48 protein-coding genes are annotated in these 48,716 nt (G+C 47.3%); 27 read left to right on the top strand and 21 right to left on the bottom strand.

All coding sequences use genetic code 11. The features are described from left to right. Positions 1 to 14: 14 nt before the first annotated feature. On the bottom strand, positions 15 to 836 hold the full coding sequence (gene rsmA / locus IQ270_RS05925) for a 16S rRNA (adenine(1518)-N(6)/adenine(1519)-N(6))-dimethyltransferase RsmA (protein WP_193972319.1): 822 nt from the start codon (positions 834 to 836) through the stop codon (positions 15 to 17). Positions 837 to 1,052: 216 nt separating this feature from the next. Between rsmA and galK the strand changes: the two genes are divergently transcribed. Beyond that, entirely contained in the window at positions 1,053 to 2,129 is a 1,077-nt protein-coding gene (galK, locus tag IQ270_RS05920; RefSeq protein WP_193972318.1) for a galactokinase, read from the top strand. 112 nt (positions 2,130 to 2,241) lie between these two features. Here the strand turns inward: galK and IQ270_RS05915 are convergent, their stop codons facing one another. Then, positions 2,242 to 2,934: an SRPBCC family protein gene (locus tag IQ270_RS05915; RefSeq protein WP_193972317.1), complete on the bottom strand. Its 693-nt coding sequence runs from the start codon at positions 2,932 to 2,934 to the stop codon at positions 2,242 to 2,244. Between the two features lie 171 nt (positions 2,935 to 3,105). Then, positions 3,106 to 3,384: a photosystem I reaction center subunit PsaK gene (locus tag IQ270_RS05910; RefSeq protein ID WP_193972316.1), complete on the bottom strand. Its 279-nt coding sequence runs from the start codon at positions 3,382 to 3,384 to the stop codon at positions 3,106 to 3,108. 41 nt (positions 3,385 to 3,425) lie between these two features. Between IQ270_RS05910 and IQ270_RS05905 the strand changes: the two genes are divergently transcribed. Further along, positions 3,426 to 3,575 carry a hypothetical protein gene (locus IQ270_RS05905; RefSeq protein WP_193972315.1) on the top strand — a complete coding sequence of 50 codons (150 nt, stop codon included), beginning with the start codon at positions 3,426 to 3,428 and terminating at the stop codon, positions 3,573 to 3,575. A 108-nt stretch (positions 3,576 to 3,683) separates the two neighbouring features. On the opposite strand, the gene IQ270_RS05900 is transcribed toward IQ270_RS05905, so the two are convergent. Together IQ270_RS05900 and IQ270_RS30730 are read right to left on the bottom strand one after the other, a co-directional pair. Further along, complete coding sequence (locus tag IQ270_RS05900) at positions 3,684 to 3,896, bottom strand: chlorophyll a/b-binding protein (RefSeq protein WP_193972314.1); 213 nt, start codon at positions 3,894 to 3,896, stop codon at positions 3,684 to 3,686. Positions 3,897 to 4,355: 459 nt separating this feature from the next. Next, entirely contained in the window at positions 4,356 to 4,493 is a 138-nt protein-coding gene (locus tag IQ270_RS30730) for a hypothetical protein (RefSeq protein WP_228056110.1), read from the bottom strand. On the opposite strand from IQ270_RS30730, the gene hflX reads away from it, so the two are divergent. The 8 genes from hflX to IQ270_RS05860 all read left to right on the top strand — a co-directional run bounded on the left by hflX (position 4,431) and on the right by IQ270_RS05860 (position 15,924). Next, positions 4,431 to 6,080 carry a GTPase HflX gene (gene hflX, locus IQ270_RS05895; protein WP_339384343.1) on the top strand — a complete coding sequence of 550 codons (1,650 nt, stop codon included), beginning with the start codon at positions 4,431 to 4,433 and terminating at the stop codon, positions 6,078 to 6,080. The two genes, IQ270_RS30730 and hflX, sit on opposite strands and share 63 nt — an antisense overlap. A 510-nt stretch (positions 6,081 to 6,590) precedes the next feature. Further along, the gene (locus IQ270_RS05890) at positions 6,591 to 7,154 is read left to right on the top strand and encodes a PEP-CTERM sorting domain-containing protein (RefSeq protein ID WP_228056108.1); all 564 of its coding nucleotides are present in this window, start codon (positions 6,591 to 6,593) and stop codon (positions 7,152 to 7,154) included. A gap of 193 nt (positions 7,155 to 7,347) precedes the next feature. After that, positions 7,348 to 7,608, top strand: coding sequence for a glutaredoxin 3 (gene grxC / locus IQ270_RS05885; RefSeq protein WP_193972313.1), 261 nt, complete (start codon positions 7,348 to 7,350; stop codon positions 7,606 to 7,608). Positions 7,609 to 7,668: 60 nt separating this feature from the next. Then, positions 7,669 to 8,628: a glutathione synthase gene (gene gshB, locus IQ270_RS05880; RefSeq protein WP_193972312.1), complete on the top strand. Its 960-nt coding sequence runs from the start codon at positions 7,669 to 7,671 to the stop codon at positions 8,626 to 8,628. Positions 8,629 to 8,875: 247 nt separating this feature from the next. Further along, positions 8,876 to 10,015 (top strand): Gfo/Idh/MocA family protein, encoded by a 1,140-nt coding sequence (locus IQ270_RS05875; RefSeq protein ID WP_193972311.1) that lies wholly within the window; start codon positions 8,876 to 8,878, stop codon positions 10,013 to 10,015. 102 nt (positions 10,016 to 10,117) lie between these two features. Further along, positions 10,118 to 11,956 carry a CHAT domain-containing protein gene (locus IQ270_RS05870; RefSeq protein WP_193972310.1) on the top strand — a complete coding sequence of 613 codons (1,839 nt, stop codon included), beginning with the start codon at positions 10,118 to 10,120 and terminating at the stop codon, positions 11,954 to 11,956. A gap of 170 nt (positions 11,957 to 12,126) precedes the next feature. Continuing rightward, positions 12,127 to 12,705: a hypothetical protein gene (locus IQ270_RS05865; protein ID WP_193972309.1), complete on the top strand. Its 579-nt coding sequence runs from the start codon at positions 12,127 to 12,129 to the stop codon at positions 12,703 to 12,705. A 717-nt stretch (positions 12,706 to 13,422) separates the two neighbouring features. Then, positions 13,423 to 15,924 carry a glycosyltransferase family 2 protein gene (locus tag IQ270_RS05860; protein ID WP_193972308.1) on the top strand — a complete coding sequence of 834 codons (2,502 nt, stop codon included), beginning with the start codon at positions 13,423 to 13,425 and terminating at the stop codon, positions 15,922 to 15,924. 78 nt (positions 15,925 to 16,002) lie between these two features. On the opposite strand, the gene IQ270_RS05855 is transcribed toward IQ270_RS05860, so the two are convergent. The 3 genes from IQ270_RS05855 to IQ270_RS05845 form a co-directional block, all read right to left on the bottom strand. Next, complete coding sequence (locus tag IQ270_RS05855) at positions 16,003 to 16,368, bottom strand: XisI protein (protein ID WP_193972307.1); 366 nt, start codon at positions 16,366 to 16,368, stop codon at positions 16,003 to 16,005. Beyond that, a complete protein-coding gene (locus IQ270_RS05850) occupies positions 16,359 to 16,769 on the bottom strand; it encodes a XisH family protein (protein ID WP_193972306.1) in 411 nt (136 codons plus the stop codon). Before IQ270_RS05850 ends, IQ270_RS05855 begins: the two co-directional genes overlap by 10 nt. A 109-nt stretch (positions 16,770 to 16,878) precedes the next feature. Continuing rightward, entirely contained in the window at positions 16,879 to 18,312 is a 1,434-nt protein-coding gene (locus tag IQ270_RS05845; RefSeq protein WP_193972305.1) for an ABC transporter substrate-binding protein, read from the bottom strand. Positions 18,313 to 18,768: 456 nt separating this feature from the next. Between IQ270_RS05845 and IQ270_RS05840 the strand changes: the two genes are divergently transcribed. From IQ270_RS05840 to IQ270_RS05785, 12 genes are all read left to right on the top strand, one after another. Further along, entirely contained in the window at positions 18,769 to 19,686 is a 918-nt protein-coding gene (locus tag IQ270_RS05840) for a heme A synthase (protein ID WP_193972304.1), read from the top strand. A gap of 89 nt (positions 19,687 to 19,775) precedes the next feature. Next, positions 19,776 to 20,753 carry a heme o synthase gene (locus IQ270_RS05835; protein ID WP_193972303.1) on the top strand — a complete coding sequence of 326 codons (978 nt, stop codon included), beginning with the start codon at positions 19,776 to 19,778 and terminating at the stop codon, positions 20,751 to 20,753. 180 nt (positions 20,754 to 20,933) lie between these two features. After that, positions 20,934 to 21,503 (top strand): Uma2 family endonuclease, encoded by a 570-nt coding sequence (locus IQ270_RS05830; RefSeq protein ID WP_193972302.1) that lies wholly within the window; start codon positions 20,934 to 20,936, stop codon positions 21,501 to 21,503. A gap of 62 nt (positions 21,504 to 21,565) precedes the next feature. Then, entirely contained in the window at positions 21,566 to 21,811 is a 246-nt protein-coding gene (locus IQ270_RS05825) for a DUF433 domain-containing protein (RefSeq protein WP_193972301.1), read from the top strand. 2 nt (positions 21,812 to 21,813) lie between these two features. Next, positions 21,814 to 22,014 carry a DUF2283 domain-containing protein gene (locus IQ270_RS05820; RefSeq protein WP_193972300.1) on the top strand — a complete coding sequence of 67 codons (201 nt, stop codon included), beginning with the start codon at positions 21,814 to 21,816 and terminating at the stop codon, positions 22,012 to 22,014. 104 nt (positions 22,015 to 22,118) lie between these two features. Further along, entirely contained in the window at positions 22,119 to 22,355 is a 237-nt protein-coding gene (locus tag IQ270_RS05815) for a DUF433 domain-containing protein (RefSeq protein ID WP_193972299.1), read from the top strand. A 157-nt stretch (positions 22,356 to 22,512) separates the two neighbouring features. Continuing rightward, the gene (locus tag IQ270_RS05810; protein WP_193972298.1) at positions 22,513 to 23,115 is read left to right on the top strand and encodes an HAD family hydrolase; all 603 of its coding nucleotides are present in this window, start codon (positions 22,513 to 22,515) and stop codon (positions 23,113 to 23,115) included. 50 nt (positions 23,116 to 23,165) lie between these two features. Then, positions 23,166 to 23,624, top strand: coding sequence for a GNAT family N-acetyltransferase (locus tag IQ270_RS05805; RefSeq protein WP_193972297.1), 459 nt, complete (start codon positions 23,166 to 23,168; stop codon positions 23,622 to 23,624). Between the two features lie 78 nt (positions 23,625 to 23,702). Then, positions 23,703 to 23,993, top strand: a complete 291-nt coding sequence (locus IQ270_RS05800; RefSeq protein WP_228056107.1) for a hypothetical protein — start codon at positions 23,703 to 23,705, stop codon at positions 23,991 to 23,993. 87 nt (positions 23,994 to 24,080) lie between these two features. Next, positions 24,081 to 24,488 (top strand): hypothetical protein, encoded by a 408-nt coding sequence (locus IQ270_RS05795; RefSeq protein WP_228056106.1) that lies wholly within the window; start codon positions 24,081 to 24,083, stop codon positions 24,486 to 24,488. 37 nt (positions 24,489 to 24,525) lie between these two features. Beyond that, positions 24,526 to 24,741 (top strand): type II toxin-antitoxin system HicA family toxin, encoded by a 216-nt coding sequence (locus IQ270_RS05790; protein WP_193972296.1) that lies wholly within the window; start codon positions 24,526 to 24,528, stop codon positions 24,739 to 24,741. Beyond that, positions 24,738 to 25,004 carry a type II toxin-antitoxin system HicB family antitoxin gene (locus IQ270_RS05785; protein WP_193972295.1) on the top strand — a complete coding sequence of 89 codons (267 nt, stop codon included), beginning with the start codon at positions 24,738 to 24,740 and terminating at the stop codon, positions 25,002 to 25,004. Before IQ270_RS05790 ends, IQ270_RS05785 begins: the two co-directional genes overlap by 4 nt. A 38-nt stretch (positions 25,005 to 25,042) precedes the next feature. Here IQ270_RS05785 and IQ270_RS05780 read toward each other — a convergent pair whose 3' ends face one another. The 5 genes from IQ270_RS05780 to IQ270_RS05760 all read right to left on the bottom strand — a co-directional run bounded on the left by IQ270_RS05780 (position 25,043) and on the right by IQ270_RS05760 (position 32,960). Continuing rightward, positions 25,043 to 25,378, bottom strand: coding sequence for a XisI protein (locus tag IQ270_RS05780; RefSeq protein WP_193972294.1), 336 nt, complete (start codon positions 25,376 to 25,378; stop codon positions 25,043 to 25,045). Positions 25,379 to 25,452: 74 nt separating this feature from the next. Continuing rightward, a complete protein-coding gene (locus IQ270_RS05775; RefSeq protein ID WP_339384342.1) occupies positions 25,453 to 25,782 on the bottom strand; it encodes a XisH family protein in 330 nt (109 codons plus the stop codon). 48 nt (positions 25,783 to 25,830) lie between these two features. Continuing rightward, entirely contained in the window at positions 25,831 to 26,178 is a 348-nt protein-coding gene (locus IQ270_RS05770; RefSeq protein ID WP_193972293.1) for a XisI protein, read from the bottom strand. A 118-nt stretch (positions 26,179 to 26,296) separates the two neighbouring features. Beyond that, a complete protein-coding gene (locus IQ270_RS05765; RefSeq protein ID WP_228056105.1) occupies positions 26,297 to 29,035 on the bottom strand; it encodes a zinc-dependent metalloprotease in 2,739 nt (912 codons plus the stop codon). Between the two features lie 403 nt (positions 29,036 to 29,438). After that, positions 29,439 to 32,960, bottom strand: coding sequence for a hypothetical protein (locus IQ270_RS05760; protein WP_193972291.1), 3,522 nt, complete (start codon positions 32,958 to 32,960; stop codon positions 29,439 to 29,441). Positions 32,961 to 33,341: 381 nt separating this feature from the next. On the opposite strand from IQ270_RS05760, the gene IQ270_RS05755 reads away from it, so the two are divergent. The 5 genes from IQ270_RS05755 (at position 33,342) to IQ270_RS05735 (ending at position 39,878) form a co-directional block, all read left to right on the top strand. After that, positions 33,342 to 33,581: a hypothetical protein gene (locus IQ270_RS05755; protein WP_228056104.1), complete on the top strand. Its 240-nt coding sequence runs from the start codon at positions 33,342 to 33,344 to the stop codon at positions 33,579 to 33,581. Between the two features lie 422 nt (positions 33,582 to 34,003). Continuing rightward, entirely contained in the window at positions 34,004 to 37,123 is a 3,120-nt protein-coding gene (ppc, locus tag IQ270_RS05750) for a phosphoenolpyruvate carboxylase (RefSeq protein WP_193972290.1), read from the top strand. A gap of 139 nt (positions 37,124 to 37,262) precedes the next feature. After that, complete coding sequence (locus IQ270_RS05745; protein WP_193972289.1) at positions 37,263 to 38,417, top strand: phosphodiester glycosidase family protein; 1,155 nt, start codon at positions 37,263 to 37,265, stop codon at positions 38,415 to 38,417. Positions 38,418 to 38,463: 46 nt separating this feature from the next. Further along, positions 38,464 to 39,024 (top strand): Uma2 family endonuclease, encoded by a 561-nt coding sequence (locus IQ270_RS05740; RefSeq protein WP_193972288.1) that lies wholly within the window; start codon positions 38,464 to 38,466, stop codon positions 39,022 to 39,024. A 44-nt stretch (positions 39,025 to 39,068) separates the two neighbouring features. Further along, positions 39,069 to 39,878, top strand: coding sequence for a class I SAM-dependent methyltransferase (locus tag IQ270_RS05735; protein ID WP_193972287.1), 810 nt, complete (start codon positions 39,069 to 39,071; stop codon positions 39,876 to 39,878). A gap of 76 nt (positions 39,879 to 39,954) precedes the next feature. On the opposite strand, the gene IQ270_RS05730 is transcribed toward IQ270_RS05735, so the two are convergent. The 8 genes from IQ270_RS05730 to IQ270_RS05700 all read right to left on the bottom strand — a co-directional run. Then, on the bottom strand, positions 39,955 to 40,521 hold the full coding sequence (locus IQ270_RS05730) for a diheme cytochrome C (protein ID WP_193972286.1): 567 nt from the start codon (positions 40,519 to 40,521) through the stop codon (positions 39,955 to 39,957). A gap of 80 nt (positions 40,522 to 40,601) precedes the next feature. Continuing rightward, complete coding sequence (locus IQ270_RS05725) at positions 40,602 to 41,513, bottom strand: MBL fold metallo-hydrolase (RefSeq protein WP_193972285.1); 912 nt, start codon at positions 41,511 to 41,513, stop codon at positions 40,602 to 40,604. 502 nt (positions 41,514 to 42,015) lie between these two features. Further along, on the bottom strand, positions 42,016 to 42,528 hold the full coding sequence (locus tag IQ270_RS05720) for an inorganic diphosphatase (RefSeq protein WP_193972284.1): 513 nt from the start codon (positions 42,526 to 42,528) through the stop codon (positions 42,016 to 42,018). Positions 42,529 to 42,746: 218 nt separating this feature from the next. Further along, complete coding sequence (locus IQ270_RS05715; protein ID WP_339384341.1) at positions 42,747 to 43,844, bottom strand: protein kinase; 1,098 nt, start codon at positions 43,842 to 43,844, stop codon at positions 42,747 to 42,749. Then, positions 43,796 to 44,137 carry a hypothetical protein gene (locus IQ270_RS32235; RefSeq protein ID WP_339384340.1) on the bottom strand — a complete coding sequence of 114 codons (342 nt, stop codon included), beginning with the start codon at positions 44,135 to 44,137 and terminating at the stop codon, positions 43,796 to 43,798. Before IQ270_RS32235 ends, IQ270_RS05715 begins: the two co-directional genes overlap by 49 nt. A gap of 101 nt (positions 44,138 to 44,238) precedes the next feature. After that, positions 44,239 to 45,570 (bottom strand): serine/threonine-protein kinase, encoded by a 1,332-nt coding sequence (locus IQ270_RS05710; protein ID WP_193972283.1) that lies wholly within the window; start codon positions 45,568 to 45,570, stop codon positions 44,239 to 44,241. Positions 45,571 to 45,802: 232 nt separating this feature from the next. Beyond that, positions 45,803 to 46,351: an inorganic pyrophosphatase gene (locus tag IQ270_RS05705; RefSeq protein WP_193972282.1), complete on the bottom strand. Its 549-nt coding sequence runs from the start codon at positions 46,349 to 46,351 to the stop codon at positions 45,803 to 45,805. Positions 46,352 to 46,773: 422 nt separating this feature from the next. Further along, positions 46,774 to 48,716 (bottom strand): adenylate/guanylate cyclase domain-containing protein (locus IQ270_RS05700; RefSeq protein WP_193972281.1); only part of this gene is annotated, 1,943 nt, incomplete at its 5' end.

The following is a 48,716-nucleotide window of genomic DNA, read 5'->3' as shown; positions in this document are numbered from 1 at the left end:
GTATTTATTGGTCATCACTCATCCGAAAACAAATTATTGCTCAAATTTACCCATTGCGCCACGCTCAAATCTTCAGCGCGAGATTGAGGATTTATCTGTAACTCTTCTAACAATTGAACGAGTTTATCTAAATCCACAGATACTTTCAAATTATTTCGCAGCATCTTGCGCTTGCTGCCAAATCCCAACTTGACTAAATTCTCCAAATAGCGCGGATTAACCGCTGGTGTTTCTATCTGTCTGGGAAGCAGCCGCACCACGGCGGAATCGACTTTTGGCGGCGGATAAAAGTCTTTAGACAACACGTCGCAAATTAACTCGCATTCTGCTAAATATTGTACTCGCACCGACAAAGCGCCAAAAGCTGTCGAACCCGGTTTGGCGTAAAGCCTTTGGGCAACTTCTTTCTGGACTAGCAGCACGATCGAATCGAAGGGTTTAGCAGCAGGAACAGATATGGTTCCCAGCAGTTTTTGCAGGATCGGGCCGGTAATATTATAGGGAATGTTGGCAACAACTTTATTGGGATTTTGGAATTTGGGAAAGGCTGTTAGTTCAGCATCTAAGTTTATTTCCAGAAAATCGCCTTGTAGCAGTAAAAAGTTGTCGGTTTTGCCGAGTTGCTTGGCTAGTTTTAGACATAAATCTCGATCGACCTCCACAGCAACAACAGACTCAGCCGCAGGCAGCAAGCGCCGAGTCAGAATCCCCGTACCAGGCCCGATTTCCAGGACGCGATCGCCCTCCAAACTCGCTGCTTTGACAATCTTGTCTAAGGCTTTCTCGCTTTTGAGCCAATGTTGAGCAAACTGTTTCCGGGGTGTGGTCGATCGCATTTTTTGAATTCTTGGAGAAATCTTAGCCTGTCATTCTATCACAACCGATATTTTTTCCCAACATACAGTCATGTTGATTTTTGTTAACAGGGGTTGAATTTAGCAAAAAGATTGGGCACGATAGTAAGTATAAACATCACAAAAAAATTATTCCTGATTATTTATTCCCAATTAGCAATTAGCAATTACCAATTACCAATTACCAGTTACCCAAAAATGAAATTCCAACGAGTATTTGGTACATTACCCAAAACCCAAGCCAGCGCGCCCGGAAGAGTAAACTTGCTGGGCGAACACACAGACTACAACCACGGATTTGTACTTCCAACGGCAATTCCCCAGCGCACAACAGTACAAATCGGCTTAAGCAGCGACGATCGGCACCATTTTTATTCAGCAGAATATGACGAACTCATAAATTTTTCAGACGACGATACCATACCGCAAACATTCGTCACTTATATCTGCGGCTGCATCAGACTTGTAGAAAAAGAAGGATACAAAATACCGCCAATAAATTTGTACATTACCTCCAACGTGCCGATCGGAGTCGGTTTATCCAGCAGCGCGGCTTTAGAAATAGCAACTCTCAGAGGATTGCGCGCACTTTTGGACTTTCCTCTAGACGACGTGCGACTTGCTCAAATCGGACAGCTAGCCGAAATCCGTTATGCTGGCTTAAACTGCGGCATCATGGATCAAATGGCGTCGAGTTTAGCAGACACCAACACCATGCTATTTCTCGACACCCGCACCCTCAAATACCGCCCGCTACCTTTTCCCGCAGGGACAGAAATTTTAGTAATTGACAGCGGCGAAACCCACCAACTAGCAGCCGGAAGTGGCTACAACAAACGCCGCGCTGAGTGCGAGGAATCCGCCCGGATATTGGGAGTTAAAGCTCTCAGAGATATCGCCGATCCCAAAGCAGTCGAAGTGTTGCCAGAACCTCTCAAAAGGCGATCGCGCCACGTCGTTACCGAAAACAACCGCGTGCTGCAAGCGGTAAAATCTTTGTCAGCAGAGCATTTCGGCCAGTTAATCAATGCTTCCCACGCGAGTTTGCGCGACGACTACGAAGTTTCAGTGCCGGCAGTAGACGCGCTGGCGGCCATCTTGCAGTCAATCCCCGGAGTTTTCGGCGCAAAGCTGACGGGGGGAGGTTTTGGCGGTGCTTGCGTGGCGCTGGTGGAGAGCGGCAAAGCGGATGTTATCGCATCAGAGGCGATCGATCGCTACCAGCGCGCGGGTTATACCGGCCGCGTTTTGGTACCCGAAGTTAAACTTAATTAAATTTCTTGCCTCAGTCCTTAGTCAACAGCCAGTAGGGGCGGTGCCAAGAGTGCCCGCCCTCTTAGTCGTCAACCGTCAACCCTGACGGTGTTACCCGAATCGATCGAAATTATTACTTGCGGCCCGAAGATTGACCTGCCGTCGTTGCTATTTCCCCAGTTTCCATAAACTGCTTAAACCGGCGCAAATCGTCAGCAATTTGCTGTTCTGGTGCTTCGCCAAATAGTTTAGCCGCTGCACCAGCAATCGCACCGCCCGGAGGGTTGTATTCGATCGCAACTTTCACCTCAGTACCGCGTCCTGCAGGTGCCGGTTGAAAGCGCACAAAACCAGAATTCTCAATATCAGCTCCTTCCACAGACACCCACGCAATTAACCGATTTTCTTCTTCGCGGACAATCTCTGCATCCCATTCTACACTGTTGCCGACCGGGGCGCTGGCAATCCAGTGAGAACGCTTGTCATCTATTACCGCAACGTGTTTGAGATGCTTCATAAACCGAGGCAAATTCTCAAAATCGCGCCAGAAACTGTACAATTCATCAGCCGGTTTGTCGATCGTCACCGTCTTTTCAACTTTAAGGCTTTGATTCGCATCTACAGCCGACTGCAAACCCTCGGCAACCCCCCACCCGCGCGCAGCCAAACCGCCACCTGCAGCAGCCAGCAAAGCACCTCTCAAAGAACGCTGCGACAAACCAAACAACACCAGCGCCCCGCCACCTATTAACGAAGCCCAGCGTTCGGCATCGCCAGTGTTAGTTTGGTTTTCTTTGTCAGAATTTGCGATCGAATTAGAATCCATTGTTTTAAACCTCGTCAATTAATCGTGAAAAATAGCAGCTAAAGGCGCTGCCAAAACTTCTCTCCTAATTAAAAACTAGGGGTGAGTGCATTTCACTGACCCCTAATTTTTTTGGGCATTTTACTCAACCCGTTGCAGGAAAAATTTCCCACTACCGCCGCGCAATTGCTCCTAAATATACTTGTCGATGCCCAGCGTCAAAATCATTAATGCTCCCAGAATGTGACCGGCGCTCATTGATGCCAAAAATGCGGGAACGCTAACATTGTTAAACAGAGATGGGAAGGGTAAAGGCATTTTCGGCCCGACGTGGGGATGCCAAATTACGCGGCTCAGAACTAGCAATGCTAAGAGATTGCAAACAAACATCACTACAGGCTTTTGCCAGTTTCCTGATGCTGTGTCAGCCATAGCTGATTCTACTACTGCTAGTAAATTTGAGTTGATCATAGTTGATGCTCCTATTTTTTATAAACCATCAGAGGTTATCGATGAGATTTCTTGCCAAAAATGCAGTAGGGGCGATCGCATCTCAACAATCAATATCTGTTTTGCTCTCAATATTCACTGCCCAGCGAGCTCGCCCGCACCCGCAATCGTCGCATCTCAGCCAGAAGTCTTTTAATGCTATTCAAAAGTAACGAAAGATACAAACTAACAAGGCTGTACTCGCTGCCATTTGTAACTTTTAGCCTGTCTGGCAGTTGCAGTATTTACTCATACTGCCAGACTCGAAATAGAGCTCGTCATTACCGAGCAATATAGGTAGGCAGAAAGTGAAGTATGTCGCGCAAAACACTATATCCAGCCATGTCCCACAGCAAATAAGCTAAGAAACCGATCATCGCTAAGCGGCCGTTCCAAAGTTCTGCTTGCGGGTTGAAGCCAAACAGAAAAGCATTCCGATCTTTGCCGTTGTAAGCATTAGTGGTTGGCGGTATATTAGTAGGACGAGTTTCCATGTTTTTACATTCCTTAACAATCTTTACCCTGTCATAGTAACGACCTATTTTCTCGTTGGTTATCTGCCTTTAGGCTCAAGATAAACACAAGTCTAAAGGAGGATTTTGAAACACAAAATATGTGTTAAGTTTTGTTAAAATGTTTTTTTGATCGATCGCCTGTATCTTTAAATACTAAAAACCACCGCAACTTGAGATGGCTGCTGTGAACAGCCTTTTGGATCCGGCAGTCACCAACAGCGGGGCTTTTGAGTCACCCGAACAGAATTAGCCAGAGCCTAGAGGCCAGAAAATTTAGTATACTTAAACGGCAAACCACACCACGATCGCCCTTGAGATAAGTAAAATATAAGATCGACAGAGCGCGAGGGAGAAACAGTTATCGAAACCATCTACGGCAATCTTCAAGGTTTAAAGTCCAGCCAGCTCAAGCAACTCGAAAAGCTTTACCACCAGCGACTACCGGGCGATCGCATCACCACGGCAGAATTTGCCCAGCGCGTCGCCGCCATCAGCACCGAAATCGACAAACCAATCTGCACCTACATCAACCGCCGCGGACAAGTAATCCGCGTCGGCGTCGGTACACCCCGCCAAACCCAGATTGCGCCCCTAGAATTGCCCCGCTACGGTGGAGGTCGCCTCAGCGGCATTCGCTGCATCGCCACCCACCTGAAGCCAGAAACCCCAAGCGAAGCAGCTCTCACAGCAATGACAATTCAGCGCCTCGATGCCCTGGTTTGGCTGACGCTGACGGGCGGAGGATTTCAGCGCCGCGGCGGCGGTGGGACAGGTTACATCCAACAAACTTATCTCGCTCACCTGATACCCCAGGGAGACCAGCCAAATTTTGAGTTTTCCGTGTTGAGCGCTCAGTTACAAGCAGCTTCAACTGATGAAACTGATGAAATAGAAGAGTCTTCAATTCAAAACTCACCAATCAAAAGTCAACACTTTCCCTGGCAAATATCAGAACCGCTGAGTTTGGACGAGCTCGCAGACCAAGATTTTCAGGAGTTGGTGGAAGGACTCGAAGCAGAGTTTCAAGCAGAGTTTGTCGCTAAGCAGGTAGATGCAGACCAAGACAAAGTTCTGCTGGTGGGTGTCATGACTCAGCACATGACTCTGCTGGATTTTGAGGACGGACTCGCAGAAATCACGCGACTGGTTGAAAGCGCCGGGGGTCAGGTACTGCAAACAGTGCGTCAAAAACGATCGCGCCCCCATCCTCAGACAGTCGTCGGCGAAGGCAAAGTTCAGGAAATTTCCCTCACCGCTCAGACGGTTAGCGCTAACCTGGTAGTATTCGATCGCGACTTGTCACCAGCACAAATACGGAACTTGGAAACTCTTTTAGGTATCCGCGTAGTCGATCGCACAGAGGTAATTCTCGATATTTTTGCCCAAAGAGCGCGATCGAGCGAAGGTAAATTGCAAGTCGAACTCGCTCAGCTACAATACACCCTACCCCGGCTCAGAGGGATCGGTCAGGCAATGTCAAAACAGGGCGGGGGCATCGGTACCAGAGGCCCTGGGGAAACTAAACTCGAAACAGAACGGCGGACGATCGCCAAACGCATTACTCGATTGCAGCAAGAAGTAAATCAACTGCTCGCCCACCGCTTCCGGCTGCGACAGAACCGGCACCACCACGATGTACCCTCAGTCGCGATCGTCGGGTACACAAACGCCGGTAAATCCACTCTGCTCAACCTGCTCACCAATTCCGAGGTTTACGCCGCCGACCAATTATTTGCCACCCTCGACCCTACCACCCGACGGTTGAGAATTCCTGACGACGGAGGCGGGGAACCTTTGTCGATCGTCCTCACAGATACAGTGGGCTTTATTCGCGAACTGCCCCCATCCTTGATCGACGCTTTTCGGGCTACCCTCGAAGAAGTCACAGACGCCGATGCTTTGCTGCACCTCGTCGATCTCTCCCATCCCGCATGGCAGAGCCAAATTCGATCGGTCATGAATATTTTGACAGATATGCCCGTAACTCCCGGGCCAGCCCTTGTCGCTTTTAACAAAATCGATGCCGTAGATGAAGATACTCTCGCCCTCGCCCGAGAAGAGTTTCCTCAAGCGGTATTTATTTCCGCCGCCAAAGGTCTGGGGATGGAAACTCTCCGCCATCGACTAGCTCAACTCATTCAATACGCCCTCTACCCTCGGTAAATACTTAAATATTGCCTTTAAGTAGTTGACATTCTGGAATACACGTACATATACTGAGGACAGTAATTGTCGAAGCATGAGACTATAAAAGAGTAGTCCGATTGTGCATTGCCAACTACGATGATAATGTAGAGATGATAATGTAGAGCCTGTTTGCTACCGGTTAAATACTTAATTTCAGGAGGCGGCGGTACTGCTGGTAAAAAAACTCTTTGTTAATGGCTGTAACGGCTGTTGGTTGAGAGCTTACCAAAAGATGTTGGTTCACTGAGTGCAAATCACTAAGTATTGACCTAGTGCCGACCACGAGGTTCGCGACTTCCAGGTGAAAGAGAATAAGATGATTAAAGTGTTTGGGCTCTCTCCTCAAGCGCTATACTATAATTTAAAGGCGCACGCGAGAGAAAACATCAATTGATTGCAAGAACTCTAAAATCCTTGCCCCCCGGCAGCGCTCATCTCTAGCACTATCTCCAATTTCCGATTTTACCACTTTTTAACTCAATAGTTATGTGTACGCCACTGGCAAAATTAGCAATAGGACTCTCTGCCACAATGGCAACAGGGTTCTACTACCTAGCAGCAGCTCCTCCGGCGGGTGCAGCAGTCGATGTGTGCGGGCCAGGAAACTTTTCAAGTGACTGCGTGCCTAACAGTTCCCCCAGCCCGAAATCACCAACCTCATCAACAGGATTCCAGGGATCTCCCATACAGAAATCGCCTGCAACACCAGACCCGGTACCGCAATTGCCGATAGTCGAATCGCCGGCCCCCATAGTAGAACCTGCAGCGGCGCCAGCAGTCGAATCGCCAGCACCAACACCAAACCTGATTCCGCTATTGCCCGAAATCGATGTACCTGCGGCGACGATCCAAAACCCGATCGCGCCAGCCCCACCGTCAGTGCCCATAGCGACGACACCGACATTTCAAAACATCTACACAAACGCCGCCAAAATCCCCAGAGCAACATCTATCCCAGAACCGGGTACTGTTGCAGCACTCCTGGCGACAGGGGTAGGAATCATCTGTTCCGGCAGAAAACGAAACAAGCAGGTCGGTCAGCCGCGGTAGGCTGGCGTACCGTCGTGCTGATTGTTTACACAATCTCTCCGTTTCTAGAAAAGCGGATATTTTTGTATCTTTAAGTAAAGTTAAAAAAATTGTATAAATTAAATTTACAGCTTGTTGGCTCCAACTATATAAAAATTAAAAGAAGATTGGTTAAGATTACAATAAAAAAATATTGTTATTGTTTGAGCGTCCGATGACCCCTAAAGTAGAAATTTACACTTGGAGAACCTGCCCGTTTTGCATTCGTGCCAAAGCACTGCTGAAGCAAAAAGGGGTAGATTTTACAGAGTACGCGATCGACGGAGATCAAGCAGCACGAGCTCAAATGACCGATCGAGCCAACGGAGGTCGCACCCTGCCCCAAATATTCATTAACGACCAACACATAGGCGGCTGCGACGAAATCCACGCACTCGAAGCTCAAGGCAAACTAGACCCGCTGCTGGTCAAATAAAAATTAGTCGAGATCGCTTGCCAAAATTTCCTCAGACCAATTCATAAGTGCCAACTGACAATGAAATTTGCATTCATCATCGATCCCCTCGCGCGACTAATTCCAGGACACGATACCAGCGTAGCGCTGATGGAGGCAGCTCAAGAATTGGGTCACGAAGTTTGGGCGACTCAAGCCAACGAATTAAGTGTCATCGGCGGCAAAACCTGGGGAATGCTCAGTCGGGTGACACTAACCCCAGTAAAACAGATAGAGGGACGCTGGGAGGCAGCTCAGGTGTGGTACGAGGTAGAACAGCCTAATTTCGCGCCTCTCGAAGCAATGGACGCAGTATTTATGCGGACAGACCCCCCTGTCAACATTCCTTACCTCTACGCTACTTACCTTCTAGACAGCATCGATCCTGCGAAAACTTTGGTAGTTAACAGCCCCAAAGGATTGCGGGCGGCGAATGAAAAGATGTACGCTTTGCAATTTGAAGGAGCGATCCCCGAAACAATTGTTTCTCAAAACAAGCGAGTAATTCGGGAATTTGTTGAGAAAAAAGGAGCGGCAGTTCTTAAACCATTGGGCGGGAAAGCTGGCGAGGGGATTTTGTTCTTGGAGGCGGGCGATCGCAATCTCAACTCCCTGGTCGAAATTAGCACTCAACAAGGTCTAATTCCAGTCATGGTTCAGACTTATCTGCCGGAAGCAAAAGAGGGAGATAAACGGATTATACTGTTGAACGGCAAGCCGATCGGTGCTATCAACCGCATTCCCACCGGCAATGAATTTCGCGGCAACATGGCCGTCGGCGGCCGAGTGGCAAAAACAGAAATTACCGATCGCGAACATCAAATTTGCACTCAGTTAGAACCAGTGCTGCAACGGGACGGACTGTACTTTGTTGGCATTGATATCATCGGCGGTTATCTCACGGAAGTTAATGTCACCAGCCCTACAGGCATCAGAGAAATTGACTTGTTTAATGGGGTTAGTTTGGGCAAAAAAGTAATTGAATGGGTAGTTAGTCAGTAGTTATTAGTTAGTTGTTATTGGTTAGTTGTTATTGGTTAGTTGTTATTGGTTAGTTGTTATTGGTTAGTTGTTATTGGTTAGTTGTTACTTGCTGCGAATTCCCAATTTCCAATTCTCAATTCCCAATAGCAACTAACAACTAACAGTTAACAGTTAACAGCCAACAGTCAACAGCCAACAGCCAACAGTCAACAGTCAACAGCCAACAGTCAACAGTCAACAGCCAACAGTCAACAATCATTAAATCATGTCAAAAATAGGCGTTGCAGTAGTCGGTACGGGTTTCGGTCAAAAAGTGCACCTTCCCGGATTCCAGGCACACCACCGGACAGAGGTTGTGGCTGTTTACCACCGGAATTTAGACAAAGCAAAGACGATCGCCAGCACCCACAACATCCCCTATGCTTGCAACTCGATCGCCGATATAGCAGCCATCCCAGAAGTAGCGGGCATCAGCATTTCCACACCGCCATTTTTGCATTTTGAAATGGCAAAAACCGTATTGCAAGCAGGCAAACATTTATTATTAGAAAAACCCACAGCCCTGACAGCTTATGAAGCCAGGGAACTTTACCGATTAGCAAACAGCGAATCTCAAACCGATTTTAACAAGATTGGTTCCAGAGCAATTGCCACAATGGACTTTGAGTTTCGCTTCATCCCCGCATGGCAAATGCTAGCAGAATTATTAGCAGCAGGATATGTCGGAGAAAAGCGTTTAATTAAGATTGATTGGTTGGTGTCGGGCCGCGCAGATCCAACTCGCCCTTGGAATTGGTACGCGCAAAAAGAGCGGGGCGGCGGAGTTTTGGGGGCGACAGGTTCTCACGTTTTTGATTATATTAGCTGGCTGTTCGGCCCTGTACAGAGGCTTTGCGGTCAATTGATTACAGGAATTTCAGCGCGGCCAGATCCGCATGAAGAGGGAAAGTTAAAACCAGTAGATGCAGATGATTCTTGCACGTTGATGCTGGAATTAGCCGGGGGAACGTTTTGTCAAGTTTGCTTGAGTTCTGTGACTTATCAAGGGCGGGGACACTGGGTAGAAATTTACGGAAGCAAGGGTACTTTGGTGCTCGGAAGCGACAACCAGCAAGATTACGTCCACGGATTTCGGTTGTGGGGTTCCCAAGGTGGAGAACCTTTAGCGGAAATCAAAATTCCTCAAAGATTGGAGTTTCCTCAAGTTTATCCAGACGGGAGAATTGCAGCGTTTATTCGAGTAGTAGATAGGTGGGTAGAAGCAATAGATGCGGGGATATCGTTGATACCGTCGCTGAAAGAAGGGGTTTACTCTCAGTTGTTGATGGATTTGACTCAGGAGTCAAATGCTACGGGAACTTGGGTGGATGTACCGAATTTAGAGAAATTTTTGGGCTGCAGATAAAATTAAACACTCATCAAGCAATCTCTCGCGCTCGATCGCGCCCCAAACCCGATAAACTACGAATAGATAAACTAGATTAGCCCTTATATCCAGAGTCGTAAGATGGCGCGCCCTGAAAGTCCTTGCCTCAGTATAGCGATCGCTCGCCTGAGAACCGCTGGGGCAAACCATTTTGCCACCTGGGTTCTACAAGCTCCCTATCCGAGCGGGTACGTTCACCACGACTGTATGTGGCCAGATACCCTGTCCCAATCTTGGAAAGCTTGGCAGGAAATGTTTTCTCCGTCGGGGACAATTCACGAATTGCCCCTGAATCCTGATGGCAGTTTCGTCTCGCCGGAAAACAACCAGAATATACTGGCAGAAACTCAAAAACGAACCCAGAACTCGCTACACCTACCTGCAACGAAGCCTTCTGTGCCGATCCGCCTCAGTCAAGGGGCGTGGGACAACGGGGGCGCTCCGAACCCGCCTGCGCCACCGGCCAGCTACAGCAGCCGCCTGATGCAGCACTTGGGGATCGATCTTTGGCAGTGGCTGTTTGAAGGGCCGATTCAGGGCAGTCTCCAGGAAAGTAAAGGTATCGCGATCGGGCAAAATCTACCCCTGCGAGTTCGCGTAGACTTGCGCGAACCCTATTTAATTGCTTTGCCTTGGGAAATTATGCAGCCTCAAGCTGGTCAACCGGCGATTTCTCTGTCGCAGCAACTGCTTTTTAGCCGCACTACCAGTAATGTTGAACCCTTGGGGCCGCTGCGTCCTGCGGAGTCGCTGAACATTTTGCTAGTTTTGGGACAAGCAGAACCCGGGCGCGGTGCTAATTCTGAATTGGACAGAGGCAATAACCGTCATTTGCAGTTGGAAGCAGAAGCCTTCGCCCTCGCTGGCGTTCTAGAAAGTGCTTTTCAAACCGACGACAGTGGCAAATATTTCGACATCAGCGTTCCGACTCGCGTTGATACTCTGATCGAACCTACTCCGGCCGAACTAATTTCTCGGCTGGAAACGCAAGCTTACAATATTCTGTTCTACGCCGGCCACGGGATACCGGGACCGGATGGCGGCTTGCTGTTTTTGGGGCCGGACACGGCGATTAACGGTACTGAACTGGCTCAGGTTTTGGTTCGGTGCCGCGTGACGCTGGCGGTGTTTAATGCCTGTTGGGGTGCTCAGCCGGCGGTGGAGAGGCTGCACTCAAATAACGGCCAGCAACAGGCGATCGCCCGCAGCAGTTTGGCTGAGGTGCTGATCCATCACGGAGTGCCGGCGGTGCTGGGGATGCGGGACTCGATCGCCGATCGCGAGGCCTTGACTTTTATCCAAACTTTTGCTCAAGCTTTGGCCGGGCGGATGTCGGTCGATCGGGCCGTCGCCGTGGCCAGACAGCAGCTACTGACACTTTACAAGTTCAATCAACCGGCTTGGACGCTGCCGGTGCTGTATATGCACCCGGAGTTTGACGGTGAACTGACTGAGCCGGTAGATGACCTCAAAACGGAATTGCCTTTAAATTCTTCTACTTGGTTGGGACGCTTGCCGTCTTGTGCTTATTTGCGGGGGCGCGATCGACCCAATGTCAAATCCACCGAATCAACCAATCAGGTTTGGCAAATTCGCGCCGGGATGGTTCGAGTCGGACGCTGGGAAGACAACGACGTAGTGATTCGAGAACAGTGGGTTTCTCAGAAACACGCCGAGATTTTCTGCCGCAACAGTATCGGAGATAGCCGGGGCGAACCTAGCTACTTCCTGCGCGATTTTTCTCGCTACGGGACTCTAGTTTTGGGGCCTGATGGATGGCAAAGAGTTCACCATCAAGAACGGCTGTTGCACAGTGGCACTCAGCTAAAATTTGGCAGTTCTCAAGGTCAGGTTTTTGAGTTCACAATTGAGGTTCCAAAAACTTCTGGCTACAGTGAGACTGATTGCGGAACCAATTAAGGTGCAGGTGTAGAAGAAAGAAGGCAATGGGCGATCGTCGGCACAGCAAAGTTCTGGGCGTTAAGTCGCAAGTCTGAAGTTAAAAGAGTTAGTTACCGCTAGCAACTCCTAACTATCGCTTAGCAGAGTCCACTTTCTTTATTTTCCTTGAACCATTTAGGTATTACATCATGGCTACCCAACCTCCTGATTCTCAATATTTTGGCGACTCGCTTCCTGATGCCGAGATGGAACTGCTCGCCACAGTTGTTCAGACTGATGTTGCTTATCCCTGGAATCCGGCACAGCTTGAGTCAGAAGCTTATTTGGCGGATTTAGAGCAAAAATTTTCACTGTCTGATTGCTTCAGCGACAGCGATATTGACCAGAAGTCGCAAGCTTTATTCGCGCAATTAGAACAAGTTTGGCTGACGAGGGCACTGCAAAAGTTTTTGTGCGATAAATTTACTGGCGTTCCTGAAGATTTTTTGACCCGCATCGCTCAAAGCGTCGAAAATGCAACTGTTAAGTATCAATCTTTAGCTGACCAAATGGTAGAGTGCGTGTTAAATATTTTGCCTCAGTGGGCTGAGGAAGATTTGCAGGTGTTGGCGCGTCCTTTGGCTTATGCAATGCGAGAGGCTGATTCGGAAGTGGAATTGGTTGGGGCAAAGAAAAGACCTTGGGCCCAATTGTCGGAAATAGAACAGGCGAGAGTTGGTTTGACTGTCGCCCGCTATGCAATCTCGCAATTAGAAATTTCTGATTAGTTTTTTGAGTGTTGGGTTTTTGTGCTGCAGTCGCGGTATTTTGTAAGTAATATAAAATTAATCTACCTTTAGTTAGATGTGAAATTCGTTTAATTGTTAAACCTGCAGGATTGCTATAGTTTGATATAGCAGTCCTATTTGATTTGTAGAGACACTGACATTCCTAGTGATTTTAGATCAATTCTGGTTGCACTCATACCGGAATTGTTGACTGTTGACGGGCGGGTCGAAAAACTGAATGGTTGATTGTTAACTGTTGACTCGATTTTATGATTCCGATGCAACAACGATATTATCAGGACTCTCTCCCTCCTCACTACAAACAAATTTTATGGGGGTTGTTCGATCGCACATAATACGGCGCTTGAGGGTTAGGAGGTTCTTAATTGCTGAAATCCTTGCGTTCGATTGCTTCTAACTTCTGTGGCGACGATAACTAAAGTCTTCTTGCTTGTTCACGCTTGACTTCTTCCCTCCTTCCGCCCTTACGAAATCCGTTGCCGAACTTCCTTGTTCCTTCTGTTATAGCTTACCCGGATTGGACTGGCTCAGCATTTTGCTACCAGACAGCAAGTAAATTATCATTAAATTGTCAGAATATTAAAAAATGTAAATTATAGTTAAGTTGGGTGTGTCGGAATTTTCAACGGGATTAAGCAGCCGAAAGCAGAAAACTTTGACTGTTGCAAGTACGATCGGGAATTTTACATTTTATTTATGACAACTTCAAGATTTGACTTTCAAGACTTGAAACGCCGCTTTTTTGGGCTAATTTCGCGCGTGCCAGCGGCAACCCTAGTCGTGTTGGGGGCGGTTGCTTTGGCAGGTGCGATCGCCGGAGCCTGGTTTGCCCGCCAAGGCACTGTTAGCGAGATTTTTGCCACAATCGACACTTGGCAGCAACACCCGCCTGTGTGGCTCCAAGTACCCGCTGCGAGCAAGATGTATTTGTTAGTGCCCACTGTCGTGCTGGTCTCGGCCGCTTTGGCTGCAATCAAAATTTCGCCTCAACCGCAGAAATGGTCGCGGGCTGTAGTAGTCGCCATAGTTTTGGCTTTAACGATTCGCTACGTTTTGTGGCGATCGCTAGTTACTCTCAATTTAAGCGATCCTGTCAACGGTATATTTAGTTTGGGGCTGTTTTTCCTAGAAATGTTAATGGTTTTCACCACTAGCATTCAACTGTATTTAATGCTGAGAGTGAAAGACAGACGCCGGGAAGCCGATCGCATGGCAGTTGCAGTTGCAGCGGGAAACTTTGTCCCAACAGTCGATATTTTGATTCCAACTTACAACGAACCAATTTTTATTTTGCGGCGCACAGTCATCGGCTGTCAAGCTTTAGATTATCCCCACAAAAAAGTATATTTGCTTGACGATACAAAACGCCCTGAAATCAAATTGCTGGCTAAAGAACTGGGATGCGAGTATATAACCAGACCCGATAATATTCACGCCAAAGCTGGAAACATCAATCACGCCACAAATTTAACAAATGGAGAACTAATTGTAGTTTTCGATGCCGACTTCATTCCTACTAAAAACTTTTTAACCAGAACAGTCGGATTTTTTCAAAATCCCGAAATCGCCCTCGTTCAAACACCCCAAAGCTTTTACAACCACGACCCCATCGCCCGCAATTTAGGTTTAGAAAATGTGCTCGCGCCGGAAGAAGAAGTATTTTACAGGCAAATTGAAATAATCAAAGACAGCGCCGACAGCGTGATTTGTTGCGGTACATCTTTTGTGGTGAGGCGCAGCGCCCTACAAACAGTGGGAGGCTTTGTCACCGATTCAGTCTGCGAAGATTACTTTACCGGAATTCGGCTGTCAGCAACCGGCTATCGCTTAGTTTATTTAGATGAAAAATTGAGCGCTGGTTTGGCGGCTGAAAATATAGAAGCTCATCTAACTCAAAGGCTGCGCTGGGCGCAAGGGACGCTTCAGGCATTTTTTATTAAATCCAATCCTTTAACAATTCGTGGTCTCAGATTCGTACAAAGGCTGTGTCATCTGGAAGGATTGCTGCATTGGTTTACCAGTTTAACCAGGGTTTTGTTTCTGTTGATGCCTTTAGCTTATTCTTTTCTAGGTATAATTCCTTTGCGGACAAATGCGCGGGAATTGGTGTACTTTTTTTTGCCTTACTATTTGGTACAAGTTACGGTGTTTTCTTGGCTGAACCGGAGATCGCGATCGGCTTTGCTTTCCGATGTTTACTCGTTCGTTCAGTGTATTCCTTTAGCGGTGACGGTGGTGAGTGCCATGCTAAATCCCTTTAAGAAAGGGTTTCAGGTGACGCCGAAAGGACTTGCGAGCGATCGCTTTAGTTTTAACTGGAATTTGGGATGGCCTTTGATTGTGTTGTTTTCAGCTACAGCATTCAGTTTGTGGCATAGTTTAAACATTCATTTAGTTAAAAATTTTGGCAGCTTACAGACAATATCCGAAACTGCTGATTTGTTGAAAGGCGCGAGTTTAGGCTGGATTTGGAGCGCTTACAATCTGCTGATGTTAGGGATTGCGCTGCTGATTTTGGTGGATATTCCTAAGCCGGACATTTATGAGTGGTTCAATTTGCGGAGGATTGTACAATTGAATATTGGCGGTGAAAGTTTTTGGGGAGTAACTACTGTAATTTCGGAAAGTGGGGCTGAAGTTGCTCTGACACAGCGACCGAGTTTTGCTGTGAAAGATCGAAGCAGTAATCAGACTTTTACCGTAGCAGAGAATTCATCAAAATATGCCGTTAAGACAAGTTTATCGCAGGGTAAAATAAAGGATACGGCTCGCACTGCGACAGTGAAAGCGAGGTTTTCGCAGCCATCTGCGATTGAGTTGGGCGCTGAGCGCAGTTTTGCGGGATTGTTGATTGATTGCGAGTCGGCGACTCTGGAAATTATGGAAGAGAAATGTTTTATTCCTGTGGCTAAGATGGAGTTGGTTGGCGATAAATCTCAGTTGGAGTCGAGTTTTCGGGATGCTGCGGGGTGCAGTTTTGCGGAATTCCCGACTGTGCGAATAGCCTTCGATCGCCTGAACATGAGTCAACAGCGCTGTTTGATCGAAATGCTGTACTGTCGCCCCGGCCAGTGGAAGCGGCAGGAAACGCCCGGAGAATGGCGATCGCTGTGGCTGTTGTTGAGAATTGCTTTGAAACCGAGGGCTGTTTTTGAGAGAAAGAGGCCAGTTAGGGCGATCGCAGTTTCGCAACTTTAGAGCGATTCTCCAATCGAAATGTGTCTTTCTATCTTACGAAAAAGAATATCTTCGCCCGATCGGTTACACTTAGTTTACCTACCTGAAACTGAGGGCGAGATCCTCCCCTGTGCCAAAATCAGTAAACTGGCGTATATAGGGTTCATGGAATGCTAAAACAATATCTTCTTTAGGGACTCCCAATTCGACGAGTTGATTCGCAATTCCGACTTCAGTACCGTCATGCTGAATCCAAATTTTTCCACCTTTGATGTCAAGATGCAGAATACAGCCAAAATCGCGTTTATTGCCGCGCCAACCAACATACAGCAGTTGATAATGATCTTGCTCAGTATCAAAAAGAGTTTGCACTTCATATTCTTGGGCGTTGCGTTGTATCGAAGCCTGCTCTCGCCGTTCTGAAAGTAGATGACGAATGTATTGCCGATATTGCTCTACAGCCATTGAACAATAACCTCCTGTTGCACATTATAAATCATCAATCGTAGTTGATATCGCCCAACTGCAGCCACAATAAACCGTCGCTGAAAGAAACTTTCATAAATTGGCACTCGCACCGCTAGATAGAGGCGGCGATCTGGTTCAATCATTTCAAGCGCATCGCGATAATTGAGAAATTGTCCCAATGCAGTGTGAAAATCTGAAACATTGGATGGGCTGATGAAACTTTTAATTTCTACAGCTATTTTCCGACCCTCTCGCTGGGCTGCTAACAGTTGTTCCGCAGCTAAATCAATCTCAAAATCTACATCATCAACATTAATTTGATAAGGATCGGCCGTAATCTGCCAACCTTCCTTTTCTAAACCAGTCTTAACAACACCATGAAACCGATCTTTTGCCATACAAGTTTTCTAGTTGCAGATCACTACTCATCTTGTCAGCATTTCTGCTTGAATAGCCAGAAAAATTACTACTGAATAGTATAACCTATATTTCGCACTCGTAAATAGTTTACAAGCCAGATATCGGCACAAAATCGTAACCGTAAGTGGTGCGATTTCCCGGTTTAACAATTACTAATTGAACGGCTCGATTGCGATCGCCCGAAGGTAAAAATCGAATCTGGCCCGATGCTCCTGTTGCCGAAAAATCTGACGCCGATAAAGCTTTTTGAATCCCGGTACGAGTCGGATTGCGCTCTAAACTGGCAATTAATGCGATCGCCGCGTCGTAGGCTAAAGCTGTGCGCCAGCTTACTTCTGCATTCCAAAGTTGTTTGGAAGTTTGAGGAAAGTTTGACTGCGGATCTGCCAGAATGTGCCAAGGAACAGCCAACACCATACCTGTTGCTCCGGCGGCACCGATTTGCAGTGTTTTAGCAGTATAAGCGCTGTCTCCTGCTAATAGTGGCAGCCGTTTGGCGTTGACTTGTACTACTTGCAAAGCTTGGTCGAGGGTGGATGAATTGGGTGCTAACATGATGACTTCTGCTCCTTGGGAAATCGCGCTTTTAACACTCTCAGTAGCATTAAAATTGCCGTTAGCCAAGTCAAATTCCGATACTATTTGTCCTCCATCTCCGTAGACAGCCGTGGTAAATTCACTTTTTAAGGATTTGCTATAACTGCTGGCAGAATTGAAAAAAACCACAGCTTTTTGCTTCTGCAATTTTGTCAGCATATAGCGCGACAGAGCATTAGCTGCAAACCGATCGCTCGGAACAGTCCTAAATATATTAATCCCAACTCCAGAAAGCTGCACAGACGTACTTGTCGGAGAAATCGCTACTAATTGATTTTGCTCGTAAATCTTGCTGGCTGCTAGGGTTGTATCCGAACCAAAATGCCCGATTACTCCTAAAATTTCCGAGTTATTTGCTAAAGCAGTCGCAATTTGCGAGGCAATTTCTGGGTTGTTGTCGTCGTTAGCAATTAGCACTTTTAATGGAGTACCGTTAATCCCGCCGTTTTGGTTAATTTCATTTTGAGCTTGAGCCACGCCCCGCAGAATTTCTAAAGCAGCATTGACATCGGTGCCAATGGGAACCGCTGCGGCAATTGTGTAGGATTTTTGATCGCCGGTGCGGGCGTTATTGAGGTAAATTAGTGCTTCGGGATCGTTGCTATTGGTTTTGAGCGAGGCTTGTAAGTCGGAAATAGCTGCGCCGTAGTTGCTGGAGGCGATCGCCTGTACTGCTGCTTGTTTGTTTGTGGTTGCTTTTTCGGGAATCAACAGTTTTTTTCCTGCACTGAGACGCTGCCCCATTGCTTGCTCTGACTGCGGGAAATTCCCCGCCGGAGACTTGGAAAATGTCTGATTTTGGGGTGATGAACCTCCGAGATTGATGCCGCTGCGGCTTGTCAGCCACCAAATACCTGTACCGGCTAGCCCGATCGTAATTAACAGCGATAATACCAGAACGGCGGTTTCGTTTTTTTTGGACATGGCTGCACAGTGTTATATTTTTGGTTTTAGATTCAACCGCTCAGCAAGAAGGCAGAAAGCAGGATACAAATGATATTTTATAATTTTTTTATGCTGTTTAGTATTTTGTAAACACTTTTAAACGGCTTTTATCACAATTATTTCGTCTTGTGTTTTTCTTAATTATATCTTTACTTTTGTCCGAAACTCACACAGCGGGGGAGTTGTCAGCGATCGAGGCTGGAGGTGAAAGATTAAAGTTTTTTGAAGTTTAGCAAAAATAGTGAAATGTTTTGTAATATAAACAGGAAAGTTGAAAAATATCTAAAGAGAAACTAATTAGATAAAAGAGTCGCTAAGGTAGTAAATATGACAGATGGTCAGAGAAAAAAAGTGTTAAGCTCGGCTAAGCTGGGCAATCGCAAAACCGCAATATTTAATTAACCTCGATCGATAGCAAAGGCTAAGGTAAAGTTCATGGCAAATTCAGTTTTAAATAAGCCAAACGCAGCAGCAGAAGTCCAGTGGCAGCCAAAAGATGTGATTCGCGGTATAGTGTGGAAAATGGCGATCGCAACCTGGCTGTTGATGGCCGTAGGCAGTGCCACGCGCGTCATGAATGCGGGGCTTGCTTGCCCGGACTGGCCACTGTGCTACGGTCAATTAATACCTGCAGCGCAAATGAATTTGCAGGTATTTTTAGAGTGGTTTCACAGGTTGGACGCAGCAGCGATCGGTTTAAGCGCGATCGCCCTTTTAGGACTATCTTTATTTTACCGCAGCCGCGTCCCAAAATGGCTCCCTTGGGCGAGCGCTGGGGCGGTATTTTTAATCGTTTTTCAAGGCGTATTGGGCGGCTTGACAGTAACACAACTGCTCAGATTTGACATCGTTACCGCTCACTTGGGAACCGCTTTACTGTTTTTTTGCAGCCTGCTGGCGATCGGTTTTATGCTGACTCCCTACGAAGCAACAGGCAATACAGGCAAATTAGCATGGGTAAGTTCGATCGCAGCACTGTTAGTTTACCTGCAAAGTTTGCTAGGAGCATTAGTCGGCTCTAGATGGGCGCTGCACCAATGTTTTGGTTCCTCAGAATTGTGTTCGGTAATGAACAGCCACATCGCCGGTATCGTACCCGCTACCGCAGCAACTTTAGCAGTATCAGTAATGGCTTGGCGGCAACCAGCACTGAATTCAAACTTGCGAAAATTAGGGAATTGGGCCAGTATTTGTCTGATTGCTCAATTAGTTTTGGGATTGGCAACTTTCCGGCTGCACCTTCAAGTAGAACAGCTAACAGTCGCCCACCAAGCAGTCGGCGCAGCCTTGCTGGGAACCCTGGTTGCTTTTAGCATTTTGTCGTGGCGCGATCGGGTTTTATCAGCGGATTAATCGGCGGTTGAAACCGCTTCTTGTCAAACGAAGTCCGCCTCCGCGGACTGAATGACAAATGACAACTAACAACTAACAATTAATCACAAATGCAAGAAGTTCTTACAAACAATAGCCCCCGCCTCCACGAAAACTTTTCGCAAGTCGTGAAAAGTTACTATCAACTGACAAAACCCAGAATTATTTTACTGTTGCTAATCACCACATCAGCAGGAATGTGGATGGCCGCTAAAGGAGAAGTCGATCCGCTATTGCTGGTATCAACTATCACCGGAGGCGCTTTAGCTTCCGCGTCGGCGAATACGATCAATTGTGTTTACGATAGCGACATCGATTATATTATGGAGCGCACCCGCTGGCGGCCGATTCCTTCGGGGCGTGTCAAGAAACGCGATGCTTTGATTTTTGCGATCGCCCTAGCCACAATATCCTTTACATTACTGACAGTTGTTGCCAACTTATTAGCAGCATTGCTAGCAATGTCCGGCATCGTTTTTTACGTCCTAATTTACACCCACTGGCTGAAGCGCCACAGCGTGCAAAACATCGTCATCGGCGGTGCAGCCGGGGCGATTCCGCCGCTAGTTGGCTGGGCTGCGGTGACGGGAGATTTAAGTTGGGGTGCGTGGCTGCTATTTGGGATTATCTTCCTATGGACACCGCCACATTTTTGGGCCTTAGCAATGATGATTCGCGACGAATACGAGGGAGTAGGGGTACCGATGTTGCCAGTAATTGAAGGCGACGAAGAGACAGCCCGCCAAATTTGGATTTACACGCTATTGATGCTTCCAGCAACTTTGCTGCTAGTCTATCCGCTGAATTTGGCGGGCCCGGTGTATGCTGGTACGGCGATTTTCCTCGGTGCTATTTTTGCTCAAAAAGCTTGGTTGCTGTTGCAGACTCCAGAAGATAAGAACGTTGCGCGATCGCTCTTTAAATACTCTATTCTGTACCTGATGCTATTGTGCGCTGGAATTGTGGTTGATAGTTTGCCTGCAACTCACAACTTTACGACTGCTGTTGTCCAAAATGTGCACGGTTTAATTAGTGCGGTTGTGATGTAGTCTTCTGTTAAATTGCCATTATTAAAATGAAGCCCGCACCTTGCGGGTTTTGTTTATGGTAAAATAGCAGTAGTTATTCTGCCATCTGCGTTAATCTGCGTTAATTTGCTTTAATCTGCGGCTAAAAAAAGAACGCTCGAAAATCGCTACAATTAAGCTATTAAATTCGCCTCCAATACTATGATTGCCATCCCCTCTGGATTTAGCCCCGAAGAGTACCTTTCCCTGGAACATGACAATACAGTCCGCCATGAATATCAGCGTGGCTTAGTCTACGCAATGGCAGGAGGTAGCGACGATCATGATGAACTGTCGTTGAATCTCATTGAACTTTTGCGCGAGAAGGTTCGAGATAGTGGTTGCTCTGTGCGCTCGGGTAATGTGAAAGTGAATTATGCGGATGAGTTTTTCTATTATCCCGATGCCTTTGTGACGTGCGATCCGCGCGATCGGAGCGATCGCTATGTGAAGCGCTATCCTAAGTTAATTGCTGAGGTGCTGTCTCCTTCGACTAAAAAGTTCGATTGCACTGATAAGTTTGAGGATTATCGACAGTTGGAATCCTTGGAAGAGTATGTTTTAATCTCGCAGGATGAGATGCGAGTGGAGTGTCGCCGTCGGGTGAAAGATGGGAGTGGGGAACGTTGGGAAACTGTGGTTTATGGCGCGGGCGATCGGGTGATGTTACAGAGTATTGAGCTGGAAGTTGCGAGCGCAGAATTATATCGCGGTGTGAGTTTCAGGCGGTAAATGAAGTAAGCTAGAGACAAAGGTTTCAAAAGAGATGAAAACTCCATAGAGGCAAACTGGTTATGAACTGGAAAGCACACATTCACTCACATCCTAAAATTCTGCTTGGTAAACCTGTAATTAAGGGAACACGAATATCCGTGGAGTCCGTTTTAGGACTATTTTCAGAAGGTTGGACGGAGCAACAAATTATCGAAAACTACCCAACGCTTAATCCTGAATCTATCCAAGCAGTGTTTGCTTTCGCGGCGGAGTGCCTTAAAGAAGATGTATTTTACACGCCTTTGCTATTTGCTGAGGCAAGTTAATAATGAAAGTTAAATACGATGCAGAAGCAGACATTCTGATTTTTATCTTCCGTGATGCGTTTCCAGCTAATGCTATCTCTGAACCTGGAGGCGTGATTGTCAGTTATGACGAAACTGACGAACCTGTTACTATCGAATTTCTAAATGCCTCCAAACGTCAACTGTTTAATCCTCAAGAACTCATACTAACGATCGCAACCTAGTTGATGCGCTTGATCGAGGTGGCATCGCAGAATTAGATCGCGGTGTGAGTTTTGGGCGGTAAATGAAGTAAGCTAGAGACAAAGGTTTCAAACAATTTTAACTAATGCCAGCATCCGTTGCTTATCTGTTTGACAGAATCACAGTGAACCCAAGACAATGTGGCGGTCGTCCCTGCATCCGGGGAATGCGGATTCGAGTCATCGATATCCTAGAATTGCTAGCTGCGGGTGAGCAAATTTTTGAGTTTCTCGAAGAATTGCCAGACTTGGAACTTGACGATATTAAAGCTGCGCTTCTCTATGCAGTCCGCAAACTCGATCGTCCCGTTTTAGCAGCATGACTATTTGGTTAAATGCTTGTCGATCGCCAGCAATTGCTGTGTGGATTACTGCCACCTTTGGTGAAATACATTAGCGATCGGCGGTATTTTTCTATTGTATTGGGTATTGTACCGCAACTGCGATACAATTATAAGTTATGCCGCACAACAATGAATAATGAATGCAGTCATCTTTGACATTGACGGTACGCTTCTGCAATCCGACGCGAATGACGATGCGTTGTACTTGGCGACAGTCCGCGACGTACTTGGCAATGTCAAATTGCGTCCGGCTTGGAGCACGTACACCCAATTCACCGCTTCCGGGATATTGACCGAGATTCTGAATGACAACGCTATAGCCGCAACGATAGACACGGTATCGGCTGTTCGAGACCGATTTGTTGCCAATATTCGTCGTTATGTTTCTGACCACGGATCGTTTGCCGAGATACCAGGTGCTAAGGCTTTTGTGGAAAGCCTCAACCTTTCACCCATGCATAGAGTAGCGTACGCTACAGGAGGCTGGCGCGGATCGGCGCTACTGAAACTATCAGTCTCTGGCTTTCCCGTAGCAGGCGTTCCATTGGCTACGTCCGACGATCATTTCGAGAGGCAGGAAATAATGCTTCACGCCCTGCGACAACTCAATGGTGTCTTTGCCAGCGTTACTTACTATGGAGATGGGCATTGGGATGCCGCCGCCGCAAAGGCGCTTGGCTGGCAATTTGTTCCCGTTGGAAGAAAGCTCAATGGACTAACCAGATATGACTCCGGTTAGCTCTACGTTATGCTGATTGCGCCTGATGTTGCAGAAAGCGAGGCTGTTAGATGATAAAAAATATCACATATGCTTCAACTGAAGATGCGGTAGCCATTCTTGAACTGCAAAAGTTGGCATATCAGAGCGAGGCAAAGCTGTACAATGACTTCAGTATTCCACCGCTGATTCAAACGATGGAAGAACTAGAGGTGGATTTCAATAGTAAAGTTTTCTTGAAGATTCAAGTTGAGAGCAAGATTATTGGTTCAGTCAGAGGTTATCAATCAGGAAATACTTGCTATATTGAGCGGTTAATTGTTCATCCTAATCATCAAGGACAAGGCATCGGTACAGTGTTAATGGAGTCGTTTGAGTCATGTTTCGGTCAAGTGCAACGATTTGAACTGTTCACGGGAAACAAGAGCGATCGCAACATTCATCTTTATGAGCGGCTTGGATATAAGATATTCAAGAATACGGAGATAAACAAAAATTTGTCGTTCGTGTTTATGGAGAAATACAAGTGAAAGGATCTAATCAGTCGCATAACAAGCCCGTTGCACACCGACCGCCATAAGTTTATTATTGTGATGCAGAGGCGGCGGGTGAACGGGATCGTTATACCGCTAAATCTGAGTTCCGTAGTGGCTGGAATGTATCTGTCAAATTCCAACCCAAAGGTGAATACCATGCAAGCCAAACTTCAAGAACAACTTTCTCCTGCTGATGCCGAAGTTATTTTGGGACGTTTGCCAGAACGAATTAAAGTGGCTTCGATCGCGCGTGCTGCGGAAATTGAATATCCGATCGCACCAACGATCGCCATTTCGATCGCCAATTTTCTCGACACAGAAGCATTAGGTTTCGTAGATTGCAAACCAGGACGCGGGCAGTAAAATCGAGAAGTCCCAGGCGATGAAGTTCCAGATAAGGTGAAAGCCCGATCGCTAAAATGATGAATAGATGTTGCTGCTAAGATAACTATGATTACCCTCAACCTCTCTCCCGAACTCGAACACCAGATCCGCATTGAAGCATCTCGACAGGGCGTTGAACCCGATCGCTACATCCTCAACGCCCTGCAAGAACGCCTCCAGCCTAAACTTCCAACCACCCAACCTACTGAAGCCGACTTGCTGCAACAAATTAACATCGGCTTTAGTGCACAAACCTGGGAAGAATACCATGCCCTCATCGCCAAGCGTCATGCCGAAACCCTGACTCCCGAAGAACACAAGCAACTGATCCAAATGAGTTCGCGCCTTGAACAACTCAACGTTACCCGCATTCAAGCCTTAATTCAACTTGCAACCTTCCGCAACCAACCTCTGACGGACTTGATGCAAACCCTTGGCATCAATCCTCATCCCAATATCGTTGATTATGTCTGAATCCCGCCTCACACAGCAGCAACTAGGTAAATAACGGATGCCCAGAAAAATCAGGGATTTGAAAAGCCTATTATTGAAAGCAGGATTTGTTTGTGAGTCTGCTAAAGGTAGCCACACCAAATGGTCACATCCTCTGCTACCAGGACAACTGACTCTCTCAGGAAAAGACGGCGGTGATGCTAAGCTCTATCAGAAAAAAGATGTTGAAAATGCTATCAAGCAACTAGCTGCAATTGAGGAGGAAAACGGATGAACAGTCATTATACTATTATTATTCAGTGGTCAGATGAGGATAGCTGCTATGTCGTTAGTTTTCCAGAATGGGGAGACTATTGTCATACCCACGGTGATACTTACGAAGACGCATTAAAAAATGCCCGCGAGGTTTTAGAACTTTTAACTGAATCGATGCTAGATGAGGGTAAACCTTTGCCAAAACCGCAATTATTTGGTCAATCTCTACAACACGCATCAAGAAATATAAAATCAATTAACAAACTTAATTTCCTCAATTGACTGCTGATGTTATCTAAAATCTTGGTCAAGGCTAAAAGCTACGCGATCGCATATCCAGTATACTCTCGCACTTCCGGTGGATGGAAAGCCAGAACAATGTGGTCTTTGGGCACGCCAGCGGCGACGAGTTCAACCGTGATACCGTCCTCAATCCCATCATAATGAATCCAGATTTTGTCTCCGATAATTTGGACATGGGTGACACAACCGTGAACTCGCTTTTTACGATCCCAACCTTCATTGAAGAGTAAAAAATGAGTTCGATCGGCATCAATGATGACATATTGTTGAATGTCGCCATGACTATAAGAAATAGCAGCATGATCTTTGAGAATTTTCTCAACTGTATCTTGATAAAATTTTAGTGTATCCATTGAACAATCTCCTCTGTTTCTGAATCAAAAATAATCAGGTTAATGCTTTTTTTACGAAGTACCATTTGACATATTTATTCTGAGAAAAAACCTGCAAATACGGTTTGGGCGATCGCTAGGTAAAGGACTCGTTCTGGATCTTCATCCTCCATAATCAGAGAGTACAAATCGTATTGACCGAGTGCCTTTTCTAACTCGCTGACAAGTGATGGGTCGAGGAAGCTTTTGATTTCAACGGCAATTTTGCGCCCTTGCTTCTCGGCTGCGAAGAGCTTTTTTGCGCCCAAATCAACGTAGACTGAACGTCCGCCAACTTTGAGCTTGAAAGGATCGTTAGTAATTGTCCAACCGTCTTTGATGAGGGCTGTGCAGACAGTATCGTGATAAAAGTCTTTGGCAGGCATAAGGGCTGTTATGTTTATTTATCGTATACGACACAAGTTCCGCAGAGGTTACGCGATCGCATATCCAGTATGTTCTCGAACTTCCGGTGGATGGAAAGCCAGAACAATGCAGTCTTTGGGCACGCCAGCGGCGACGAGTTCAACCGTGATGCCGTCTTCAATGCCATCATAGTGAATCCAGATTTTGTCGTTGCGGATTTCGGCGTGAACCACAGTACCATGAACTCGCAGATGATTTTCCCAACCTTCATGTATCAGCATAAAATGATTGCGATCGCGACTAACTATCAGATAGGTAATCACATCTCCATAAGTATAAGGAAGATTCGCATAGTATTGGAGAATTTTCTCCAATGTTTCACGCCATTGGTGTACGGGTTGATTTGCGGTTGCCATTGGATAATCTCCTCCGTATTGTTTTCGCTTGACTGAGATTCTCAGAAACCGGGTTTTTGACCAAATATATGGCTACAACGAAATATTATCCTAAAAACCAGGTTTCTGAACCCCCAAATTAATTCGACTGAATCTGCGAATTCAAAACCTTAGAAATTCGATCGCGCGTTTCCTCCAAATGAGCCCGCGTATAAGCATCCGCATTCCGATCCAAATTCCGAATACTCTTGCTCAAACCCTCCCGCAACTGCCGCAACTCGTACCAAGCCAGAGTCCGCGCATCTTCAGGAGCACTGGTTTTTCGCAGCACCATTCCCATCAAAATTGCCAAATGTTCCCGCTGCAAAGAACGCCGAAAAGTTGAAATTTGCATCTTCTTTTCCGGCTGCAAAACCTCTTTCCAAATATCTTTTTGCAATGTATCGAACAATTCCGGCAACCTCAAAACAGTTTCCGGTGCTGATTTTAACTCGGCATCCCGCAGTCTCGTCAAGCGCACCGGAGATAGCAAAACCCGCAGCACAAATCGCTGCAAAAAAGTAATTCGATCGCCGATCGGGTAATCTAGAGGAAATACCAAAGCCGGACTTCCCCAATGCTGCCAGCGCGCCGGTGCTAATTTATTCAGCAAATCCGGATCGAAACTAAAGGCATCCGGGGCAAAAACGTACTTATCTAATGTTGCTAAAGCTTCTCGCTGCTGCGAAAGTTCGATCGGCACAAACGGCAATTTCGCATTCGCATCTCCCGGGCGAATCCGGTTAAACGACTGTCCCCCCACATACAAAGTCGCATTCATCACCTGATTGACATAATATCCAAACACCGAATCAAACATCACCCGCAGTTCGTTATAACCCTCTTCCCCAAGCGGAATTCGCTTCGACAAACGCTTCCACATCGCCCTAGCATTATCCATTTGCCATTGCGAATACGTCAGCATATTACTGCTGAGATCGAAAGTATTCGCAGCCGGATCGAGATTGTCAACAGTATCCTCATCCGGCGCGTAGGCTAATTGCAATTGAGCAGCGCGGCTGGCAATTTGTTCCAGCGCTGGTAAATCGCTGTTGGGTTTGGGGCCGCCAAGAACTTTGTAACCGTACTCGATCGCCCAATCGTCATAAGGCCCTACAATCGTTGGATAATAGTCGCCCTGAACAGTTCCCGGCGGTGCCAAATTAACCGGCAGGTAATCCATCACCGACGCGGTTAAACCCTTGCTGCGGGCGATCGAAATATTGTTCAACTCCTCCGGTTCCAGCATCGTACTGCCGTGAAAATTGTGCCTCAAACCGAGAGTGTGACCCACTTCGTGGGCAGTCAAATATTGGATGTATTGATTCACGTAACTGTCAATCGCCGTAGCGCTAGGCGCTGCATTTTCCAATATATCCACCGACATTGCGCCGATCGCAAATTGCCGGCTCGATTCCAACCCAAAACACATATCCGAACTCGACATCAACTGTGACAAAGGATCTCGTTTTTGCTCTTGATATCTTTCCACCAAAGTCGGCAAATCATCAGCAATTCCACCTTGAGAATTTCCACCGCTGCTTTTCGCCAAATCCCCATTTTCTAGAACATTCAAATAACGCGAATACATCCCGAACTGACAGGGATTCGTATTAGAGCCGTTTCGCGCTTGAAAACTCCTCGCCAGCGATCGATTTTGTTCCACCAAAGACCTATAGCCCTGTTTAATTTGCCGGACAATATCAGCATCCAACAAAATATCAGCATCCAAAATTTCCCCAGTCAGCGGGTTAGTGCGAGACGGCCCAATGCCTGCAAAATCCGACTCAAAAGAACTCGACCACCTAACAGTATTGTAACGGACATCAGCCGGGTTCCATTTAGCATTTTCCGGCATTTGTTTTACCTGAATTGCCTCTGTAAAACCAGCCTTTTCAAAAGCTTTGTTCCACTCCAAAATTCCGTCGCGAATCGCGTTTCGGTATTCCACAGGCACATTGTTTTCAATCCAAAAAACGATCGGCACCACCGGAGGCGACATCGGTGCGGTGGGGATTTGCTTTTGCAAATGCCAGCGATTAATATAGCGCACAAAAGGCTCCCGGCCGCTCTTGTCTGAAAAGTCTTTATATGCTGTGAGAAAATACCCGACTCGCTCGTCTGCAAGTCTGGGGCGGTAGCCATTATTGATCGGTACTTCCGAGAAACTGTAGTGAATGCGGAGGTTAAAAGCCCGACTGTCAGGAACCGAAGGTAAATAGTTAACCGCACTGTCATTATCGCTGGAAAAACCGTAAATTGAAGCAATTTCTACATTCAGCGGAAACGCTTTCACATCTTTAAAATAAGATTTGTCTTCATCGATCGAGTAAGAAGCGCCCAAAATCATCGGTAAAATCGCTTTTATCCCCGGTAAATCGCGCTTTTGGCTCATCAGCAAGTCGCCTAAGTCGATCAGCAGAGTTTGCCTTTGCGGATGAATGCTTTGGAGCGGCAAAGAATAGAGGATAGACTCGCTAAATGCCCTTTCCACCGAGCCCGCTTGCGGGTCGCCCGGACGGGTGCGAAAATTGATATTCGGTATCACAAACTGCACGTTATTTTGGACTCGCCGCAGTTGAAACAAGAAATCGCCGATCGGCAATCCGCTAAAAATGCCGCCTTCCCCCAAACCCGACGCCAATGTCACAAAACACAGGAACTTTTTGTCGAGTTGTTGGGGTGTAATTTCCAGATAAACTTTATTTGTTGATTCATTGCGGTAAAGGGTAAACAATCCCTCTAACTTTTTGTAATCTTTGACAACTTGTTCAAAAGGTTGCAGAGTTGGCTGTTCTTTACTTGGTTCGCTTCCCGGCGACGGCGCTGATAAAGCCAATGGTAAAAATAAGCTTTTATACAAACTAAACAGGAAAAATGCTAGGGATAATATAAAAAATATTAAAGGCAGGTTTTGTCGGCGATTTTTTATCTGTATATTTTTGCTAATCTTAGGAAATTTCAATCTTTTCATATTTAGTATTCCGCTGCAGGAAATGATAGTTTTGAGATGATACCATCGCAGGAGTTATGAGTTTAATAAAAATCATAATTCTTGCTGAACCCGCCTTTCTAATAAAATTTAAGATCGAGTTTGGTCGATTGCTAGAAAAACGGTTCGTAGTGCGGACTTGAGTCCGCTCCATGAAAGCGGACTCAAGTCCGCACGCGCGAACTAATCTTAGATTGGTAGTGACGGCCGACGAGATGATATCACTTCTAAAATAACTCAAAACTCAAAACTACCTGTTTGCCGGCCAGGGAATCATCGGATCTCGAGCCAACTGTTTAGAAACTGCAACAGCACCATAACGGTTGAGGTGGCTGGGGTCGGAAAAAGATTCCCGCGTCTGGGGCCACAATAAACTATTATCTCGGAAAATTAGTCCGCTTTGAGCTGCTAATTGTTGCATATATTCCCGGAATTCTTGTTCGTAACCTGCCCGCACTGGGTCTAAATAATCGACCGTTAGAGGCATATTCACAAACACGAGATTGATGTTGCGAACCTTACTAAATTGGATCAGATTTTTGAGCGCTACAGTTTGTTCGCCTGACAATTTAAAATCTTGATAGTCGGAGTCGTAATAGCCAGATACTTTCGGGTGCTTTTGAAAGTAAGTATCGGGATTGAAGCGTATGTCGATCGGCAAAAAGCCGTTTGGTTGAAAATCGCTCGGTGCTTTACCCGCAACAGCAGGCTGGGGGTTTTCGGTTGTTTGTTGGTCTCCGGCGGTTTGGGGGTTGGCGATTACTGCTGGGGCTGAGGGATTGGCGATGATCGATCGCAAAAACTCCTTAAGCCGATCGCGCTTTTTGTAAGTTGCAGAACTCTCTACCAACTTTTGATTCAACAGTTGCTGAACCTGAGCTTGACTTTGTTCCAAATTGTGCCACAATTCACCCGCAGTCGCCACCGGATTGTTGGCGGTTTCTGGCGATGTTGGGGATTCTAATTGATTGGTGCGGATCAGAAAACTGCCCCTGGTCAATTGTCTGTAACCTTCGGAAGAAGTGATCGCACTAAAAGTCAAATCAGGCCGCCCGCTGTTGAGAGCCCTCGCCCCGTCCGCCAACACAATCAATTTCGGCAATTGTTGCGGTGGCAAAATCCGACGGACGATCGAATCTACAACCTGGAGAGTAGCCCCGTTCACTCCAAAATTGTAGGCCTTGAGTCCCGGATAACCTCCATCCGCCAAAGCAGTTTCCAAAGCCGCCGGATCAATGCCCCGCAGAGCCCTCGAACTTCCGACAATTAAGATATCCGGCGGTTTGTTGTGTTGGCGGATGTACTCTTGATAGCGCGCTATTTGTGCGTCAAGCTGCTCGCTCCTCAAAGTCGGGAACACCGGAACAGTAGAAACATCAGCTACAGGAACGCTATTGTTCCCGGGTTTTGTAAACCCAGAACCGTTGAAAGCCTGTTCGCGATCTGCCAACGGCGATGGCCGATCGGGAATTTGAGGCAAATTTACCTCCACAGGAGGGCGATCCGGGTTGGGGGACTCGGGACTCGCTAGTGGGGTTTGAGCATCGCTCAAAGGCTTGGGGTATGAATTTTGACAATTTTGACCGCTACAAACTTCCGAGGCGCTAGGAGCTTGACTAACCGTCGCAGATTGCAGAAACATACCCAGCAACCAATCGGTATTGAAAGTTAGCAGACAACCGGCGATCGCCCAAATCAGAGCCATTCGGGTCGCGCGATCGGCTCTCACGCCCCCCTGCGCTGCCTCCGAAGTTGACAAACCGTCGTTGGGAACAAACAAACCCGAAGCAACAAGCGGTTGCACCGCAGCTTGAACAAGCTGCTCGCCCAGCTTGTAGCCCGGGAGGGTGATTTTGAACCCGAGCCGTTTGGAATCGGTAGCCGGAGCATCAAACACCAAATGGTCGCCCAAACCCGAAAGACTCCGATCCTCCGCTGTAGCAAACTCCGGCACCGGTTCCTTTTCCAAGACAGCCAGTTGTGAGGGAACCGGTGCTTCGGCCTGCGCTGATTCCCCGTCAACCGCCGCCCCGAGGTCGATTCCGTAGCGCCACAGAGGCAGTTTCTGGCCAGCGCGGCGCCCGTAGACTCGCACCCGTGCCACTCCTGGAATTTGTAAATGCCGCAAGAATTTAACCACCGGCGGCCCTACCTTCGACTGAGAAGGGCAAGTCAGAGCTTCAGTCATGACGTGCAGCACGTTGGCTTTGTGGAGTGCCACAGCCCGAATCCCTCCGGTTTCGAGCTTGCGGTTGAGATTGGGATTGAGAAACCTATTGAGCAAAAAAGTTAAGGCTAATTGGTCGCCTTCGGCTGCCAATATTCTGGGGCTCGCCGCTAAGTCCGGGTGGTGGGCCGCCGGCAAGTCCACCCATTCGATCCACACGGGCGACTCGGGTTCGGCCTGGGGGTCGCTGGCTGGTTCTACGCCGTAGATGGTAGCGGCGCGGATGCCTTGGGGCGCGAAGGAGGCAAGCATTGGGGCGATCGCCTCGGTGGTTTGCTGCTTGTCTGGGTATTCTTGGCGTTTGGGTTTTTGTCCTTTTTTGGCAGTTTTACTGCACAACAGGTGGAGGGTTGCTTCTTTGAGGGTTGCGCGCACTTCAACTCTCGATGCCGCCAAGTGTTGGTTTAGCAGTTTCGCGATCGACTGCACGTCTCCCCAGCGGGCCCATTCCTTAAGAATTGTGTCCGGTGGCGTCAAATCCACCCGCAGCAACCAGTCCGGCTTCGCTTCGCCGCTGACTTGGCTGCCGATTACTGCTTCGACGAAATCTTCTAATTTCAGTTTCCGCAACCTGCTGGCGATCGGTTCTGCTAGCAAGGAGGGGTCGGGGCTGTAAGCTGACTCGCACAGCACCAGCAGCCTGCGCTCCTTGGACTTGACATTTTCCTGTGGATTCGAGTGCAGGGTTTCCCGGCTGATTTTGAGTTCTTTTTCGCGAATGCTGACTTTCACCGAAACTCCCATCGGCCCGAGGATTTCGCTGAGATAGCTGGCGATCGCATCTGGATACCCTAGCCGCGCCAAAGTTTCCGGCGAAACCGTCAACGTGCCGCCGCCATCGGTTTCGGGGGATTGAATCAAAGCCACCCCGCCTCGGCTTCCTTGCATTTGCGAGGATGTTTCCGGATGCTGCGGGGGAACAGGGGGACTGAAAGCTTCCCGCGCTGCCGAAGTGTCGATCGTCACCCCAGAAGTTTCAAAAACTTCTGCGTATTGAATGCCGGAGGCGATGGGCAGACTTTCGGCGTCAAAATCGAGTTCTTCCCGCACCTGTGGCGGCGGGGCCGGGGTTTCTACCGGTGCTGCTTTCTGTTTGAGTTGGCGGTTTTCATTTTTGAATTTGCCGAAGAATCCGCCTTTTTTACGATTTGCTGGCGGTTCGCTGTCGGGGGGAGTTGTCGGCGGTACTTGGGAAACTTTTGGTTGCTGCTGTTGCTGCTGCTGTCGCTCTTTGATACTGCTGCAATCGAGCCGGACTGTCCAATCATTTTGTCTGGAACCGAGTTTGCGGCCGCACAGAAACAACTGGTAAATTTGAGATCGATCGAACAACAGTCGCGTTAAATCTGTTTGTTCGATCGCGCCCTTAAATCTCGCCGTCACCAATTCCTGAGACGGGCACTGCGCTGCTTCGCACAGAATATGCAGGTGATTTCCGCGCAAACGAGCTTGTACCTGCACTTCGGGAAGCCCTAAAGCTTCTTGCGCCCACTGCGACGCGGCCGATCGATTCTCTGCCAATATGCTCCCGTTCGCATTCAACATGGGACTTTAAATTTTGTCAAAGCTGGTTGTGTTTTCTACAGATAGCACAGTTTACAAGTTTTACATACAAGTATTTTATTTGCCTGGTCTAAACCGTTTCGCGAGTTTAACTCTGACTGGACTTAATGCCGGCTCCTGTATCCCCAGGCCTGCGATCGGGAAACACTGTTTCGATTTCAATACCTCGAATGTATTTTGGCACGATTAGACCAAGTTAAACCAAGCAATCAGGTATTAGTCATTTAGTCAAGATGATTATTTCGGCCTTCTGGCAACTGCACCAGACGACCACCGGGACGTTCTTAATTGCTCAAACCCTTGCTTATTCTTCCTTCGTGCGATCGGCTCTTTGCTTCTGCTGTAAACTTGGGATAGTAAATCATGCAGGAGAAATTTATGCCCTCGGGAAACCAAGACTTGCCCAAGACTCAAACACCCAACAGTCCAAAGTTACCAATTCCCTCAGATATTTTATTGAGCTTAGTCGCCTTACCCATGCTGGGCGGTTTGCTCGCTGCCTCTGCTGCTGCTGAGTTTGTGGCGTCTGTCGGCATTGAAAGCGAAGAACTCTTTCGGGGTTCGCGCCTCCCGGTGCTGAACTTTCCCCGAAAGCAGGACTAGAAAGCCCGAGGGTAGCTGGCAGCTAAATTTTTCCCAAAAGCCTTGACAATCGGTCAAACTTGTGGTTAATAGATTTGTTTTTCCTTGTATCTTATATAGCGGTTCTCCAGCGCTGTGAAGTACGCACAAGCGTCCCGTGTCCCTTGCCAGATCGCCATCGCCCGATCGAAGAAGAGCACCTGACGTTAACGACAAACGCTAGTGTCTTAGTGCCTTCTGGATCAGTACCTCGACACCAGATTAGTTTCAAAACATCAGGGAAGGCCTTGCCGGCGATCCAAACCCCGATCGCCAGACATGATCGGCAATTGCAAATGGCAAATTGTATAAGTTGTCTCAGATTTGACTGCAAATAAAAATATTTTAGGCGAAACTAAACCATACAATTTTCTAAACACCCGCAGAAATTGAGGAACAGCCCGATGAGTTCAGTCCTCCAGTCTTCAGAACAGGCTATTGATGCAACATCTATTCCCCATTCAGCCCCTTACTCAAAATCCGACCTGTTTCTGCGAAATCGCCTCAAAGTAGTAGAGGACTTGTGGGAATCGGTGCTGCGACAGGAGTGCGGGCAGGAATTGGTCGATTTGCTCCAACAAATGCGATCGGTCAATTCCGCCGAGGGGCAAGCCGCTCACTTTCGCGAGTCAAATGTCTTACAGCTAATCGAAAAGCTTGACCTCAACGCCGCCATCCGCGCCGCTCGGGCTTTTGCGCTGTATTTTCAGTTGATCAACATTGTCGAACAGCATTACGAACAGCGAGACCAACAGCTAGCTTACTCTAGCAGCAACGAGTCTGGGGGGCGGATGTTTTCTAAGCTGCCGGGAAAAGCCAAGGATGCGCCCGATCGTCCGCAGCACAGGGAAGGCCCCGCCCAAACCGCTCCTCGCAGTGCAGACAGCAGCGAGGCGGTATCACAAGACGCCGGAACATTTCACCAATTGTTCCCGATGCTACAGCGCTTGAACGTGCCGAGCCAGCAAATCCAGCGCTTGATCGATCAGTTAGACATCCGCTTGGTATTTACCGCTCACCCGACGGAAATTGTCCGCAACACGATCCGCACCAAGCAGCGGCGAATGGCGAAAATTCTCCAACAACTCGACCAACTTGACGAGAAATTTCAGGCACTCGATACCGACTCTCAAAGCCCCTATCCGGTTTCTTGCTGGGAAGCGGCGGCTCTCCAAGAGCAACTGATGGAAGAAATTCGCCTCTGGTGGCGCACTGACGAGCTGCACCAATTCAAACCGACTGTACTCGACGAGGTGGAGTACACTCTCCACTACTTCGACGAAGTATTGTTTGATGCGATTCCCGAACTATACCACCGCTTAAAGCAAGCGCTGCACGCTTCTTATCCTTACCTGAAACCGCCTAGTTACAATTTTTGCAAGTTCGGTTCTTGGGTGGGTTCCGACAGGGATGGCAATCCTTCTGTCACCCCGAAAGTTACTTGGCAAACTGCTTGCTATCAACGCCATTTAGTGCTGTGCAAGTACATCAATGCGGTGAAGCGGTTAAACGAGCTTTTGAGTTTGTCGCTGCACTGGAGCGACGTATTGCCAGAATTGCTCGAATCTCTCGATCGCGACAAATCGGAATTTCCCGATGTTTACGAACAGTGGGCGATCCGCTACCGCCAAGAACCTTATCGGTTGAAACTCGCCTACGTGCTCCAGCGGCTGGAAAATACGCGCGATCGCAATTGGCGTCTCTACAAAGGAGACGAGTTGCAACGGGAACGCGAAGCTTTGTCAGAACATCCCGGAATGACCGGCCTTTATCGATCGGGCGGTGAGTTTTTGGCAGAATTGCAGCTGATCGAGCGCAATTTAGTCGAAACAGGCTTGAGCTGTCGGGACTTAGAAAATCTACTCTGTCAAGTAGAAATTTACGGATTTAACTTGGCTTACCTAGATATCCGCCAAGAGTCAACAGTACACTCCGACGCTTTGAGCGAAATAGCAGAATACTTGCAAATCTTGCCCAAACCTTACAACCAACTGTCGGAATCCGAGCGAACTATTTGGCTCGCCACCGAACTGCAAACCCGCCGCCCCTTAATTCCAGCAGAATTGCCCTTTTCTCCCAAAACTTGCGAGACGATTAATACCTTCCGAGTATTGCGGCAAATGCAGCAGGAGTTTGGTTCGGAAATTTGCGAAACTTACATCATCAGCATGAGCCACGATGTCAGCGATTTGCTGGCGGTTTTGCTGTTAGCAAAAGAATCGGGACTGTACGATCCGGCGACAGGAGTTAGCAGCATTCAAGTAGTTCCCCTGTTTGAAACAGTGGAAGATTTGAAAAAAGCGCCGGAAGTAATGCAGCAAGTATTTGAACTACCGCTTTATCAGGCTTTGCTAACAGGAGGATACGCGCAGGAAGTAGCAGAAAAAAGCGAAGAAAAGCTGGAAAGAACCATCCAAAACGTCAAATTGCAAGAGGTAATGCTGGGCTATTCCGACAGCAATAAAGATTCCGGTTTCCTCAGCAGCAATTGGGAAATTCACAAAGCTCAAAAGGCTTTGCAAATGGTTGCGGAAAAGTACAATGTAGAGTTGCGAATTTTTCACGGCAGGGGCGGCTCCGTAGGGCGCGGCGGCGGGCCTGCTTACAAGGCGATTTTGGCTCAGCCCGGAAAGAGTATCAATGGGCGAATCAAGATTACCGAACAAGGCGAGGTTTTGGCTTCAAAATATTCTTTGCCGGAGTTGGCGCTGTACAATTTGGAAACTGTGGCGGCGGCGGTAATTCAAGCTAGTTTGCTGCACACCGGTTTCGATGGCATCGACCCTTGGAATGAGATTATGGAGGAGTTGTCGGTGAAATCGCGATCGCACTACCGCCATTTAATCTACGAACAGCCGGATTTAGTCGATTTTTTCCACCACGTTACCCCGATTCAAGAAATCAGTCAGTTGCAAATTAGTTCTCGCCCGGCCCGCCGCGGTGGCAAAAAAGACATCAGCGGTTTGCGGGCAATTCCTTGGGTGTTTAGCTGGACTCAAAGCCGATTTTTGCTGCCTTCTTGGTACGGTGTCGGCACAGCTTTGCAAGAGTTTTTACTGGAAGAACCGGAAGAACATTTAAAACTATTGCAGTATTTCTACTTGAAATGGCCGTTTTTTAGAACGGTAATTTCTAAGGTGGAAATGACTTTATCTAAGGTGGATTTGCAGATTGCAGAACACTACGTGCGGGAGTTGGCTTTGCCGGCGGACAAGGAGCGTTTCAAGGCTTTATACGAGCAAATTGCTGCGGAATTTCACTTGATTCGGGATTTGGTTTTAACTATTACCGGACACCAGCGTTTGTTGGACGGAGATCCGTCGTTGCAGCGATCGGTGCAGTTGCGAAATGCGACGATTGTGCCTTTGGGTTTGTTGCAGGTTTCGCTGCTAAAACGCTTGCGGCAGCACGGTACTGGCAGGGTTCCGGGGGTGATTCACTCGCGTTACAGCAAGGGTGAACTGTTGCGGGGAGCTCTGCTGACAATTAACGGTATTGCTGCGGGGATGCGGAATACGGGCTAGGGAAATATTGGGAGTTTTGAATTAGTAGCAGGGTGTGCATTGTACACCCTGCTACTGGTAGTTTCTGAATTCGCGCGATCGCCCGTTGTAGTCACAGCCAGAGAAAACCGTTCGCTATCCTACTAGCTGAGATTTTTTTATGTCTAAACGCCAACAGTCTCAAGGCTGTCGCCCGATGCTGCGCCGCACTTTTTTATTTTTAACGGGCATAGCTTTGGCGCGGGTGTTGGCTGACTATTTTGCGATCGCCCAAAACCGAGATAGTTTCTTGACTCTCGCGGGTAAACTGTGGCAAAAGTCCCTCGCTTTTTTATCAAAAAAACAATCCGATGGAACTCCTCAACCTCTGCCAAATAATCCATTAGTAAAATCAGGAAAAACTCCTCAACTTCTGCCAAACAATCCCATCGTAAAATCCCCTAAAACTCCTCAACCAAACGTCACAAATTCTCCGGTTGTCCAGTCTCAAAATCCAATTATCAGACGTTCTGCAAAGCAAGCAAAACCCGTAGAAGTCAAAAGTCAAACTGTAGCTGACGCAAGTTTTTATCTCACAACTATTGACCTAGCAGACCCCGAAATTTATATTACAATTGGGTTGGCTAATAATGCTGCTTTAGCAAATAATTCTAAATTAACTGCGGGTGACGAACCTTTTGAAAATATGGTGGAGCGTTACCAAGCTGCTGTTGTTGCTAACGGTACTTTTTTTGGTAAAGATGAGCAGAAATCTGTGTTGGGAAATATGGTGTCGGCGGGTAAGTTTCTCAAATACAGTCGCTGGGAAAATTACGGCACGACTTTGGGAATTAAAGCGGGAAATCAATTGGAAATGGTGACGGCTAGAATCGAAGGTAAGCCGGATTGGAGTCAACATTGGTTTTCTTTGACTTGCGGGCCGAGATTGGTGAAAGGGGGGAAAGTTTGGTTGTCTCCTTTGTCGGAAGGTTTTAAGGATTCTCATGTTTTGGGCGTGGGTTCGAGAACGGCGATCGGATTTCCGGCTTCGAGAGATAAGTTATTTTTGGTAACTTTTCTTGACAGTTTGTCTTTGGAAGCAGAAGCTAAAGTTATGTTGGCGATCGGCTGTTTTGAAGCGATGAATTTGGACGGGGGCGCTTCGGTGGGTTTGGCTCATCAAGGACAGATTTTATTGCCTGCTGGACGGAATTTGACGAATGTGCTGGTGATTTACGATAAGGAATACCCGGCTCCTGCAACATTAAAACAATCTTGGGAACGCTTTCAAAAGGTATCTCGACCAACGCCCGACAAATCAGTATTTTTCGATTGAATTCCCAATTGCTATAATATGACATCAGCTTTTGCAGGTAAAGATTATGACAGCAACAAGAGAAAAAATCTGGACAGTAGAAGAATATCACCGCATGATTGAAGCTGGCATTCTCAATGAGGATGATAACATTGAACTGCTAGATGGGAGAATTGTTGAAATGAGTCCTCAAACACCAATCCATGCTGGTACAACCCAGCGCAGCGATCGATATCTACAACACCTGCTAAGAGATTTAGCAGAAATTCGCGTGCAGTTGCCAATTACTTTGGCAACTTCGGAACCGGAACCAGATATAGCTGTTGTTTGTATCGATCCGGGCGGTTATGGCGACCATCACCCAAATCAAGCAGAAATCTTGCTGTTAATTGAGGTTTCCTACTCAACATTACAAATTGACCGCCGGGAAAAAGCCCTGATTTACGCTAGAGCAAATATTGCTGAATATTGGATTTTAGATGTAGGGGCGCGCCAAGCATATATTTATCGAAATCCTGCACCGGGAGGCTATGAATCTGAGATAGTTGTTGCAGATAATGCTGTGATGAGAATGCTAGCTTTTCCTGAGATTGAAATAAATTTTTCAGAACTGTTTTTGCCTGTTTAGTTTTTGTTTTAAATTTAACCGCTGATGGAAGCAGATAAGCGCCGATGAACGCAGATAAAGATTTGGAAGCAAGAAGAAGTTGGTATTCTGCGGCGGCGGCAGCTTACAATCGAGTTAGACCTCGGTATCCGGTGGATTTGATTGAAAGTGCGATCGCATTAGCTCAGCTTGGGCCCAAAGCAAAGATTCTGGAAATAGGATGCGGCCCGGGAATTGCTACTGTAGAATTTGCTAGGCGAGGCTTTTCAATGGTTTGTGTTGAACCGAACTTAGAAATGTGTCACTTGGCGCAGCAAAATTGCGCTGAGTATTCAAATGTTGAAATTCAAAATACTAGCTTTGAAGAATGGGATTTGCAAGCTAACAGTTTTGATGTAGTTTTAGCAGCAACTTCATTTCACTGGATACCTGCGGAGATTGCTTGCCCAAAAGCGGCTGATGCTTTGCGAGACAATTGCCCTTTAATTTTGTTGTGGAATGTAGTGCCTGCGCCGAGGTATGAGGTGTTTCAAGTATTAGAGGAAGTGTATAGAAATTGTGTTATATCTATGGCAAATTATCAAAGTATAGAACAGGATAAATTAAATATACAAGCAATTCACCAAACAGTCATTGATTCTGGTCGTTTTCACAAAGTAATTTCTGATGAGTTGGTGTATAATATAACTTACAATACTGATGATTATCTCATGCTTCTGAGTACGCTTTCTCCTTATATAGCGCTGGAGCCGGAAGCGAGAAATGCTTTGTTTGCTCTTTTGAGAGCAAAGATAGAGCAGAAGTTGGGAGGATCTCTCGATCTTGAACATTTGTGTAGTTTTGAGATTATGGAAAAGACGGTTGAGGACGAATGAGTTAAGGAGTTTTGGTGTTCCTGAGCCTTAGTGCTGGAGTTATTGAGCAAGGTATGGTGGATAACTCCTATGTTCCTTACGGGGAGTTTTCCCACTCGGCGGTAAGCTTGCGGAAATTGTATTTAGATGCACCGGGATGACAAGTAACGCAACTGCTGATATTTGCTGGTTGCGGCAGCTTGACTTTGGGGTGCAAAGCTTTGAAATAGCGAGAGTTGGCGGCTCTGTACGGGAGGTCTTCGTCTTTGGGTTGGGGACGCGAAAAAGTTTGCAGGTAGTTCCACACTAGGAGGCGGGGCGGGTCTACTAGCAGTTTGAGGGTTTGTCCGTAGTGTTCGGGGTCTTGTAGCAAGCGGCGCCAGGTTTCTGTTGGCAATACTTGGGGCGGTAAACCGATGTGACAGGTGGCGCAGTTTTCGAGGTAGAGTTGCTGTCCGAGTTGGTAGCGATCGGGAATGCGATCGACAGTGCCGATATCTTCCGCTGTAGAAATTTGAGCTAGGAGCGCTGGAGTGGGAGAGCTGACAGTCTGTGCTGCAACCCATCCACCTCCGGTACAACAGACAATTATCAACAACAGCAACGTTGAGTAAAGCCTCCGCCAGCCACGAGAGCGACGCTTGGGGCGAATTTTGTGGTTCATTGTGTTTTATGGCTTCAGGCTGCTACTTTTTGCGGTCTGGAGGCGGTTTTTTCGCGGCCCGCACGGACTCAATTTTTTGCCTAAACTACGGGTATGGTGATGCCTTCGCGGGCCAAGCAGCTATCGCTGAAAACTGATTGTACCTCTGCTTCGACACGATCGAGAAAATTGTCGTCGTGACTCGGATCGTGGTGAAACATCACGATCTTTTTGACTCGCGCAGCTTTTGCTATTTCTACTCCGGCTTGCCAAGTCGAGTGTCCCCAGCCGACTTTAGGGTTTTTGAAGTCGTAATACTCTTCGTTGGTGTAGTTGGCATCGTAAATCAGCACGTCGGCGTCGCGAGCTAGGTGTACTACATTCTCGTCGAGCCGATCGGGAAAATGCTCTGTATCGGTGCAGTAGACAGCCGTGTGTCCCTGCCAAGTAACTCGATATCCGATCGCAGTATTGGGGTGATTGAGCAGTGCTGTTTCTATTTTCACATCGTCGTCGAGTTCGATCGTATCCCCTGGCGTCAAATCGTTAAATTTGAGGTCTGACTGCATCACCTGGATGGGAACTGGAAAATTGGGGTGGTGCATTTGGTCGGCAAGACGCTGTTTGATTGTAGTGCCGTTGGGGGCGATCGCCCCGTAAATGTGAAAGCAGTTCCCCGGAATAAAAGCTGGAGTAAAAAACGGGAAGCCTTGAATGTGATCCCAGTGAGTGTGACTGAAAAACATATAAGCTTCGACCGGCATTTTTCGCAGCAGATTCAGGCCCAGAACTCGCAGACCGGTGCCGCCGTCAAAAATCAGGTGTTTTTTGCCCAAGCGCATTTCTACGCAAGAGGTATTGCCTCCGTAGCGAATTGTTTTGGTGCCGGGGGTGGCGATGCTGCCCCGCACGCCCCAAAACTGAACGACAAACTCGGTCAAAGGACTGTTTGAGCTAGTGGCTTTGCTATCTGAAGACTGTGAATTTGCTTGAGAGGGTGGGGAATCTGACATCTTTTTTAGGTTTGAGCGCAGGAACTTGGCAATTGAGATTTTAGTTTTTAGTTTTTAGTTTTTAGTTTTTCGCTATCTGTAGTATGAAAAGCTCGATACCGAAACCAGCCGAGTAAAATTTCCTCAAACAACGTAGAATGCGCTCGCCCGCTTGCTTAGAATTTGCTATCGATCTTACTCTATGAGTAGTAATTTTTTCAACATTGTAGCAGGCGGGGGTTTTTGGGGAATCCCCTGCCTGCTCGGAATTCCCGACTGTTTGATGTTCTAGCCAACCGTTCCTCTACTGCATTACTTAGACGTGCAGCCGTCGCCTTAAGTTCGGCTTGCTGAATTTTGAGTCTGCTTGCAGTCGAGGAGTGGGGGCTAGGGGTTTATTTGCCCGGAGCACCGAAGGAGAAAGCTTTAATGCGTGCTTTCCCCGGTCGCTTGCTTGTAGAATAGGCGAGCCGAGAGAGCACTCAAACAAAAAAATGCTTTTTACTGGCGCGGAGGATGCTGCTTATTTACGATCGGCTGCGATGCACTTTTCGACTAACGGCATTACGAGCTCTACATCTTGCCAACCCAGAATTTCTGTGACTTTTTTCTCCAAATTTTTGTAGGTCTTAAAAAATTCGGCTATTTCGTCCAAGCGGTGGGGGGCTACGTCTTTGAGGGACTTATAGTGAGCGTAGCGGGGGTCTTTGTCGGGAACGCAAAGCAGTTTTTCGTCCCTGTCGCCGCCGTCGATCATTTCCAGCATTCCGATCGGACGAGCGGCAATAATGCACCCTGGAAATGTAGGTTCGTCCATCATCACCATGCCGTCGAGGGGGTCGCCGTCGTCGGCTAAGGTGTTGGGTATGAAGCCGTAGTCGCAGGGATACTGGACTGAGGAAGAGAGCACCCGATCGAGTGCAAAGGCTTGCAACTCTTTATCAAATTCGTACTTGTTTTTGCTACCGGCTGTGATTTCGATCAGGACGTTGAGCAGTCCTGGTTTTGGCTGTGCCGGAATTAGCGATAGATCCACAATAATATCTCCAAGTTAACAGACGATCGGGGATGACGGCTATTTGCACTCATCCCTTTGATAGCATTTTACGGGCGATCGGGATCGATGCTGCATGAGATTGAGACAAGGCCGGGACGGGCCCGACGCCCATCCCACTGAAGATATAGCGGACGGGCCCGACGCCCATCCCACAGTTTGACAGGGGAATGGTTGGTTTGGGCGATCGGCAGATATTTTCAAATCGATATATTCTGTTTACCGTCTGTCAAAGTTCTTTTCATTTTCAATCCCAACCATTCCCTAAGTTCTGCTGCTAACCATTTGATTTCTGATTCACTTAGTCCCTGCTTCAATCCTAGTCGATATTTTTGATTGCCAGCTTGAATAATCATCTGAGAAACTTTGTCTCCAATTTCTTCAATTTCCAATTGGCAAATTTCCTGTCTGGGGACTGGTATGGAATAATTCCATTTTAACCCTAGCAGATGGCTGGTATAGGAGATTTGCTGGCGATCGATTCTCAGACGCAATTTCCGGAATATTGCAAACAGAAAAATGACTCCTACCGCACCTAAAAAAAAACTTCCTGATCTGAGAGTAAATTGGTCATTTATCTCTGAATTATATGTGGAAATATATATGGAAAAAACACCAGGCAATAAGACAATACTCGCAGGTACTGCGGCAGAAAGCAGGGCAATTAAACCCAAACCGATTCCTTGTGGCGGAATTACAATTTCTATAAACTCCGAATTTTTTGTTAGTTTAATATCGCTGCCTGGTGGCGGCTGCACCACCATAGGACTTTTGTGGATAGGGCGGGGATTTTTGAGCGATCGCAATGCTTCCCCAGCCGAAGATAAACGTTTGTCCAGACTCGGTTCTGTCATCCACTCCAGCCAATCGATTAAATTAGGATTGAGATGCGCTGCGCGATCGGCAAATTGAATTTTCAAATCCTGCTGCGACAGTTCAGTAGGATGCAAACCCGTTACCAAATAAATTAAAGTTGCACCTAAACCGTACAAGTCAGAAGCCGGAACGGATCGCCCGCCAAATTGTTCCGGCGCCATATATCCGTAGGTTCCCACTACTGTAATTGTGCCTCCAAATTTGGCAGCTTGGTTCTGCACCGAACCGAAATCAACTAAATAAACTTGTCCCACCGAGTTGCCCGATCTGCTGTGCAGTAAAATATTACTGGGTTTAATGTCGCGGTGAATAACAGGCGGATTTTGCTCGTGCAAATAACTCAAAATTTCTAACAGCGATTTAGCTAATTCTTTCACCTCGCTTTCGCTAAAAGTACGCCCCGATCGCAAATGCTCTTGCAAAGTTTTCCCTCTACATAAGTCTGTACCAGCGCAAAGCTTTTACTGTTTAGTTCGTCAATTTCCAGGTAATCGAGGTAGCGAGCAATTGCTGGGTGAGAAAGTGCTTTTAAAGTTTCCGCTTCCCGTTCAAATAGCTTCAGGTCTTGCCATTCAAAATCGCTGCCGAGGAATAGCTGTTTGATGACAACTAATTCTTGAGTTTGCAAATCACGAGCCAGCAGCGTTTGGCGACCAGTTTGTTTTCCTAGTTGTCGCTGCACTTCGTAGCGTTCTGCTAATACTTTCGTACTCATATTTTTTGACCTTAATCTTAACCTCAACCCAACTTTTAATCTAAAATAAAATGTTGGGTTGAGCGATAGCGAAACCCAACCTACTTTATATAAATTTTAGATTACAGTCCGCTTTCTATTTGATACCACCGGGCAATAGACTTGCTACTTGCCCCCATTGACAGTCCTGCAATCAGCGACGGTGCAAACAGGAAGATAATATCCCTATGAATATTGGGGCTCGGCGAAACATTGATTATCCCCTCTATAATCGCATTCCCGATCAAAAAGAAGACGATGCTTGTCCAGGTACAGAGTACGATACTAATTGCAGTTAAAACCTGTCGGTGAAGTTTGGGATTAGTTAGGGGAAAAAACCACAAGCGCGTGACGATTCCTACGATTATTCCGTTCCCCAACCCCAGCAGCAAGCCGAGAAAAAGACCGATAAATACTCCGAAAATTGTCCCCAGTACCGGAATAATAAAGGCGCTGTAAATTGCGGCACAAACTCCTACAGCTAGGGTTCCCATCTCAGTGCTGCGCTCGATCGCATTCCCGAACAATTTGCCGGTACTCACAGTTTTTCCCTGTTTCAAAGGCAGGGAATATCGATCGATTTGCTGCGGTTTTTCTAGAACTTCTTTGGCAATCTGAACTGAGGCGGGACGGCGATCTAAACTCGGATGCGTCATCCACTTCAGCCAATTGGTAAAACCTGGACTCAGTTGGCCCAATTGCTCGAATTCAATCTGCAAATCTTGTTGCGGCAAATCGGCAGGATGCTGCTTGGTAATTAAGGCGATTAATGTTGCTCCCAAGCTGTACAAATCGGAAGCGGGAACCGCCCTGCCGCCAAATTGTTCTGGCGGCATATAGCCGTAGGTTCCGACAACGGTGACTGTTTTTCCCTGTTGCGTGGCTAGGGTTTGAACTGCACCGAAATCGACTAGGTAAACTTCGCCGACGCTGTTTCCCGATCGATTTTTGAGCAAGATATTGCTGGGTTTAATGTCGCGGTGAATCACCGGAGGCTGTCGCTGGTGCAGGTAGGCGAGGATGTTTAGTAATGCTGTGGCTAATTGTTTGACTTCGCTTTCGCTGAAGGTGCGCCCGTCTGAAAGATATTCTTGTAGGGATTTGGCTGCGATGTAAGTCTGAACTAAGGCGAATCCTTTGCGGCTGGGAGTGTCGATTTCAAAGGAGTCTAGATATTGGGGAATTGCGGGATGGGATAGAGATTTTAAGGTTTCGACTTCTCGCTGGAACAGTTTTAAGTCTTCCCAGTTAAAGTCGCTACTGAATGATAGCAGTTTGACGACTACTTGCTGTTGCGTCTTTAAGTCGCGGGCGAGTAAAGTTTGCCGTCCAGCTTGCTTGCCGAGCAGCCGATCGCACTTGTAACGATTTGCTAATATTTCTCCTAACAAATCGCCGATTTTTTGTCCGCTCATGTTCACCTGCCGCTTAAGCGATTAAACCTAGCTTAGCCGACAAAACTCTAATTGTCTGTGGTTGTTGTTTGAGCGATTTATCGTGTTCGTGGGGCGGGGAAAGCGAGATGATTGGTTTAGGCCCAGATTGTTGGTAAAACCCGCCTCTACCGATCGGATATGATAGTTTTTTATGCTGACCTATTTAATGCGATCGCGCACTGCCGAAAACGCCCCTGATTTAAACTTGAATTTAACGTTGAATTTGCTTGTAAGTTGACTGCACTACATCGAGCAGAGTAAAGATTTGTTGCCATTGGGGAGCGTCAGGATTGTAGCTTTTGGCGCGCTGAGTTTTTAAACTTTGGTGCAACAGATCCAGCAGCGCGTCTGGAGACTCCGAGGAACTCTCATCTTCATCTATTGGGCCGCGGGCTGCCTTTTCTTCGATTGTTTCTTTGATAGTTTGTGCCCTATCTGCGAGGTTCAAAGCTCTGCCCGCCATGTTTTCCGGCATTTTTGGCCGTTCCGACAAAGACTCGCCGGTCAGTTCTTCGAGCAGTTGGCGGACTTGAGCCACCCATCCAAAATCGTTTACTGAAAACGAGTCGGATTTCAACGCTTGTCCCTGCTGTCTTTGCTGAACGCTTTGTAATTTCTGGATCAGGGGAAGAGACTTGAGAGTGATGTTTTCGGGGATTCTGGGGATATCTGACAGCGAGCTGCGAGCAATCTCTAGCAATAGTTGGTAAATTTGATCTACCCACTCAATATCTCCCGGTTGCGAATTCCAATTATCCATAACTGATGCTAGTAGTTTTCTATATGTAAGACTAGAACGTTGACTGTCTGATCAAAGCAAGCTGCTTTTAGGAGCTGCCAACGCTATTAAGACTTTCGCGCCCCCAGTCAAAAACCCGGTTGCTGAGCGGATGTTTTGTCGCCTCCGGCCCAAGTTGTTCTCAGAAACTGGGCAATCCGGCGCAAGTCCTAAGTATTTTTTAAGCTCTTCTGACGGTAGAAGTGCTTTGTTTGTTGCCGCAGGTAGCGCCGCAAGCGGGCATCGGGTTCGATCGAGGCAAGCGAGTTCAAGTCCGCTTATCTAACAATCATACCTGTTGGAGCTGATTTAAAATTGCCCCAACAGGATATTCAGGTTAATTGGTTGGAGGGCGGGCGCAGCGCCGATCGAACTCAGTCGCTGTGCGAACCCGAGTGCTGCTGTTATTTTTCGGTGAGATTCCACACGCCGTCCCAGTTTAGTACGTCAGAAAACCTGTGCTGAAATAACTTACAGCGATCGACGTGCAATTTAGCTGCCTTGTTTTTGGGGTCTACTTCCAGAACGAGGTTAAACTCGCGTTCCGCGTCTCTAAAAGCTTGTTTGGCTTTGGGTTCCAAGGCTTTCTTAAACTCGCTCAGCAGTTTTTTCACCCGATCTAGTCCGAGATTTTCAAATTCCTCCTCTAACATTTCTGCAACTGTCTGGGCCGCCCGACTTTTGATTTTTGCCTGCAATAGCTGCCTGATTTGTGCGGGTTTCAGTCTCTTGATTTTGGGATTTGACGGTTCTAGGATGTCTGCTTCCAAGAGTTTTTTGACTTCACCCTCTTGCAAGGATTGAATTTCCTGTGCTGATAGAGGCCTGATTTTTGCTTGCAGCAGCATTTTTGCTTCGTCTTCGGAAAGGTTTTTGATCCCCTCCAATTTCAGCAGTTGGATTTCTGGCTGCAACAGCACGATCAGTTTGTCTGCTTCCGACAGATTTTTTGGGTCGTACTCTGACATTTTTTTGACTTGATATAACAGTTGCTTCAGTTCGTGTTCCAACTGTTGCTCGACATTGTAGGACAGTTTCTTAATCTCTGTCTCCGGCATTTGCGCGACATTATCTAAGATGTTTTTCACCTCATTTTCTGAGAGTGTTTGAGTGACTGGTGTCTTGTAATATTCGCGGGCATTGTTGTAGTGTTCTACAATTTTTTCCTGTTGTTCTGTCAGGGGTTTGCCAACGGGGGAGCATCCTTCGCGGATGCCGACAAGTTCGTAAACGATTACGGGTTCGCTTTTGCCTTTGACAGTAATAAAGTCGAGTTCTCGCACGTAGAGCCGATCTTTATAATCTTTGTAAGTATTGTCGCTGATAATTAAGTCGGTGCCGTACTGCTTGCTGGCGCCTTCTAGGCGAGAGGCGAGGTTTACGCCGTCTCCGATCGAAGTCAATTCCATGCGTTTGCTCGAACCGATGTTGCCGCTGACAACTTCATCGGAGTGCACGCCCATACCGATACTGATGGGCAATTCACCCTGTGCCGTGCGATCGGCATTGAACTCGTCGAGTTTTGCCCGCATTTTCACGGCGGTTTGCATCGCGCACCAAGCATGATTCTCCAGGGGCGCTGGAGAGCCGAAAACTGCCATCAGAGCGTCGCCGATGTATTTGTCGAGAGTGCCTCCGTACTCGAATACGACATCTACCATGACTTCAAAATATTTGTTGAGCATGACTACCACTTCTTCGGCTTGCAATTTTTCCGTAAGTGTGGTATAGCTGCGAATGTCTGAGAACAGCACCGAAACTTTTTTGCGCTTGCCGCCCAATCCTGTATCTCCTGAAGCTAATAGCGCTTCGGCTACTTCTGGAGTCATGTAACGGTACATCAAGTTTTTGACTTGTTTGGCGCTGCTAATATCTTCCATGACGACTAACGCGCCGTTGACTTTGTTGGGGTCGGTAGCGTCGGTCATTGAGTTGATCGAGAGATTGATACTCTGGGATTGTCCATCGCCGGAGACCAAAACTTGATCCGGGTAATACTGCTGGCGATCCTTTTCGTCTTCTGGCATCAAAGACGCATCGAACCACTTGGCAAAATCCCCTTTTTCTAACTTAATTAACTCGCGCAAACATTGACCTTCGGCTAATGCTGCATAGCTAACGCCCAGGAGTTTTTGGGCACTAGGATTTGTCGCTACTATATTGCCTTTTTTATCTGTAGATATGACGCCGTTAGTCAGGGCGTGCAGCATATCTTTTTGTCTTTGTTCTTGCTGTTTGACTTCGGCAAAAAGTTTAGCGTTTTGCAGCGCCACTCCTGCTTGGATGTTAAACGCTTTCATAAATTCCATGTCGTTGCGATTGAAACTCGCTTTCCACTGTTCGGGGG

It is taken from the genome of Microcoleus sp. LEGE 07076, assembly GCF_015207455.1.
In the GTDB taxonomy this organism is placed as follows: Bacteria; Cyanobacteriota; Cyanobacteriia; order Cyanobacteriales; family Microcoleaceae; genus Microcoleus.
The sequence above is the reverse complement of the archived record's forward strand: the minus strand, read 5'-3'. Positions and strand labels throughout refer to the sequence as shown.

Coding starts and splice junctions, on each gene's coding strand:
- IQ270_RS05760 (WP_193972291.1), bottom strand. CDS start 32,960: ATGTTGAATGCGAACGGGAGCATATTGGCAGAGAATCGATCGGCCGCG.
- IQ270_RS05820 (WP_193972300.1), top strand. CDS start 21,814: ATGAAAGTTAAATACGATGCAGAAGCAGACATTCTGATTTTTATCTTC.
- IQ270_RS05815 (WP_193972299.1), top strand. CDS start 22,119: ATGCCAGCATCCGTTGCTTATCTGTTTGACAGAATCACAGTGAACCCA.
- galK (WP_193972318.1), top strand. CDS start 1,053: ATGAAATTCCAACGAGTATTTGGTACATTACCCAAAACCCAAGCCAGC.
- IQ270_RS05745 (WP_193972289.1), top strand. CDS start 37,263: ATGTCTAAACGCCAACAGTCTCAAGGCTGTCGCCCGATGCTGCGCCGC.
- rsmA (WP_193972319.1), bottom strand. CDS start 836: ATGCGATCGACCACACCCCGGAAACAGTTTGCTCAACATTGGCTCAAA.
- IQ270_RS05855 (WP_193972307.1), bottom strand. CDS start 16,368: ATGGCTGTAGAGCAATATCGGCAATACATTCGTCATCTACTTTCAGAA.
- gshB (WP_193972312.1), top strand. CDS start 7,669: ATGAAATTTGCATTCATCATCGATCCCCTCGCGCGACTAATTCCAGGA.
- IQ270_RS05870 (WP_193972310.1), top strand. CDS start 10,118: ATGGCGCGCCCTGAAAGTCCTTGCCTCAGTATAGCGATCGCTCGCCTG.
- IQ270_RS05905 (WP_193972315.1), top strand. CDS start 3,426: ATGAGATTTCTTGCCAAAAATGCAGTAGGGGCGATCGCATCTCAACAA.
- IQ270_RS05830 (WP_193972302.1), top strand. CDS start 20,934: ATGATTGCCATCCCCTCTGGATTTAGCCCCGAAGAGTACCTTTCCCTG.
- IQ270_RS05705 (WP_193972282.1), bottom strand. CDS start 46,351: ATGGATAATTGGAATTCGCAACCGGGAGATATTGAGTGGGTAGATCAA.
- ppc (WP_193972290.1), top strand. CDS start 34,004: ATGAGTTCAGTCCTCCAGTCTTCAGAACAGGCTATTGATGCAACATCT.
- IQ270_RS05770 (WP_193972293.1), bottom strand. CDS start 26,178: ATGGCAACCGCAAATCAACCCGTACACCAATGGCGTGAAACATTGGAG.
- IQ270_RS05775 (WP_339384342.1), bottom strand. CDS start 25,782: ATGCCTGCCAAAGACTTTTATCACGATACTGTCTGCACAGCCCTCATC.
- IQ270_RS05845 (WP_193972305.1), bottom strand. CDS start 18,312: ATGTCCAAAAAAAACGAAACCGCCGTTCTGGTATTATCGCTGTTAATT.
- IQ270_RS05835 (WP_193972303.1), top strand. CDS start 19,776: ATGCAAGAAGTTCTTACAAACAATAGCCCCCGCCTCCACGAAAACTTT.
- IQ270_RS05755 (WP_228056104.1), top strand. CDS start 33,342: ATGCAGGAGAAATTTATGCCCTCGGGAAACCAAGACTTGCCCAAGACT.
- IQ270_RS05840 (WP_193972304.1), top strand. CDS start 18,769: ATGGCAAATTCAGTTTTAAATAAGCCAAACGCAGCAGCAGAAGTCCAG.
- IQ270_RS05725 (WP_193972285.1), bottom strand. CDS start 41,513: ATGTCAGATTCCCCACCCTCTCAAGCAAATTCACAGTCTTCAGATAGC.
- IQ270_RS05910 (WP_193972316.1), bottom strand. CDS start 3,384: ATGATCAACTCAAATTTACTAGCAGTAGTAGAATCAGCTATGGCTGAC.
- IQ270_RS05735 (WP_193972287.1), top strand. CDS start 39,069: ATGAACGCAGATAAAGATTTGGAAGCAAGAAGAAGTTGGTATTCTGCG.
- IQ270_RS05810 (WP_193972298.1), top strand. CDS start 22,513: ATGAATGCAGTCATCTTTGACATTGACGGTACGCTTCTGCAATCCGAC.
- IQ270_RS05730 (WP_193972286.1), bottom strand. CDS start 40,521: ATGAACCACAAAATTCGCCCCAAGCGTCGCTCTCGTGGCTGGCGGAGG.
- IQ270_RS05790 (WP_193972296.1), top strand. CDS start 24,526: ATGCCCAGAAAAATCAGGGATTTGAAAAGCCTATTATTGAAAGCAGGA.
- IQ270_RS05890 (WP_228056108.1), top strand. CDS start 6,591: ATGTGTACGCCACTGGCAAAATTAGCAATAGGACTCTCTGCCACAATG.
- grxC (WP_193972313.1), top strand. CDS start 7,348: ATGACCCCTAAAGTAGAAATTTACACTTGGAGAACCTGCCCGTTTTGC.
- IQ270_RS05825 (WP_193972301.1), top strand. CDS start 21,566: ATGAACTGGAAAGCACACATTCACTCACATCCTAAAATTCTGCTTGGT.
- IQ270_RS05795 (WP_228056106.1), top strand. CDS start 24,081: ATGATTACCCTCAACCTCTCTCCCGAACTCGAACACCAGATCCGCATT.
- IQ270_RS05860 (WP_193972308.1), top strand. CDS start 13,423: ATGACAACTTCAAGATTTGACTTTCAAGACTTGAAACGCCGCTTTTTT.
- IQ270_RS32235 (WP_339384340.1), bottom strand. CDS start 44,137: ATGAGTACGAAAGTATTAGCAGAACGCTACGAAGTGCAGCGACAACTA.
- IQ270_RS05875 (WP_193972311.1), top strand. CDS start 8,876: ATGTCAAAAATAGGCGTTGCAGTAGTCGGTACGGGTTTCGGTCAAAAA.
- IQ270_RS05915 (WP_193972317.1), bottom strand. CDS start 2,934: ATGGATTCTAATTCGATCGCAAATTCTGACAAAGAAAACCAAACTAAC.
- IQ270_RS05900 (WP_193972314.1), bottom strand. CDS start 3,896: ATGGAAACTCGTCCTACTAATATACCGCCAACCACTAATGCTTACAAC.
- IQ270_RS05865 (WP_193972309.1), top strand. CDS start 12,127: ATGGCTACCCAACCTCCTGATTCTCAATATTTTGGCGACTCGCTTCCT.
- IQ270_RS05785 (WP_193972295.1), top strand. CDS start 24,738: ATGAACAGTCATTATACTATTATTATTCAGTGGTCAGATGAGGATAGC.
- IQ270_RS05850 (WP_193972306.1), bottom strand. CDS start 16,769: ATGGCAAAAGATCGGTTTCATGGTGTTGTTAAGACTGGTTTAGAAAAG.
- IQ270_RS05740 (WP_193972288.1), top strand. CDS start 38,464: ATGACAGCAACAAGAGAAAAAATCTGGACAGTAGAAGAATATCACCGC.
- IQ270_RS05780 (WP_193972294.1), bottom strand. CDS start 25,378: ATGGATACACTAAAATTTTATCAAGATACAGTTGAGAAAATTCTCAAA.
- IQ270_RS05805 (WP_193972297.1), top strand. CDS start 23,166: ATGATAAAAAATATCACATATGCTTCAACTGAAGATGCGGTAGCCATT.
- IQ270_RS05710 (WP_193972283.1), bottom strand. CDS start 45,570: ATGAGCGGACAAAAAATCGGCGATTTGTTAGGAGAAATATTAGCAAAT.